Below are 57,671 nucleotides of genomic sequence, written 5' to 3'. Positions count from 1 at the left end.
CATGGATCTTCCATGGCATGACGGGACAGGAACGGAATATCAGAAATTGAAACGCCATGCAGCTTGAGCGTTTCGTTAAAGCCCACCGCGTTCTTGAAGCCCACCAGATGTTCAACCAAACGCTGGCGAATCTGGTTGTGATTGAGCCCTCGGCCATCAATCCCCAAGGTGTCGGCAACAATACGGAATCGCTCCGGTGCCGCGCTGTAGTTAAAAGCCACCACATGCTCAACCAATGCGGCGTTGCACATGCCATGGGGCAAGTCGAGGAAGCCCCCCAGGCTATGAGACATCGCGTGTACGGCGCCAAGAATCGCGTTGGAAAACGCCAGCCCGGCCTGCATGCTGCCGAGCATGATTTTTTCACGCAGCGCAATATCGTGAGGATTGGCGATCATCTGCACCAGATTGCCGTTGATCAAGCGCATGGCTTCGAGCGCGTGGGAATCGGTCAGCGGCCCGCTGCCGGTAGAGACAAACGCCTCAATGGCATGCACCAGCGCATCAATGCCGGTACAGGCCGACAGGAACGGGTCCATGCTCAGGGTGGTTTCCGGGTCGATCAACGACACATCGGGCACCACGGCCTTGCTGACGATGGAGAACTTCATGCGTTCTTGCTGGTTGGAGATGATCACGAACTGCGACACATCGGCTGAAGTACCGGCAGTGGTCGGGATCAGAATCAGCGGCGGGCTGGGCACGCGGATGGTGTCCACTCCCTCAAACTCTAGGATGCTGCGCCCGTGGGCCACCACAATGCCAATGCCCTTGGCACAATCCATCGGGCTGCCCCCGCCGATGGCAACGATGCCATTGCAGTTGTTGGCGCGGTAAATTTCCGCGCCATGCATGACTTCCTCTACCCTGGGGTTGGGTGAAACCGCGGTGTACAGGCAGTAATCAATGTTCTGCGCTTGCAAGCTGGCCTCAATATCCGCCACCCAGCCTGCAGCAACCACGCCGGGGTCAGACACCAGCAGCACCTTGCGCGCACCAAAATTGCTGACGTAGTTAGCAACGTTATGGCGGCAACCGGCACCGAAGACGATTTCAGGCGATACAAATTTGCGTAATGAGGTGAGGTGCTGGCTCATACTTCGGCCTTTTTTGTTGTTATTTGACTAATCACGCCAGCCTACCTAATTTGTAACTTTATGCAATTAAGCATAAGAGCACTCATCAAATAAGTGTTTTCTGAAAAGTTTGGATCGCACTTTACCAGAGCCAGCACAGTGCATGTGCTGCTATGTGCAAGTCATCTGTCGTTACAACAAGCGCCTGTAGAAGGCCAATTCGGCATCTAGGGCAAAAGCCAGGTTAGCGGCCTGGCGAAAGCCATGACGCTCTTCGGGGAACACATGGCATTCCACCTGAACCTGCTGCGTCTCCAGCGCTGCCACCATGGAGGCCGTTTGCTCAGGCAGCACCACGGCATCCAGGGCGCCTTGGAAGAAGATCACCGGCGTATGGATACGCTCGGCGTGTAACAGCGGTGTACGGGCCTTGTACCGCTCAGCATCACGTTCGGGGTCACCAATGAGCCAATCCAGATAATCCGCTTCGAACTTATGCGTCACCTGACGCAGGCTCAACGGATCACTGACGCCATACAGACTGGCCCCGCCGCAAAACGCCTCGGTAAAGGCCAACCCACACAATGCGGTATACCCCCCTGCACTGCCGCCACGGATAAATGCCCGTTTAGGATCAATCAACCCGGCTTGAGCCAAGTGCCGCACAGCCGCTTCAGCATCCTGCACATCCACCTCACCCCAGCTGCCACGCAGGCGCAAGCGGTATGCCCGACCATAGCCGGTGCTGCCCCGGTAGTTGATATCGGCCACTGCAAAGCCACGCTGAGTCCAGAACTGAATGCGCGGATCAAACACCGGGTAGCAAGCCGACGTGGGCCCGCCATGCAGAAAGATCACCAGCGGCGGTTTTTCATCCCCTTCCGCGCTGTAACCACAATTGTGGGGCGCGTAGAAAAAGCCATAACAGGTCTCATCCGCTCCACTCAAATAGAGCATGCGTTGGGGCTGGGAGATTTCAGCCGCCGGCAAGTTACACCCCACTGAGGCCAAGACCCGCACCTCATGGCTGATACGGTCAATGGCCAGCACTTCGCTGCCCGTCACCGGACTGGCCGCAATCGCATAAAAGTGCTGCTCATCTGCGGCTAACTGGCGAAAACGGCTGTAATCCATGGCCATTCGGTATTCGCGGCCGGATTGCGGCTCACGCTCAGCCAGCCAGGCAAAGCCTGCATCAAAGCCACTGAGCAATAGACCGTTGTGCAGAGGCTGATAGTTACGCGCCCCCAGCTGCCAAGGCGCTCCGGCATGGTCGGTGGCGCGACTGTTCAGGGGTTGCAACTCACCGGAACCCGCCCGTGTTTCCTGCCAAGGCTGCCAATAACCATTGCGGTCAGTCAGCGCTAGCAAGCGCTGCTGCGCATCAAATGCAGGCTGTTGGATCGACTGATCAAGCGCCTGCCCTGCCACCACCTGTTTAGCTGACCAGCTGCCATCTGCTTGCCGCTGCGCCACACACAGTCGCGTTGCCAGCCAAGGTTGATAAGGTCGGTCCCACTCGATCCAGGCCAATCGCTGGCCATCCTGACTCAGGGTCGGTGCGGCATAAAAATCAGCCCCCTCTACCAGCACCGTTCTCACGCCATCGTCGCAGCTGATGGCGACTAAGCGATGAACCCCTTTGTTGTCTTCCCGCGACTCTTCAACCGCCAGTACAGCTCCGTGATACGGGTCATAGGCAAGATCGCCATAGCGGCAATCAGAGCGCTGTGTCAGTTGCTTGATAGCGCCTTCGAGCGGTTGCCAATACAGCTGTTGGTCAGCTTCGCAAACCCAAGCCAAGGCATTATCAGCCAGACAGAACGCGCCGCCGCCGTATTCGTAAACACGGCTGCGGATGGAGTATTGATCAGGCGTCAGGCATTGCAGGTGCTGTGGCGTCCAATGCCATAGGCGGGTGCTGGCATCCGCCGGATCAAACAGCGACCACACCACCCCGCCGAGCCCGACACGCAGCTCGGCGAAGTCGCGGTTGGCACTGGCTGCATCAGCGCTGCTCCAGCCGCTTTGCCAGTGGCCGTATGGCGCACGCACGTTTTCGCCTGAAGTCATGCCTTGCAGATCAGCTTGGAGGCCTTTTCATTGCGGAACTGCAAGCTCTGCAACGAACCCGGAGACTCCTCAGCCTCCTGGCGTGCCTTGAGAATCAGATCATGATGGGCAGACTTGCTGCACACCGGGTCGGCATTGCTGGCATCCCCCGTCAGCATAAAGGCCTGACAGCGGCAGCCACCGAAATCCCGCTCCTTTTCATCACAGGACCGGCACGGCTCAGGCATCCAGTCATAACCGCGAAAGCGATTAAAGCCGAACGACTCCTGCCAGATATGAGCAATGCTGTGCTCACGCACGTTAGGGAACTGCACCGGCAGTTGGCGCGCGCTGTGGCAAGGCAACGCAGTGCCGTCCGGCGTGATATCGAGGAACAGATTGCCCCAGCCATTCATGCAGGCCTTTGGGCGCTCCTCGTAATAATCCGGGGTGACAAAAATCAGCTTGCACGGATGCTTTTGCGCTTCGAGCTTCTCCCGCCACTGCTGGGTGATGGCTTCGGCACGATCCAGCTGCGCTTTGGTCGGCAGCAGCCCGGCGCGGTTCAACTCAGCCCAGCCATAAAACTGGCAGGTGGCTAACTCGACGAAATCCGCCTCCAACTCCAGACACAGCTCAATGATTCGCTCGATATTGTCGATGTTGTGCCGGTGTGTCACAAAGTTCAGCACCATCGGGTAGCCGTGCTTCTTCACCGCACGGGCCATGGCCAGCTTCTGCGCGAAGGCTTTCTTGGAACCGGCCAGCAGGTTATTCACCTCCTCATCGGCGGCCTGAAAGCTGATCTGGATATGGTCCAGCCCCGCTTCGCTAAAGCTGGCGATGCGTTCCTCGGTCAAACCAATGCCAGAGGTGATCAGGTTGGTGTAATACCCCAGATCACGAGCCGCCTTGATCAGCTCGGCCAAGTCTTGCCGCACCAATGGCTCGCCCCCGGAAAAGCCCAGCTGCGCAGCACCTAGCTCACGCGCCTGACGGAACACCTCAATCCACTCAGCGGTGCTCAGCTCTTTACCCTGCTGGGCAAAGTCCAGCGGGTTGGAGCAATAAGGGCATTGCAGCGGGCAACGGTAGGTCAGCTCCGCCAGGAGCCACATAGGTGGCCCCGGTTGGTGGTTCGGCTTAGTGCAGCTCGATCCAGAACTGAGCACTGGCGACCTCCATAAACGCGAGGATATCTTCGTCGATGCCCGGCACGTCCGGGAATTGGCTCTGCAAACGACCGATGATTTCACCCACGCAGGTGCTGCCATCAATCTGCTTGAGGATTTCTCCAGCACTGTCGTTAAGCTTGATCATGCCTTCCGGGTACAGCAGCACATGGCATTGCTGCGCCGGTTCCCACTGGAAGCGGAAACCCCGGCGAAGTTTCGGCACCTGCTGTAAAACCTGCTCAGTCATAGCGCAATCCCCCGGTGCCACACTGGCTCATTGGTAACGGTGTGATACGGCGGGCGCTCCAGCTCGTACGCCATGGTCATGGCATCGAGCATGGTCCACAGAATGTCGAGTTTGAACTGCAAAATCTCCAGCATGCGCTGCTGAGATTCCCACGTGTTGTAGTGCTCCAGGGTGATGCGCAGGCCGTGCTCAACATCGCGGCGCGCCTGGGTCAGGCGCGAGCGGAAGTAGGCATAGCCCTCGGCTTCAATCCACGGGTAATGCTGCGGCCAGCTGTCCAGGCGCGACTGGTGAATTTGTGGCGCAAACAGCTCAGTCAGCGAGCTGCTGGCCGCCTCCTGCCAACTGGCACGGCGGGCAAAATTAACGTAGGCGTCTACGGCAAAACGCACACCAGGCAGCACCATTTCTTGCGACAGAATCTGCTCGCGCTTAAGGCCAACCGCTTCGCCCAAACGCAGCCAGGCTTCGATGCCGCCCTCATTGCCCTCTTTGCCATCATGGTCAAGGATGCGCTGCAGCCACTGGCGGCGGGTATCCCGATCCGGACAGTTGGCCATGATGGCCGCGTCTTTGAGCGGAATATTCAGCTGGTAATAAAAGCGGTTGGCGACCCAGCCCTGAATCTGCTCACGGGTGGATCTACCGCTGTACATCGCCTGATGGAAGGGATGATGGATATGGTAGTACGCGCCCTTGGCGCGCAGCGCCTGCTCAAATTCCGCAGGCGTCATGGGCGTTTTGCTCACGGCGGCTCCTTACAATTCGATGCTCATACCGTCCCAGGCGACTTCAATGCCACGCGCGTTCAGCTCAGCACGTTCAGCAGAATCGAGGTCCAGAATAGGGTTGGTGTTGTTGATATGGATGAGGATCTTCTGCTCGGCTGGCAGCCCTTCCAGCACTTCGATCATGCCGCCAGGGCCACTCTGCGCCAGGTGGCCCATGGTGCTACCGAGTTTGTCGCCCACTTCGGTGATAATCATTTCGTCATCGCGCCACAACGTGCCGTCCACCAACAGGCAGTCCGCGCGCCGCATCCAACTCAGCAGTTGTTCATCCACCTGCCCCAGACCCGGTGCATAGAACAGCGTGGCGCCGGTGCGGCGGTCTTCAACAAATAGGCCGATGTTATCGCCCGGATGCGGATTGCCCCGGTGCGGCGAATAAGGCGGTGCACTGCTCAGCAGCGGGATCGCGGTGATACTCAAGTTCGGGCAAGCCGGGATGCTGAAGGGCTCCCCGTCCAGCTCGATCAGGTTGTGCTTCAGGCCGCCATTCCAGTGGCTGAGCATATTGAACAGCGGGAAGCCGGTGGTCAGATCCTGATGCACCATCTCCGTACACCACACTTGATGCGGGCAGCCTTCACGCAAGGTCAGCAGGCCAGTGGTGTGGTCAATCTGGCTGTCCAACAGAATGATCCCGGCAATCGCTGTATCACGCAGGCTGCGGGCCGGATTCAGCGGCGGGAAGGATTCGATCTGAACACGAATGTCGGGTGAAGCGTTGCACAGAATCCAGTCAACACCGTTATCGCTAAGCGCAATCGAAGACTGGGTTCGTGGCTGTGCGCGGACACTGCCGTTGCGCACGCCTGCGCAATTAGGGCAGTTACAGTTCCACTGCGGAAAGCCTCCGCCCGCGGCGGAGCCGAGAATCTGGATAAACATGGCAGATGTCCAAATGAGAATGCCCCGGCAAGCCGGGGCAAAACAGATCAACGATTGGCGAAGTACATGGTCACTTCGAAGCCAATACGCAGGTCGGTAAACGCGGGTTTAGTCCACATGGCGCGGTCCTCTTGTTATCAATACCGGTGGATTCCGGCTACCCCATTAAGCGCCGAGACAGTCCTACGCCAAATGGTACTTTGGGAGTAGTTTTTGCTGGCATTGGTAGGAAGAAATTGAAAATTAAGGAGTTTTGCTGAGGGTTAATTTTGTAAAAAAGATCAACAAAACTGGCGCCGGAATAAGCGCCTAGGGAGATACGCCACCAAGCAGGCTTGGCGCGACCTGAAGAGAAACGCCTGAATCAGCCATTCAGTGTCAAACGGATTCGAAATCCGCTGTGTCGGGGGCAATGCCAGGTGAGGCTTTAGGCCAATCCGCCCTGTTCATGAATCGGCTTTAGATGAGTCGCGAACTCATCCTCTATATCCCTGAATCCGCACCGCAGATAAAACACTGAGGCCTGCTGATTGTCGGTAAACAACCTGACCACCTGAGACTGCAGCGAGGCACGTTGCAACAATTGCAGCCGTCAACGGTTGCATGCTTCAAGTCGCGGATGTTTGAAGGGGCTCAACGAGTTGAGAAAAATTCGGCTTAATCGTCAATACGGTCGTTAATCCCCGGGCTGAGAAAATAAATCAGTTCCCCTTAACCTACCACGCACATTGCGCTTAGCGAGACGCTTCGCCCGTTTGATCCTGCTCCAGACTCGCGGCACATCCTCAAGTGGTGCCATACCGAGGCGCACAGCCCAGTAAACGCGGCCTCGGGTTTTACGCATCAGGTCCCGCTCGCCGCGATCATGTAAATCGAGAACATCTGAAATGAAACGGTAGAACCCAGCCTGGCCTAGATACTGGTCGTCCAACCACTCTAGGAACAGCTCCCACAGGTATCTGCATGCAGAAATGATGATTGCTCCGGGCACAATAGCCATCACAACAATTGGAATAAGGTTGACCCACATAAGTGAGATCAAATCCCAAACGTCTTTGACTAACTGCTCGAATGAAACGAATAGCAGCTCGCGGTCGATAGACGCGATGACAATACCCGCGATCACAGCCATGAGGCCTGTCATATACGCTGCAAAATTTGATGCCGATGGCAGACTAAAAAAGCCCATTGCCTTTCGCCACATAGGCTCCTGACCGCGAGCTTTTAATTCTCGACGCCACTCCCACTCTTCAACCAAACTCTTTACCAGCTCTCGCAAGTCGCCTTCGTGGGCAAATGTTGCTCGGATGTACCTGAGTTTTTCCTGATCGAAATCCCGGTGAGAGTTCCTGAAACCAGCAACCATTGTATTCGGGTTGAACATGCGATAGCGCCTTTGTGCGCCCTCGAAGTACACCTGGAAACATGCCGGAAGCAGCATCATTTCACAGCACAAAAAAATCACCATCTGCCAAACAGAAAGGAAGTCAAAACCATGTGTACGGCGCAAAATTACGTTTATAAGTAATAAGCCAACAATCAACGTAATCAGCAGCACACTCAGCCAGACCACGCGTGTGCCCAACGCATAGACAAGCAAAGGCCTAAACGTTTTACGGTAATGCCTGATCTTGTCGCTGATCGCCTGCATGCGGATCTCCTGCTGCTCACTTCGGTCTCGCCATAAGTAAGCGGTGGAATACCACGCAAGGTGGCGCAATGCCATAGCACGTGAGCACATTATCAAGCGAGGACGTGGCCCGGATTAGCCACCCGAGGTAGCGTTATCCGGGGCACTCTGTCACGCATGGAGAAAATCAGGGCGGTGTTTGAGGGGCCGGTGTATAAGGCCAGCAAAGTTACCGAATGAAGAAATCATGGTGGGTAACCCGCTTTGCGGGCTTACACGACCCTACGGACTCGCGGCTCATTAAGCCTGAGCTACTTCTCCAAAGCGCTCACTGGTAACTTCATCAAATAGGCCGATGGGCCCTGCAGGGTGCCGAAAAATCCGGCATGCATAAGTCAACTGCGGTCACATATCGGAATATGAGTAATCATCACCATGTACCGCGCAAACAACCAATGCCAACGAGTCATTGCTGAACCTGTCTTAAAGTGCAATTTACCTGGCAACTCAGGTAGCTAAGCATTAAGCCCGGCGTTCGACACTGACTTCTATCTGGCCATTGGCACTGGAAAACTACAATGAGCACACCTTTGAATTTGCACCGCCTGCGTACCTTTATCGACGGTTTGGCCAGACTGCTGGATCAGCAGCCGGATGAGCCCGCCATCCTCGAACAGGGTGCCGATCTCCTGCGCCAACTGGTCAGCCATGATGACTGGCTACCTGCGGAGTTCGCTCAGCCTGACCCACAGCGCTATCAGCAATACCTGCTGCACTGCGACTCGCGCCAGCGCTTTTCGGTGGTCAGTTTTGTCTGGGGGCCAGGGCAGCAGACGCCGGTGCATGATCACCGCGTTTGGGGCTTGATCGGCATGCTGCGCGGAGCCGAGCTGTCGCAGAATTTCAGCCGCCAGACCGATGGCGGCCTGCAACCTGACGGCCCGGCCATTCGCCTTGAGCCTGGCCAGGTGGAGGCGGTGTCACCCAACGTTGGTGATATCCACCGGGTGAGCAACGCTTTCAGCGATCAGACCTCCATCAGCATTCATGTCTACGGTGGCAATATCGGCGCCGTACGGCGTGCGGTGTATGCCGAAGACGGCAGCGAAAAACCCTTTATCTCCGGTTACTCCAACCTCCTCCTTCCCAATCTGTGGGATCTGTCGAAAGAGAACATCACATGAGCCAACTCGCCACACGCTCCTACGCCAGCATTCGGCAGGCTTTGCTGAATAAAGAAGAATTGGCCCTGATTGATGTACGTGAAGAAGCGCCCTTCGCTGAAGAACATCCGCTGTTTGCAGCGAACATTTCGCTGTCGCGGCTGGAGCTTGAGATTTATGCCCGCGTGCCGCGTCGCGACACACCTGTAACGGTCTATGACGACGGCGAAGGGCTGGCGGCAGAAGCAGCAAAACGCCTGAGCAAACTTGGCTATACCGATGTGGCGCTGCTTGAGGGTGGCCTGACCGGCTGGCGTGAGGCCGGTGGCGAGCTGTTTCGCGATGTGAATGTGCCGAGCAAGGCCTTTGGCGAGCTGGTGGAAAGTGTGCGTCACACGCCGTCGCTGGCAGCAGAAGAAGTCAAAGCGCTGCTGGATGCCAAGGCCGATGTGGTGGTGCTGGACGCCCGCCGTTTTGATGAATACCAGACCATGAGCATCCCCACCGGTATCAGCGTGCCGGGGGCTGAGCTGGTGTTGCGTGCCCGCGAGCTGGCGCCCAACCCGAGCACCCGCATCATCGTCAATTGCGCAGGCCGCACGCGCAGCATTATCGGCACCCAGTCGCTGGTAAACGCTGAACTGCCCAACCCGATTTCCGCCCTGCGCAACGGCACCATTGGCTGGACGCTGGCCGGGCAACAGCTTGAACACGACCAGTCGCGCCGCTTCGCTGAAGTCAGTGAAGAGACCCGTGCAAGCGCTGCGGCCTCCGCCCGCGCTGTGGCCGACAAGGCCCGCGTAGGCCGTGCCACGCTGGATGACCTGAAACGCTGGCAGGCCGAGAGCAAGCGCACCACGTACCTGTTCGACGTGCGCACGCCGGAAGAATATGAAGCCGCTCACCTGCCCGGCTCCCGCTCGACACCGGGCGGCCAACTGGTGCAAGAGACTGACCATTTCGCCAGCGTACGCGGTGCTCGAATTGTGCTGGCGGATACCGACGGCGTGCGCGCCAACATGAGCGGCTCATGGCTCGCGCAAATGGGCTGGGAGGTGTACGTGCTGGATGGTCTCCGTGATGCCGATTTCACCGCACGCGGCCCATGGCCTGCGCCACTGCCTGAGCAACCTCAGCCGCAAGCCATCAGCCCGGCCACGCTGAGTACCTGGCTGAATGAAGGCAACACACAGCTGCTGGATTTCACCACCAGCGCCAACCACGTTGCCCGGCATATTCCCGGCGCTTGGTGGGCAATCCGATCACAGCTGCCGCAAGCACTGGAGAAGATTCCGGTAGCTGAACGCTATGTGCTGACCTGTGGCAGCAGCCTGCTGGCTCGATTTGTCGTGAGTGAGTTGAGCGATCTGACCGGCAAACCGGTGTTCGTGCTGGAAGGCGGTACGGCAGCCTGGGTTGCAGCGGGCCTGCCCGTGGAAGCAGGTGAGCAGCGCTTGGCCGTGCCGCGCACAGATCGCTATCGCCGTCCTTATGAAGGCACGGATAACCCGCGTGAAGCCATGCAGGGTTATCTGGACTGGGAGTTCGGTTTGGTCGAGCAGCTTGGCCGCGATGGCACACACGGGTTTTACGTGATTTGAGACAGGTCAAAAGCCTGTAGCGACGTTAAAAACCCTGGTGGATGGCTTCGACCATCCACCCTACGCAGCGCCGATCCTGCTGGGTGTGATAAGACCGCGCTGCGGTTTATCCACCAGGATTGATAACGTTATCGCACTGCTGCGCGTTGGCCTGGCTGATGTTGCTGCCTGCCGGAACGCTGCGGGTCAGCCAGACGTTGCCGCCAATGACCGACCCTTTGCCGATGGTGATACGGCCGAGAATGGTCGCACCGGCGTAGATCACCACATCATCCTCAACAATCGGATGGCGCGGCTCACCTTTGTGCAGGTTGCCGTTTTCATCGGAGGTGAAGCGTTTTGCGCCCAGCGTCACCGCCTGATAAATCCTTACATGGTCGCCAATGATCGCAGTCTCCCCGATCACCACGCCGGTGCCGTGGTCGATAAAGAAGCTCTTGCCGATCTGCGCGCCGGGGTGGATATCAATCCCGGTGGCCGAATGCGCCAGCTCGGAGATGATCCGCGCCAGCAAGGTCAGATCAGCCTTGTACAGGTAGTGGGCGATGCGGTGATGAATCACGGCAATGATGCCGGGATAGCACAACAGCACCTCATCCACCGTACGTGCAGCCGGGTCGCCGTTGTAGGCGGCGATCACATCCAGATCGAGGCTGCGGCGCAGCTCCGGCAGGCCGGCAGCAAACTCACGAACGATCCGCACGGCGCGCTGCTCCAGGTCCTGCCCGGTTTCGCCGCGCAGGCGGGCGATGTAACGCAGTTCCAGACGCACCTGAGCCAGCAAGTTGTTCAGTGCTGTATCCAGGGTATGGCCGACGTAAAAATCTTCGCTCTCTTCACGCAGTTCGTGCGGGCCAAGGCGCATGGGGAACAAGGCACCCGTCAGGTCTTTGATGACTTGCGCAATAGCACCGGGGGACGGTAATTCCCGACCGCCCAGTTCGCGAGCACGTCCGGTGCTGCTACGCCATTCAGCACGTACCGCTCGCAGCTCATCAACGACTTGGCCCAGCTGCCAGTTGACCGGATTAGACCCGGCAATCCCCCCACGAGGATCATTTAGCTTCTCAGACATGATATTTCCTGACTCGACAGCGTTGTGGCACAGCACGTTATGCACAACAGTGGAACGACATAACCGACGCTTGTAGGTTAATCCTGTAGCCAAGGCAGGCGCCAATGCCTCCAGCCGCCATATTGGCTTTGCTGATGCTCGGCATCCCGGCACCCTTCAAATCCTTCTATGACATTGAATACCCGGGTAAAGCCTGCTTCAGCGGCGGCTTCCGCTGCTGCGGAAGAACGCTTACCACTGCGACAGAATAAACCGACGGCGGTTTCCCGGCCGGCGAGAATATCCAGCTCCTCAATGAAGCGTGGATTGTGAACCATTTGCACACCCGTCTGCCAGGCGATATGCAGTGCCCCTGGCACACGCCCGATCATGCTCAGCTCCTCATGCGTGCGCACATCTACAAGTAACAACGCCCCTTCCTCACTGAGCAACCAAGCCTCAGGGGGATACAGCAACCCTGCGTAAGACACACGAAATAAGCGGGTGCGTTCGTATGCTCGCGTAAATAACTCCTGACGCTCCATCGTAAGCACTTCACGCAGACTGGCAGGCCGTTTCAACTCATCCATTGAGGGGTACTTGGCATCCATCTTTCGTTCCTTGCCAGAAGGCTCGGGCGAAGCGGCTAAAGCACTACTGCCGCCCACTTTAAGCACCGAGCTATATAACTAAAAAATACCTACAAATTTTACGTAAATAACCAACTACGTAATTTCGACTCAGTCACTGCCTGTTCGTTTCAGACAATCTGACCACTGGAGTAGTGGCAAATTTTCCGCCGAAGTCCCGCGCCATACATCACACAAACCGCCTAGAATGCACGCTCTTTACGAGCCGGACCCACCTCTGATGTCAGTCGCAAGAATCCTTTCTATCCCCCTGTTTGCACTCGCCATGGGCGGCTTTGTTGTTGGCAGCAGCGAGTTCATCATCATGGGGCTGCTGCCTGAGCTGGCAGCCGATCTGCATGTTTCCCTGGCTGATGCAGGGCTGCTGGTAACCGCCTATGCACTTGGGGTGGTGATCGGCGCACCGCTGCTGGGCCCCTTGCTGGACCGCATCGCCAGGCGCAAAGCGGTGATTTTGCTGATGCTGGCTTACACCATCGGTAACCTCGCGTGCGCGTTGGCACCCGATTACAAATGGCTGGTGGCGGCACGCCTATTAACGGCCATCAGCCATGCTGGCTTCTTTGGTTGTGCGACCCTGCTGGCCCGCGATCTGGCACCACCGCACCGACGTGCCTCGGCCATGGCTCTGGTGATCACTGGCCTGACCATCGCCAACGTACTTGGCGTGCCGCTGGGCGCCTGGCTGGGGCAAAGCACCAACTGGCGCGTGACCTTCTTTGTTGTGGCGGGAATTGGCCTGCTGGCGTTTATTGCCCAATACCTGTGGCTACCCGCAACACCTAAACCGACTCGCAGTGAGGGCGGCGGCTGGCAAGGCATCCTACAGCGGCCTGTGCTGCATGCTTTGTTGGTGTGCTGCCTGTCGTCGGTAGCGTTGTTTGCTGTGTTCACTTACATCAGCCCGCTGCTGCGGGAAGTTAGCGGTTTCAGTGCAGAGAAAACCAACTGGGCACTGTTGTTAGTGGGGATTGGCCTGACGTTGGGCAATCTGCTGGGTGGCCGCCTGGCCGATAAGGGAATCCGTCATCCAGTGCCACTAGCCCAGACCGGAAGTATTGTTGCCCTGTTGGGGTTATTCCTGTTCCCCGACAGCAGCCTGATGGTATTAGCCAGTCTGTTGTTGTGGGGGATGGCCAGCTTTGCCATTTCCGCACCGTTGCAGGTGATTCTGGTGGAACAAGCCGGTGAGTCGGCAAGCCTGGCTGCAACCCTGAGCCATGCCGCATTCAATATGGGTAACGCCGCCGGGGCCTGGTTTGGCGGGCTGTGGCTAAGCACCCAACTGGGCCTGCCGCATTTGCCGGTCTTCGGCGTTCTGCTACTGGTCTTGACCATCGCGGTAGCTTGGACGCTGCCACGTCTGCATGCGGCGCAAGGCAAATAAATCGGTTTTAAAAACAAGGCCGCTCTCCCCCTGCTAAAGAGAGCGGCCTTAAAACCACTTAACGGGCAGTAATGACCGCCAGCTTAGTGATGCCTGCCCGCTCGATGGATGCCATGGCCTTGGCTACAATGCCGTAGCCGACTTGGTCATCCGCCTGTAATTGCACCTTGATCTCGGCATCTTTGGCTTTGGCGTCAATCAGGCTGCTTTCCAGTTGTTCGGGCTGAATCGGGTCTTTATTAATGAAGAGCTGGCCTTCACTGTCGATGCTGACCACCAGCGGGTCTTTTTGATCAGCCGGGGCAACCGCCTCGGTTTTCGGCAGGTTGATCGGGATCGAGTTGGTCAACAGTGGTGCGGTGACGATAAACACCACCAGCAGCACCAGCATCACATCCACCAACGGGGTTACGTTGATCTCGCTCAGCACTTCATCGCTGTCTTGAGTTGAGAAGGCCATATCAGGATGCCTCCTGCACTTTCAGGTTGTTCTGCACCGCAGACCGTTTGCTGCCCGGATGCACGATCACCTTAAAGGCACTCTTCTGCGCCAGGCTGTAAAAGTCGTGGGCGAAGTCATCCAGATCAGCAGCAGTGAGCTTCAGACGACGCAGAAAGTAGTTGTAAACCAGCACCGCCGGAACGGCGACGGCGATCCCAACGCCGGTTGCTACCAGTGCAGCGCCAATTGGACCTGCGACTGTTTCCAGGCTTGCATTGCCCGCAGCACTAATGCCTTTGAGTGCTTCCATGATGCCCCACACCGTGCCGAACAGGCCGATAAATGGCGATGTGGAGCCGATCGACGCCAGCACCGCCAAGCCTGACTCCAGAGAGCGGCGCTCTCGCTGAATCTGCTGACGCAGGGCCCGCTCCAGTCGGTCCTGATGATTAATGGCCTGGCTCAAGTCCCCCGGTTGGCTGGCGTCCGGCACTTGGATTGCAGCAAAGCCTGCCTGGGCCACATGGGCCACCGAGCCGGACGGGTTGTGCCCCAGCTCAGCGGCGGAGTCCAGGCTGGTCGCGCCCCAGAATTGCTTCTGGAACTTGCGGTCCTGATGGCGCTGGCGGGTGAATTGAATGCCTTTGATCAGGGCTAAGCCCCAAGTCACGACAGAGAAACCAATCAGCAGCCAGATAACGGCGTGCTCGACCGATTGCAGAGGGGAATCGACTAGCAGGTTCATGGGGTCACTCCTTACACAGTATTGGCTGTTGCCGTTATCACGTTCTTGCCTGAGCGATTTCAGGCATTCCTATCCTTGGCGTTGTGTTCAATGCAGGCGGAAATCCAGCGGCACGGTTACCCAGCCATCAATTGCCTGGTCTCCGCGCTTAGCGGGGACAAAACTCCAGCGTTTAACCGCCCGCAGTGCCGACTCATCCAACGCATCACGACCACTGCTCTTTTGAATCTGAATCTCACCCGGCTTGCCGTTGGCCAGCACATGCACCCTCAACAACACCGTCCCTTCCCATCCCCGCCGCTGAGCCAGGCCCGGATACTCCGGTGCCGGGTTGTTCAGGTAGCCCGCGTGAGCGGACGGCGGTGTTTCCTTCACAGGCGCCGGAGCAGGTGGTGCAGGCGGTGCCGGTGGTGTTTCTGTCTTGGGCGCCGGTTGCGGCGGCTCAGGCTTGGGTTGCGGTTTGGGCGCAGGTTTTGGCTGCGGCTTGGGTTCTGGTTTGGGTTTCGGCTTAGGTGGATCGGGCTTCTTCACCGCCAGTTCATCCACCACAGGCGGAGGTGGCGGTGGTGGCGGCTCAACCACCGGCGCCACGGGTTCAGGTGGTGGCGGCGCGCTGGCGAGCTCAATGGTCATGGGAGGAATCTGCACCGGCACTTCCGGCAGCACGGGCTCTTCACGCTGGCTCAACCAAAACAGCACAGCACCGTGCAGTGTCAGCGCCAGCACCCCTAGCAAAATGGCCTCACGGCGGCTGAGCAACGACTTGCCCTGACGCACACCTATACGTTGCAAGCCCAGCGCCTGGCGCAACGGAACGCCAAGATCAAACACATCGGCGGGGCTTCTTGCCTGCTGCCAAAATGTATTGTTGACCTGCTCCGCTTTAACTAAAGGCCCCATCGGCTAACTCCTGAGTGTCTAAATCAGTCTTCCCTGCTACCCGCAAACCTGCGAGTTAGAGGTCTTCGTTGAGGTAGATGATTAGCCCACGGCCTTAGCCCATAAAGTAATTTTTAATAAGATATTAATTACTTTGAGAAATATAAAATTTTAACTTATTGATTTTTAAAGTCTTTTTAAAACCATGCACTCAGGGCATTAAAAAAATGCCTCTTCAGCATTGCAAACAGCCTTCGCACAAGCCTGGATGGCTGTATTTACACAGCCGGACGCCTTGCCTCACGGGAATAACAACAGGCACTCACGCAGCAAAAAAGGCGGAAGCACCGAAGCACTTCCGCCTTTTTGTTCAACGCGACGATGGATTTAAAACGGCCGGCTCCCTGCCAGGCTAATACGCTTCATCCGCCGTCGTTGAGTGGCAGGAAACGCATTGCGGCCATGCAGGGTGGCCTGGTTGTCCCAGTAGACGATATCCCCCGCCTCCCACTTATGGGTGTAGATGAAGCGCGGGTTTTGCAGGTGCTCGCGCAGACGGGCAATCAGTGCCCTGCCCTGCTCTGGGTCATAGCCGGGGATTTCCACTTCCGTGTGCACGCTTAGAAACAGCAGGCGCTTGCCGCTGTCGGGGTGGGTGCGTACCAGCGGATGTTCGGTACCCTGAATCGGTTCGATATCAGGTGTGCGATAGGTGACAAATCCACCGCTGTAGCCATTCTTTAAGCGCACGAAGGGGTTGTAGTTGATCAGGCGCAGGCCGTCGATGGTGCGCTTGGTTTCTTCATCCAGTGCACTGTAGGCCAGCGCCAGGTTGGTGAAGTGGGTTTCGCCGCCCTCTTCCGGTACTTCCAGCGCATACAGCAATGAGCCGGAGGACGGGGTCGGTGTCCACTGGTGATCACTATGGGCAGGCAAGGCCAAGTTGCCTAACTCGCCATCACCAGTGTTGGCCACTTTGACGATCTCAGGCGCGCGGCCTTCATCATTGGAGGACAGCACAGGAAAGTCCGGGTGCGGCTGAAAGACCGAGCCGAACCAGGAGCTGAATCGCAGGTACTGTGCGTCGTCCAGTTCCTGCTTCTTAAAAATCAAAATGTGCTGTTCGTGCAAGGCCTTTTTCAGACTGAGTACTTGTTCGGCTTTCAGATCACGGCGCCCATCGAGGCCATGCACTTCGGCACCAAGTGGTGCTGCCAAAGGCTGAATATGCAGGCCTGCTACTGCTTGTTGGGGGCGCAACGGCGTAACGGTTGAAGTCATGGCGAGTACCTCCTCGTATTCCGCACTCATGACCCGCCGCCCTTGAGCAGCGGGCCTGTCGGTTTATTGCTTTTTGGTGGTGCGGCTGTGTTTGCCGTCGATGCTGACAGGTACATCACCACTCAGAGTGACGCGACGCACGATGCGATCCTGGGTGCCGTAGTCATCCACGGCGTAATGTTGGGTGGCGCGGTTATCCCAGATCGCCACATCGCCTGCTCGCCAGCGCCAACGCACGGTGTTTTCCGGGCGGATCACATAGCTCTGCAGGATGTTGAACAGCCCTTGCGATTCGGCCTGAGTGAAACCCTTAATCCGTTTAACGAAATGTCCGAGCAATAGCGTGCGCTCACCACTGACCGGATGCACACGCACCACTGGGTGTTCCGTCTCGTATACGGTTGAAACAAACACCGCACGATACGCTGTCAGCACCGCTGGATCTGTATTGCGCTTGCCCTGGGCATAGTCGTACTCGTTACTGTGAACAGCCCAGAGCTTGTCAGCCAATTCGCGCAGCTCATCCGGTAAATCGTTGTAAGCCGTAGCGGTGTTAGCCCAGAGGGTGTCGCCACCGGCAGCTGGCGCAACGACCGAACGCAGAATGGATGCTTTCGGGTAGGCATCCACAAAGGTCACATCGGTATGCCAGGAGTTAGCACGCTGACCGTTGGCACCGTCGAGTTCCAGCAGGTAGTTCGTACCTTCACGCACCGGCACAGTTGGATGGGAAATCGGCTCTCCGAGCAAGCTGGCAAAGGCTTCTTGTGTCTGATCATCCAGATGCTGATCACGGAAGAAGATGACTTTGTGCTCCACCAAAGCCGCCTGGATGGCCTCCACCACATCGGCAGGTAAATCAGCAGATAGTTGCACGCCACGGATTTCAGCACCGATACGGCCAGCTACCGGGTGGACTTCAAGTTGAGCGTGGGTCAGTTTTTGCGCGAGATTGGTCATGATGGTGTCCTCGGATAATGTCGTTAAAAGTCGTAACGCAGGGAAACGCCAGCAGTTCTGAGCTGGCCGACTGAGGCGATGTAAGCGCCATTGGTTGAGGCGAAAGTCGCCAGGTAGTAATCCTTGTCGGTGACGTTACGGACCCAGACCGAGGCATCGAACTGCCCGTCGCCCAGATCGCCACGCACCCCAGTGGAAAGGTTGAGCAAGCCGTAACCGTCGATTTTCGAAAGATCGGAGTTATCCAGCGTGCCCTCGGCCTCCGAGCGATAGGAGTAGCCGGCGGTGACGTAGGGTTGCAGGCCGTTATCCAGGTTCCAGCTGTATTCACCATTGAGGTTGCCGATCCAGCGCGAAGCCCCCACCACCCGCTCACCCGTCAGGTCGCACGTGGCATTAGGATTTACCGATGACACCTCACTCGGGCACGGCGCGTTTTTGAACGATTGGTAAGTCACATCGTTAAAGGAGCCGTTGGCGTTCAGGGTCAGCCCACGGATTGGTCGTGCGGTGGCCTCAAACTCCACGCCGCGAGAGCGCACGCTGCCAGCGTTGGCCAATACCGAAACTGGCAACAACGAGCTGCCATTCTGGGTCAGGGTGGTGGCTTGGTAACCGGTGATACCGGTCCAGAACAGGTTCGCGCTGAACAGCAAACGCTGACTAAACCAGCTGCTCTTAAAGCCTAGCTCGGCATCGTTGGCACGCTCCGGGCCCACCAGCAGCGAATCAGCTCCAAGCACCGGCGCACTGGCTACAGCCAGGTTGACCCCACCGGATTTTTCACCGTGGGACAGTGACGCGTAACCCAGCAGGTCCGGGGTGAAACGGTAACTCAAGCTGAGCAATCCGGATGGCGCTGCGTTGTGCAGGCTAAGATCGCCAGAGTTATAAGCCCCGGACTGCGCATTGCGAATAGTCAGCCCCGGGCCGGTTATATCGGCGCCACCCACCGGGTCAAAGCGCTGGACCTTGGCTTGTTTCTCTTCATAGGTGCCACGCACACCTGCAGTGAAGTCCAGCCGATCCGTCAGATGCCAAGTGCCTTGAGCAAACAGGGCATAGCTTTCGGTCTTAACTTTGCCGTTGGTTTTGCTGCTGATGTTATTCAGCGCATTAAAGCCATTGACCGCCGCCGGTAGCAGGAAGCGGTCGGCCTCCGGGCCCATTTCAGAAAACGTTTTGTTGCCAAGGTTCTGGTAGAAGAAGTAACTGCCCAGTACATAGTCAAACTTGCCGCCAGTGGGCGACGCCAGGCGGAATTCTTGGGAGAACTGCCGGTCGTGCACCTCGACCCCGGTGTTGCGGATCGCCGACACATCCAGGGTGTCGTCGTTGGCCGGGGTGAAGTTCCAGAACCGATAACCACTGATGGAGGTGAAGTTATACCCCCCGTCCAGCTTCCAGTTGGCCTCAACCGAGGTACCGCCCTGATGCACGCTGACATGCTGACGGCTGTCGAGATTGACCTTCTTATCGTCCGGGTTTCGGTGTGGCGAAGCGCCCACCAGCGCGGCCCGATCCCAGTAGCTCTGCGGCGCGCCGTACACAACCATGGTGCCGTTGCTGGAGTCTTCAGTGTTGTAATCGGCAATCCAGCGCAGGCTGAAGTCATCATTCGGCTCAAACAGCAGTTGGCCGCGCACACCTTCGCGCTCACCGCCATTGAGCTTATGGCCGTTGTAGGTGTTTTTGATGTAGCCGTCAGAGCGGCTGCGGTAAGCCGACAAACGCCCGGCGAGGGTATCGGTCAGGCCGCCAGAAATAGTGCCTTTGGTTTGAAAGTAGCCATCTTCGCCGCCTGATATTTCAAAGCTACGCTCGGGCGTGAAGGTCGGCTTACGGGTGCTGATATTCAGCACACCGGCCGTGGTGTTCTTGCCGAACAGCGTGCCCTGCGGGCCGCGCAGCAACTCAAGCTGCTCAATATCCAGCAGATCGAACACGGCCATGCCAGGACGCCCCAGATAGATATTGTCCAGATAGATACCGGCACTGCCCTCCAGGCCATCACTGGCTGGGTTATTACCAATGCCACGCACTGCTACGCTGGACTGGCGGGCATGGATAAAGCCTACGTTAACGCTGGGCAGAACCTGCTGAAGATCCTGCACCCGGTAGACTTTCTGTGACTCAAGGGTGGCACCACTGAGGGTTGTAATAGGCGTCGGTACGTCCTGTACATCCTCGACTCGCCGCCGTGCCGTTACGGTGACCTTACCCAGGGCGACATCATCAGCCGCGGCCTTACGTGCCTTTACCGAGTTGGGGTTGACCGCTGCGTTCACAGCCTCTGTTGAGTCGTCTGCTGACGTGGGCTCCTGCCCCAAAGCAAAACTTGGAGAGGCCAACAACAGCAGCATGCACAGGGCTGAGTCTGATTTAGGCAATCGCCATCGGCTGATTGAGCGAGACAACGGAGTATCGATAAATGATCGGTTCAGACGCATTGGCAATGTTCCTTTTTATTCAGCCTGCGGCTGATCGCAGGCAACAGGTGTCCGCATCACCTCAAGGTGATGGAGCGCAAATTGAGAATTCGGTAGAGGTAGGTGTTCAGCCGGGGGCTGTTTAAATCCGCTGCATACAGCACATCGGTGCTGTGTCATTGCTCGTCATTTCAATCGCGTTGAGAGTCTTTGCTTGTGTCATGGCTAGCCCCTGTTAACAGCGCTCTATGCTTATTCTATTAAGATCTACTTATCTTTAAGAACATACATTGACGGAATAAGAGCATGCATTTAAAACCAGCACCTAAACCACAGCAAATGCCTTCGCCCTATATTTTCAATGCAAGGAATGCATCATGGACTTACGCCAACTGCGCTACTTTTTAGCCCTGACTGAACACCGCAGTTTTGTCCGTGCAGCGGATGCCATGGGCATCACCCAGCCAGCCTTCAGCCGGTCTATCCAAGGCCTTGAACACGAGCTGGGCTGCCAGTTGGTGGACCGCGGCAGCAAAGATCTACGCCCGACGCCTGAGGGCCGCGTGGTGCTGCAACATGCCTTGGCGCTGGTACGCGGCGCCAGCAACCTGGCCAACGAGATCAACCAGATGACCAAGCTGGATGCGGGCGAACTGCACTTCGGCTGCGGCCCCGCCCTGGCGGCCAAGCTTGTGCCCACGGCATTGCTGGAGTTCATGCAGCGCTACCCACATATCCATACCCGCATCGAAGTCGATAATTGGGAAAGCCTGAGCCGCAGCCTCAACCGCGACGAGATCGAATTCTTTATTGCTGACGTGCGCCACTTCGAATCAGACCCCAGCCTGCAAACCCGCCTACTGCGTCCACGTGGCGGCCTGTTCTTCTGCCGTCCGGGGCACCCCCTGCTGGAGAAGGAGAGCCAGTCCACCAATGATCTGTTCGATTACCCGCTGGCTGCCTCACGCCTGCCTGCTGGCGTGCATAAAGCGTTGGCCAACCTCAGCGGCAAGACACGGCTTGAGCAGCATGTTGAATGTGAGTACTTCCCTCTTCTGCTGGAGTTGGCACGCAACAGCAACACCATCGGCCTGAGCACTCAGGAGGCCATGCTTGAGTACCTTGCCCGGGGCGAGTTCGTACAGCTGCACCTGCGCAATTTGCCCAGCGATCTGGAGAGCCTTAAAGCGCATTGCGGCATTGTCAGCCGCGCCGGTTACCGGCTATCTCCGGCGGCCAACGCGATGATTGAATTGCTGGTGAAGCTGGATCAGGGTGTGGATCAATTCAGAGCCGCTTAAGCTGAATAACACTGAGATGTCATCTGCCTTGATGACGTCCTTTTTTGCGCTGCCACACGGCTGAAACTTGTGTCTGTCAAGCGGATCAAAACCCGCGCAAACCGCTCTGGAACAGGCCCTGCACGTCAGTCACAACGCTGAGCAGTAACCTGCAAACCTACTCCTGCCGTTAATGCGGTGCGTCCCTAATCTGTTGAGACATACCTACAACATCGACGTGCCTCGCCTTCAGGGGAAGGATTACTCCTGAAATCCGGACGGCTATGGAGTTACAGATGATCGGATCAAAATGTTCTCCACCCATGCTTGTTGCGCTGTTTTTTGCTTGGCTACTTACTACCTCCGCCTCAGCCGATAATTCGGGGGTTACGCCAGCACTGCACTCCCTCGCGGATGCCATGGTCTGGACATCCCTTGAGCAATGCTCCAGTACTTACGATCAAGTTCTCAGGCGCACCCAACTCGCCGTCGACGCGGTGAAGTCAGACAGTTCGCACAATTCACACAGCAAAGCCTATATCCGTTTTCTCAAGCGCGACCTCAGCGACAAACTGGAGTCCTTAACAGAAGAAATCACTTACCTACGCGAGCGCTGTACAGCCCCTGACTACGACAACAGCAGCGTGAGTCTGGAGCGTGTTAACCGGCTGAACCAGATGCTGCAGGAGTGGCGTGCAACCATTCTCTGGGCCAGCAAGACTATTGAGACGGGCGACTATCCGGATATGTATAAAGTGCTCCGGGCTGAAACACTGGTTCCTGTCAGTCACCCACAGCCTGGCCAGACCATCAGGGACTGCGCCGAGAGTTTCTGTCAGGCGCTGGTGGTTATCCCGCCCGGCAACTTCATCATGGGTGGCAGTGAGGCCGAGGCTGTCAATGAACGCGTCAACCCGGTGGTGATCCCTTGGGAGCGTCCGCAACACCTGGCCTTTGTCATCAAACCCTTCGCGCTATCCAGCACAGAGGTCACGCTCGGCGCCTTTCGCCAGTTTGTAAAAGAAACCGGCCACAGCCTACCGGACGGTTGCACTACGCTGTCCCCACCGTCTGTAACGGGAGGCACTACGGCAACGCTGACGTTCACGCCGGGCGTCACCTACGAGCACCCGGGGTTTGCCCAGACTGACGACCACCCAGTTGTCTGTGTTCGAGTTGAAGACGCCAGGGCCTATGCCAAGTGGCTGTCAAAAAAAACCGGGCAACACTACCGCCTTCCAACCGAAACGGAATGGGAATACGCCACCCGCGCAGGCACCCAGACCACCTTTTTCTGGGGCAATAACCGTGACGATGCCTGCAGCTATGCCAACGTCTACGACCAAACCAGTGACGCGCAATACCGTTATGGTTTCTCCCGTTTCGAGTGCACAGACTCGGCTGTCAGTACTGCCCCGGTAGCCAGCTACCAGCCTAATCGCTTTGGCCTGCACGATATGCTGGCCAACGCCCGCGAATGGGTCGATGACTGCTGGCACTACGGCTATGAGTCGGCACCTATAGATGGCAGTCGCTGGGGTGAGGAAAACGGTGGTCTGTGCCGTTTTGGTGTACTGCGCGGCGGGGCCTGGTCTTACAACACAGCGAATGTCAGGGTGGCTTACCGCAACGCTTACCTATCCTCCCAGGCTCGCTCGTTTATGTGGGGTTTCCGTCTGGCCAGGGATCTGTAACCGGAAAGCAGATGCAAATAAAAACGGAGAGCCATATGGGCTCTCCGTCTTATATCGCTCACTCACACTCAGCGGCTGGCCTGAGTCGGTACAGACTCAACCGCAGCAGGGGCTGCCTGTGCTTTCAGCGCTGCATCCAGAAACTCGCTCTGCACCCAGTCTTTAACCTGGAAGCCTTTGCGAATCAGACGCTGTTCGGCCGCGATATTGACGCCCTTTTGCAGACGGTCGAGGAATGCCTGATCAAGGTGTGGGTCGAAGAGGTCAGCGAACTTGCCATCACCGTAGCTTTTCTCCAGCAGGCCTGCCGGGTAACCGGCGCGTTCAGTGACGTCCTGCAGATAACCCGCGCGGTTCTGTTCATCACGTAACCAGTTCACCGCCTTTTGCTGGACCTTAAGCAGGCGCGCGGTAACCTCTGGGTACTGATCCACAAACTTACCGGTGCCCAGCAAGACCGTCAGCGCACTGCCCTCGCCATTGAGGTTATCGGTATTGAGTGGCAGCTCGGCCAAGCCTTTTGCGTTAAGGGCAATCAGGTCGAAGATGCCCCAGGTCGCGTCAATCTGTTTAGCCGCCAAGGCCGCTCCGGCCGCATTGGTATCCAGATTGATCACTTGCAGATCACGCTCTTTCAGCCCCTCAGTGGCCAGCGCTGTGTCAAAGCTGGTTAGCTGTCCCTTTAAAAATCGCTACGCGCTTGCCTTTGAGGTCGCTCAACGTCTTGATGCCAGAGCCCGGCACAACGCCCAAGTAGTATTTGATGTTGCGTGCACTAGCACTTAGCAAGCGAGTGTCGAGGCCGTTGGCCTTGCCGATGATGGCCGCCAGATCGCCCAGGTAGGCGAAATCAATCTGACCGTTGGCCAGCGCCTCATTGATCACCGGGCCTGCACCTTTGAAGAAATTCCACTGTACCTTGATGCCGTCTGCGGCGAACTCCTCTTCAAAGATCTTCTGTGTAGTCAGCACATCCACGCCCCCTCCACCTGTGGGCTTATTACCCACACTGAGGTCTGGTACTGCGATACGAATCTCTTTAGGCAGCTCGGCAGCGCTTGCCAGTTGACCATACGCGGTGAGCACCTCCACCAGTACAGGGGCAGCGAGCGCCCCAAAAACACGCACAAAACGACTTTTCATTGATGTATTTCCCTGTGCTCGCAAGACGCCGGATGGCTTTGACGGGCAGACAATAAGCACAAGGTTTAAGAGCAATAAAATAATAAAAGATTATTTTTTAATACCATAAAAACATAAAAGAGCACCGGCGCTGCTTAGCGGCACAATGCGCATCCGGCATAAAAAATATTCATAAAAGGCATTGGAGTGATTACAGGAAAGGTCCTTTAAATGGGCTCTCTTATCGCTTAAATGCATTTATATGAAGTTTTATATGCCAATAATCATCTTTTCATCTAAGCCCGGAAAATGCCCTTCCAGCGCCCGCAGGAGGGCCTTCTGATGAGCACGGCGAGTCAACTCGGACGACTTGCGCTGACAGCACATTTGCGTGCGGCCAAGCCAGTTTCCCCACAACGCTTTTTACCTTGGCTAGTCCCGCTAGCCCTGTTTGCCTTATGGCTGGCTGCCAGCCACTGGCATTGGATGAGCGAACAAGTTTTACCCAGCCCGGCACTGGTGTGGGCCAGCCTGCTGGAACTTGGCCAAGGCGAGCTGTGGATGCACCTGAGCATCAGCCTGCAACGCCTCGCCTTAGGACTGGCTGGCGGCGTAGTAAGCGGCCTGCTGCTGGGCGCGCTGCTGGGCAGCAGTAAGCTGGCCGAACGCCTGATTTACCCGACATTCGCAGCACTGGCACAAATCCCCACGCTGGCGTGGATTCCTCTCTTTATGCTGCTGTTTGGTATTGGCGAGGCGCTAAAACTGGTGGTGCTAATTAAGGCGATCATCGTGCCGATCACCATCCATACCTTAGTCGGCGTACGTGATGCTCAGCCGCGTTTACGTGAAGCGGCTGCGGTGCTGCGCCTTTCCCCTGTCCAGCAGGTGTTTCGCCTCACCATTCCAGCAGCATTGCCATCATTTATGGCTGGCCTGCGCTTGGCCCTGGCCACTGGCTGGGCCTCTTTGCTGGCGGCCGAGTTGCTGGCCTCCAGTGAAGGTTTGGGTTACCTGATGGTCTGGGGCCGTCAGCTGTTTATGCTGGATATCGTGTTTGTCTGCATTCTGGTCATCGGTGTGTTCGGCGCGCTATTCAGCACAGGCATCAACTGGCTGGACAAGCGCCTGGTGTACTGGCCACACCCGGCCACTGCGGCATTCCAGCGTCAGCCCATTGGACAAGGCTGGCAACGTGTTCAGCCTTGGCTATTGCCAGTCGCACTGGTGGTTCTCTGGCAGGCCGTTGTGCAACTCAAGTTGATCGACAGCAACATCCTCGCAGCGCCGTTACAGGTGCTACAGGCTGGCTGGGAAGGCCTGCGCGACGGTTCTCTTGTTGACGCTATGCTGCGCAGCCTGTCCCGCGCACTGGGCGGCCTGCTGATTGGTGGTGCATTGGGACTAGTGTCTGGTCTTGTACTCGGGCTGTGGCGGCCAGCTGAACGCCTGTTTGGCGGCACCCTGTCGGCTTTACAGCAGATTGCGATCTTCGCCTGGGTTCCGCTGCTGACGGCTTGGTTTGGTCTGGGCGAGCTCGGCAAGCTGTCCTTTATCAGTCTGGCCACTTTCTTCCCGCTGCTGATTGCCAGCCAGCGCGGTATTGCCAACCTATCGCCACAACTCAACGAAGCCAGTCGCGTACTGCGGCTGGACCGGCACCAGCATTTACTGCGCGTTGTTCTGCCCGGTGCCGCACCTGCCATTTTTGCAGGCCTGCGCCTGGCGCTGATCTACGCCTGGCTGGGCACCATCGGCGCCGAATACTTCATGCCGTCCAACGGCGGTATCGCCAGCCTGATGATCGGTGCGCAACAGCTTTTCCGCATGGATCAGGTGATGGCCAGCATGCTGCTGATCGGCCTCACTGGTGCCCTGCTCAACGCCCTCGGACAACGCCTTGAAGCGCGCGCCTCGCGCTGGAGAAATGCATGAACAGCCTGACCTTCCCCACGCCGGGTGAATACTCCCCGGCAACAAAAACCATCGTCAGCTTTGATCGGGTCAGCAAGCACTTTGCCGTGGAAGATGGATCGCTGGAGGCCATCCGCGAATTCAGCCTGGACATTACCGAAGGCGAATCCATCGCCATTCTGGGTTCCAGCGGCTGCGGCAAGTCCACCCTGTTGCGTCTGCTGATTGGCCTGGACCGCGAGTACGGCGGGCACATCCGCGTTGATGGGCAGCAGATCAACGGCATCGGCAGCGAGCGCGGTATTGTCTTTCAGGAACACCGTCTGTTCCCTTGGTTGACGGTGGAACAGAACATCAAGCTTGGCCTGATCAATGACCCGCTGACCCAGGCTGAACGCTTCCGCAAAGTCGATGAATTTATTCATCTGGTCGGCCTCGACGGCTTCCAGCGCGCTTACCCGCACCAGCTCTCTGGTGGCATGGCGCAGCGTGTAGCAATTGCCCGTGGTCTGGTCGCCAGCCCACGCATTTTGCTGCTAGATGAACCCTTCGGTGCCCTCGACGCCTTAACCCGACAACAGATGCAGGAAGAGCTGCTGGCCATCCGCGCCCGAGCAGGAATCACCACTTTGCTGGTCACCCATGATGTGGAAGAAGCCATCTTTCTCGCTGACCGCGTGGTGGTACTGGCACCGCGTCCGGGACGGATCAAACGCATCGTCGAGGTGGATCTGGAGCACCCACGAAATCGCGGTAGCTACGAGTTTTTGCAACTGCGTGAAGAACTGCTGCACGAACTGACCGGTGATGGTGACTACCGCCCACCGATGCCACGCGTGCAAGACCTGCCGCTGTCATCCATCGCCTATTGATCAACCCCGGGCAACGCCCACCTGTATGAGGTTTACATGAGTACTCGTCCCAATTTTCTGGTGATACTGGCTGATGACCTGGGCTTCTCGGACGTCGGCGCCTTTGGTAGTGAAATCTCCACACCTAACCTGGATGCCCTGGCCACCAACGGCCTGCGCCTGACCGACTTTCACGCTGCGTCAACCTGCTCACCGACGCGCTCCATGCTGCTCACCGGCACCGATCACCATCTTGCCGGAATCGGCAGCATGGCCGAAGCCATCAGCCCTGAGCAGCAAGGCAAACCGGGCTACGAGGGCTACCTGAACGATCGCGTTGTCGCCCTGCCCGAGTTACTGCGTGAGGCCGGTTACCAGACATTGATGGCGGGTAAATGGCACCTAGGCCTGAAACCCGAACTGGCACCGCACGCACGTGGATTCGAGCGCTCGTTTTCGCTACTGCCTGGTGCGGCCAACCACTATGGTTTCGAGCCGCCCTATGACGACAGCACGCCGCGTATTCTCAAGTCCACACCGGCGCTGTACATCGAAGATGACAAACTCATCGACAAGCTGCCCGATGACTTCTACTCATCCGACGCCTTCGGTGACAAGCTCCTGCAATACCTCAAGGAGCGTGACCAGAGCAGGCCGTTCTTCGCCTACTTACCCTTCTCGGCACCACACTGGCCGTTGCAGGCCCCCAAGGAGATCGTCGACAAATACCGGGGCCGGTATGACAACGGCCCCGCCGTATTACGCGAAGAGCGCTTGAACAAACTCAAGGAACTGGGCCTGATCAGCCGCGATGTCGAACCGCATCCAGTGGTTGCACTCAATGCAGAATGGGAACAGTTAAGCCCTGAAGAACGCGCTATCTCAGCCCGCAGTATGGAGGTCTATGCCGCCATGGTGGAGCGGCTGGACTGGAACGTCGGGCGCGTGGTGAATTACCTGCGTGAACAAGGTCAGCTGGACAACACCTTCATCCTCTTCCTCTCCGATAACGGTGCAGAAGGTGCGTTACTGGAGGCCTTCCCCAAATTCGGCCCCAACCTGAAAAGCTTCCTCGATCAGCATTACGACAACAGCCTGGACAACATCGGCCGCGCCAACTCCTACGTATGGTACGGCCCCCGCTGGGCCCAAGCGGCAACCGCACCGTCACGCCTGTTCAAAGCCTTTACCACGCAGGGTGGTATTCGTGTCCCAGCGCTGATCCATTACCCGAAACTGGCCCGGCAAAAGCAGATCAGCCATGCCTTCGGCACCGTGATGGATGTCACTCCGACTATTCTCGATCTGGCCGGTATCCGTCATCCGGGCAAGCGCTGGAATGGGCGGGATGTGGCGACAGTACGGGGTAAGTCATGGCTGGGTTACCTGTCTGCGGAAACCAAGGCCGTGCACGACGCCAACAGCGTGACGGGGTGGGAGTTGTTTGGCATGCGTGCTCTGCGTAAAGGTGACTGGAAGATCGTCTACATCCCTTCACCCATAGGCCCGGCGCGCTGGCAGCTGTATGACCTGAGCAAAGACCCCGGAGAGGTTAACGACTTGGCCAAGAGCCACCCGCATGTGCTGGAAGAACTGGCGGCACACTGGGAAACCTATTCCGAAGAAACCGGCGTGATAATCGGCCAAACGCCCTTCCAGCTGGACAAGTAAGCACTGTAACGGAGCGGCGCACAGCCGCTCCATCTGCGCATCAGAAGAGGTGCTTCTGCACCTCGCCGATAAGGCTTACATCCTCAACGCTCTCACCTTCCAGAATCCGCGCACTGGCTGTCATCCCAGCACTCAGGTGAACACCTTCAGGCACTTTCTCCAGCGCAATCCGCACTGGAATACGCTGGGCCAGACGTACCCAGTTGAAGGTCGGTTCAACATCCGCCAGCAGCTGACCATCGGGGGCAGAGTTGCGATCGGTGATACCACGGCTGATGCTTTCAACCCGTCCGGCAATCTGCTGATCACCGCCCATCAGCCAGATTTCCACTGGCAAGCCTTCACGAATCTGGGGCAGCTTGGTTTCTTCAAAGTAGCCTTGAATGTAGAACGAGCTGTCATCCACCAGCGCCATCACGGGTTGCCCCACATTCACATAGTTGCCCTGGGCCAGGCGCAAATTGGTGATGTGCCCGGAGCGCGGCGCCCGCACCTCACTGCGCTCAAGATTAAGCTCAGCCAGCCTCACAGCGGCTTGGGCCTGGCGGTATTCACCACGGGCAACTTCGGTATCAATCTTCGCGTTATCCACCAATTCAGCACTAATCGCTGCACTGCCTAAGCGCTGACGACGGCTCGACTGATGCTCGCGCTGACGCAACTCCTCCTTACGGGTCTGCTCCAACGCCCGCGCCTGCTCCAACTCGGCAGCGTAACGGTCGCGGTCGATGGTCATCAGCACATCACCCTTTTTAACCGCTTGGTTATCCACCACCTTCAAATCAACAACCCACCCCGCTACATCAGGTGCGATGGTCACCACATCAGCGCGGATGCGCGCGTCACGGGTCCAAGGCGAATACATATAGTGCTGCCAGACCCAATGCCCGGCTAAAACTGCAACCAGCACCACCAACAAGGTAACGGCGACTCGAATAATGCTCTGCAAGGAAAATCCCTCTTACACAACCCGTTAAATCCGTATCAAGGCAGACTCACCGCCCCAGTACAGCAACCACAACCGCAAGCACACACACATAGAGTGCGCAATCAAACAGCGCCTCATGCCAGATCCAACGTGTCAGCCCTGCCGACTGGATGCCCCAACGCAAAAAGAACGTCACCAGCAAAGCCAATACGGCGAACACCAGCATCGGGCTGAACAGAATCCCTCCCATCTCCCACTCACGCAGCCCCATAGACATCTCCATGCATTGCACACCAATGACGCCAGCCGCTGCGTAGCTGCACCAGCGCGGACTGGGCAAGACGCCGGTCAGAGCTGGACGGCAGGGCCATCAATACTTCGGACAAATTATTAATAGCTGGGTCCAGTGCTTCTTGCCGATCAAGCTTAGGGCCATAATTGATGACTGCTTCATAGCGGACCACAAACTGGTTCCAATCACTGGCCAGCCCCGGAATTTCCTGGATACAACTGCGTAACTGGAGCAGTTCATCACCCAAATCCAACGCGGCGACGCCCTCCTCCCATACCCCTTGCGATTGCCCGCTACCCACTGGGTAATAACGCGCCAGCTGCACCAGGCGGTCAGCCATACGCCCGCCAAACCAGTTCTCAGCGCCTACCAGACTCAAGCGAGCCAACCGTCCCATATCCCGAGCGGTAGCCTGCAACAGCCGCCGCCCTAACCAGTTGCGGTTACGCAAGCTGATCAGCTTGAAGGCTAAAACTGCGCAACTCACACCGATGACCAATCCCAGGGCATCATTGATAAAAAAAGGAACATCATTGGTCACGCCAGCAGGTGCCAGCGAAAGCACCACTAAATGCATACAAAACGCAGTGGCGACAGCTCCTGTGGCTGGCGACCCCATCGCCAGCGCCCCAACAAACATCGGTACGCCCAGCACCAGGGAAAGCAACTCGAAGTCGTAAACAATCGGGATCAATAACTGTGCGACCACAAACGCCACCGGAATAGCCCAAATGGTTCCGCGCAAAAACATCACCCCAAGCTGGATGGCGTTATCACGGCTCGCGAATAAACTGCACACCACCGCACACAGCACCATCGCCCCCGTAGCTGAAGGCCATGCCGTGGCCATCCAGAAACACGCCACCAACAAAAACGCCAAGGCACTGCGGGCACCAAAAAATGCAGCGGTCTGCCAGTCGTGATGCCATGACAAAGCTGGCGGCAGCTCACGGATTGGCTGAGCATGGCAAACCGCATCCAGCGAGCGTTTGGCTGCAATCAAAGTACGGATGAACAACGCTAGGCGATCCAAACAGTGCTGCTGAGAAGCCGACCACTGCTGTGCAGATAACGCCTCTACCAGTTGGTCGTGCAAGTCAGACCAATCAGTAGCCTCAGGGCTGTCCAACCCATCACGTACACGGGTCAGCCAACTACTCACTTCAACTGCCTCATTAGCCGTCAGCTGACGCCACTGCCTAGCTACGCCTCTGGCTAGACGCAACATGGCCAGCAGATCCCGGCTCATCAAGCGAACTGCCTGTGCACGCAAACGTCCTTGATACCCCTCAAACCAAGCGTGCTCACGCTGGGCATCCACCGCCACAATGCGCCCGAGCATTCCCAACAACCCTTGCCGCGGCAGACTTTCACCGCTTAACGACTGCTGAGCAGCCTGCAACCCTGCTCGCCAGGTTTCCTGCGCCTGCCCCACTAACTGATGATTGACCCGAACCGGCCACAAGATGATCTGCACCACTGATGCGCAAATGATGCCCAGAGAGATTTCCGTGGCCCGCGCAACAGCTTCCTCAAACACATTAAGCGGGTTACCCAGCGAAGGCAGGCAGATGATCCCCACGGTATAACCGGCCAACACAAACGCATAAGCCCAAGCACTGCGCATCATGGTCGATGCTGCTGTACACAGCCCCAGCCACAACGCCACGGCCGCCAAGAACATCCAAGGTGCCTGACTGAACAACGCCATCACCACAATCGACATCGTCGCCCCAACCAGGGTGCCGAGCAGCCTCGCAATCGCCTTCTGCACCACCATCCCAGACAGCGGCTGCGCCACAATAACCGCGGTCATCATCGCCCACTGAGGCTGATCAAGCCCAAAGCGCAAGGCACACCACAACGCCAGAAACGCCCCGAGTACAGTCTTAATTGCAAACTGCACTGCCCTGAGACTAGGCGATAGAAACGGCTTCAGAAAATTCGGCATCCTGAATCCCTTAGGAAAGCGAATAAAAGTTCGGTAGACGTAAGAAGAAGATTTACACGACAAACAATATTATTAGCAAGCTAACTATTTGTACAAAAAAATGCGAATCGCTCAGATAAACGGTTTGTGCTTCGTATGGGGAATAGCGAAAAGACACGACTCGCGCACGCAAGTTCAACGCGACATTCAAGTCCCATGAAAACAAAAAAACGCCGCCATAGCGATATGGCGGCGCTGAATCCCAGACCTATGCCTGAGTGTCGTGGTGGGTGCGTGTATCAGAAGGCGGGTACGACGGCTCCCGAATAGCGCTGCAGAATGAAGGCTTTCACTTCAGGGCTGGTCAGCGCTTGTGCAAGCTTTTGCACCGCTGGGCTGTTCTGGTTGTCCGGCCGGGCGACCAGGAAGTTGACGTACGGCGAGTCGCTCCCCTCAATCAGCAGCGCGTCTTCAGCCGGATTGAGTTTGGCTTCCAGAGCGTAGTTGGTGTTGATCAGGGCCAGGTCGACCTGATCCAGCACGCGAGGCAGGATCGCCGCATCCAGCTCTTTGAATTTGAACTTATGCGGGTTGCTGCTGATGTCTTTGGGCGATGCCACTACGCTTTTCGGGTCTTTCAAGGTGATAAGCCCGGCCTTTTGCAATAACAGCAGTGCACGCCCGCCATTACTGCCCTCATTAGGGATGGCGACTGTGGCGCCATCCGGCAATTCAGTAATCAGTTTGAACTTGTTGGAATAGGCACCCAGTGGTTCGACGTGGACACCTTTAACAACGACCAGATCGGTGCCACGGCTTTGGTTGAAAGCATCCAGATAAGGCTTAGTCTGGAAATAGTTGGCATCCAACTGCTTTTGCTGCACTTGCAGGTTGGGCTGCACGTAGTCGGTAAAAACCTTGATATCCAGATCAACGCCTTCCTTAGCCAGCTGAGGTTTGATCAGTTCAAGAATCTCTGCATGAGGTACCGGCGTGGCAGCCACCACCAGTTTTTCGCCCGCCTGAACCAGACCGGAGACGATGGATGCAGCGAGTACGGTGAACAACAGTGCTTTTTTCATGTCGGAGTTCCATTCGTTGTAGGCCGTACTCGGATACGGCCAAAAATCACAGCTTTCTTTCAGCCTGACGGCCTTGTTGTCGGCGACACTATCGACATTTTTTATTACCAGAAAATACTGTTTTATTATTTTTATATAACCAAATCTCAAAAAACACGTTTTGTCAGCCCCTCCGCAAAACCCACAAATAGGGCCGACCACATTCAGGGACACGCTGCGCACTATGGACAAGACATTGCTCGCCACTCATCTCGAACGCGTTGAACGCTTAACGCTGCTGACCCAACCAACGCCATTGGAAAAACTCGAGCGCCTCTCGCAGACCCTCGGCCGTGAGATTTACATCAAGCGCGACGACACCACGCCGTTTGCCCTCGGCGGTAATAAGGTTCGCAAGCTGGAATACCTCGGCGCCGCTGCATTGGCTGAAGGGGCAGACACCCTGATCACCGCCGGTGCCATCCAGTCCAACCACGTTCGTCAAACCGCCGCCCTCGCCGCCCGCCTCGGTCTTGATTGTCTGGCGTTGCTGGAAAACCCCATCGGCACTAATGCCGCCAACTACCTCGAAAACGGCAACCGCCTGCTGCTGGACCTGTTTGGCGCCACCGTGGAAAACGTAGACAGCCTCGAAAACGCCGACCAGTTACTGGCCCAGGTCGCTTCGCGCCTTAGCGTGCTGGGCAGACGCCCTTATGTAGTACCGATTGGTGGCTCCAATGCCTTGGGTGCGCTGGGTTATGTGCGAGCGGGCCTGGAGCTGGCCGAGCAGATCAAACAAAGCGGCCAGCACTTTGCCGCCGTGGTGGTGGCTTCGGGCAGCGCCGGAACCCACAGTGGCCTAGCGCTGGGGCTGGAGTATGCGCTGCCGGGTACCCGCCTGATCGGTGTCACCGTATCCCGCCCGGATGCAACCCAACGGCCGAAAGTTGAAGGTCTTTTGCAGCAAACCGCAGAGCTGCTGGACGTCCCCGTGCCGGTCGATTTGAAGATTGAGCTGTGGGACAACTATTTCGCCCCCCGCTATGGCGAACCTAACCCGGCCACCCTGGCCAGCATTCAGTTACTGGCCAGTCACGAAGGCATCCTGCTGGACCCGGTGTACACCGGCAAAGCCTTTGCCGGGCTGGTGGATGGGATTGAACGTGATCTGCTTGGCAAAGGCCCGGTGCTATTTGTGCACACCGGTGGTGCTCCTGCGCTTTTCGCCTACCATTGATCCAAGCAGTGACCTGCACCTCATTACCAAAACCAGATATATAAAAAGAATCTTTAAGTATTTTAACTTCTAAAAGGAGCGCTCTAGAGTGAGCGCACTTTTATTGCAATGCGAGGACCGCACCATGCAACCATCCCTGTTACGACGCCCTCTGACAGCCCTTGGCCTTGGATTGGCCTTTGTCGTTTCCCTCTCCCTTCAGGCCGTACAGGCAGCCGATCTGCTGGACCAGATCAAGCAGAAAGGCGAAATCAAAATCGGCTTGGAAGGCACCTACCCACCGTTCAACTATCAGGATGAGAACGGCAAGCTGACGGGCTTTGAAGTGGAGTTTGCAGAGGCGGTAGCCAAAGAGCTGGGCGTCAAACCAGTGTTTCAACCCAGTAAGTGGGACGGCATCCTCGCCGCGCTTGAAACAGGCCGTCTGGATGTGGTGGTCAATCAGGTGACCATCTCTGAAGAGCGCAAAAAGAAATACGACTTCAGTACGCCTTATACCGTCTCCGGTGTTCAGGTGCTGGCCCGTACTGGCGAAGAAGGCCAATACAAGAAACCTGAAGATCTGGCTGGGAAAAAAGTCGGCGTGGTACTGGGCACCAACTACGAACAGTGGCTGAAAGATAACGTGCCGCAAGCCGACATTCGCACTTACGACGATGACGCCAGCCGTAACCAAGATGTCCGCGTTGGCCGCCTCGATGTGATTCTCGGCGACCGTCTTGCAGCCTTCGAACTGGTCGATAAATCCCGCGGCAAACTGGCTGTGGCAGGTGCACCCTTCGCTCCGCAAGCTGCCGGGATCGCCCTGCGCAAAGGCAATCCAGAACTGCAAGCTGCACTGGATAAAGCCATCGCCGATCTGCGTGCCAACGGCACCCTCAAGGCGATTTCCGAAAAATGGTTCAAGGCTGATGTAACCCAATGATCGAAGCAAGCCTGCAGCTTGCGCTGGATTCCGCGCCCTTCTTGCTCAAGGGCGCGCTGTACACGGTAGTTCTGAGTCTCGGCGGCATGTTTTTCGGCCTGCTGCTGGGCTTTCTTCTGGCAATCACCCAGCTCTACGCCTTCGCCCCGCTGCGCATTCTTGTGCGCATTTATGTGTCGTTCTTCCGGGGCACGCCGTTGCTGGTGCAATTGTTCATGATCTACTACGGTTTGCCTGAAATCGGCATCCAGCTTGAGCCTCTCCCTGCCGCCATGATTGGCCTGTCTCTGAACATGGCCGCTTACGTTTCCGAAATCCTCCGCGCTGCCATTGCCTCGATTGATCGTGGCCAATGGGAAGCCTCCGCCAGCATCGGCATGAGCCGCGTGCAGACACTGTATCGCACCATCCTGCCGCAGGCTGCGCGCACGGCACTGCCGCCGTTGGGCAACAGTTTTATCGGGCTGGTTAAGGACACCGCACTGGCCGCCACCATTCAGGTGCCGGAGCTGTTCCGTCAGGCACAGCTGATCACCGCCCGCACCTTTGAAATTTTCACCATGTACCTGGCCGCAGCCCTGATCTACTGGCTGCTCTCCAGCCTGCTGGCGCATCTGCAAAACCGCTTGGAAGCACGCGTCAACCGACATGAAAGGGACAACTGATGATCCGCGTGCGTAACCTGAAAAAGGCCTTTAAAGGCCAGCCAGTGCTTAAAGGCATTGATTTGGATATTGAGGCAGGCGAAGTGCTGGCCATTATCGGCCCCAGCGGCTCGGGCAAGACCACCCTGCTACGCTGCCTGAACCTGCTGGAAAACCCGGACAGCGGCAGCATACGCGTGGGGGATATTGAGATTGATGCGGCCAAGCCGATCAAGCAACAGCGTTCACTGGTTCGCAAATTGCGCCAACAAGTGGGCTTTGTGTTTCAGAACTTCAATCTGTTTCCACACCGCAGCGCGCTGGATAACGTCATTGAAGGGCCGGTGATAGTTAAGAAAGAGCCCAAAGAGCAGGCCGAAGCCAAGGGTCGCGCCCTGCTGGCCAAAGTGGGGCTGGCTGGTAAAGAAGATGCCTACCCCAAGCGCCTTTCCGGCGGGCAACAACAACGGGTAGCCATCGCCCGAGCGCTGGCCATGGAGCCGGAGGTGATTCTGTTTGATGAACCCACCTCAGCCCTTGACCCGGAGCTGGTGGGCGAAGTACTCAGTACCATTCGTGGTCTCGCCGAGGAAAAGCGCACGTTGGTGATTGTGACCCATGAGATGAGTTTCGCCCGGGATGTAGCCAGCCGGGCAATCTTTATTGACCAGGGCGTGATCGTCGAGCAAGGCCCCGCGCAGCAGTTGTTCAGCAACCCGCGCGAGGCGCGCACGCGTCAGTTCCTCAGCAAGTTCCTACCCGTTGTAGAGGAGAATGGCAGCGGGATTTAGCCACACTGAAACGTGCCGGATCACTCCGGCACGTAAATCATCCGGCCGTCGTTGAGGCGGTAGGTGATACCGGCCTTACTGCCCTGCCCTTCGCCAATCTCACCATTGGCCTGATATTCAGTCAGCTCCTCACCATCCTTGATAAGCACACGCATATCCGCCTCGCCGGGGTTCTCGATCACCACCACTTTGCTCTGGTTGAACGGATTCAGCGGGCTCTGCACGATGACGATCAGCAGGATGCCGATCAGCACCAAAAACACGTCGATCAGGTTGACCACAGACAGCATCGGGTCATCTTCATCTTCATCCAGAAAACGCATCAGCGAACCTCCTGCTGACGCTCAATAGCCCGTAGCTCCTGCAACAGCCAACGGCGGCGAATAGTGAGGATAAAGAAGCTGATACTGGCCGCCAGCAGCGCCACAATCACCGCCGAGAATGCCACCACCAGATTCTCACCAATGCCCTGACTATTATTCTGGGTCAGCGCCAGCAAAGCCGGACCCATGGGGATCATGGTCGCCACCAGCCCCAGCATTGGCGTGCTGCGTGAGACCACGCGTAGCCACTCCAGGCGCTGCATGATCAGCAACTCCAGATCATCGCTATTGCCACCGTGCGTGGTTTTCCAACGCGCCAGTACTGAACGATAACGACCGCTGCGGCGCTGCCACGCCTCAGCCGCAAAGCTGCCCAACGCGACGAATGCATAAGCCAGCGCCAGCAGAATAAGGATCAGCACTGGGGTCAGAAACCAGCGGGTGAGTTCATACAGACTAAATTCAAAGGTATTCATAAATACGGCTCAGATAGGGTGGCCACAATCGGCCACCAAAATGCTTTAGTTAAGGTTTCAGGCCCGCTGATTGCGCATTTGGCGCCAGCCGCCAAACAGCAAACACAGCAGCAACAAGGCAAAGCCCAGCCAGATCTGCCATTGCGGCGTAGGCGAAGCGCTGTCTTGAGTGACCTGTTCCAGTACCTGCCCGCTGACGGTTTCACCCGCACCGCCGCTTTCACCACCCGCCTCTGCCGGGGCGGAACCTGCCAGGCCAAAACCTGCAGCTAATTGCTCAATAAACTCGCGGGTCACCGGTTTGGTATCGCCGGTCGCCCCCTGGTCTTCCAGCGCCTGCCAACGCTCGGTGAGTTCCTTGCGGGTTTGCTCGTCGGCATCCCAATAGCCTTTGCGAATGGCCTCCAACATGCGCTCAACCAACTGCGCCTGAGCACTTGGGTTATTCGCCTCGAACCACTCGTTGAGGCCAAGGTTGCGCTGATCCATCACGTAGGTTTGGTGCAGCGCTTGCCACTGATCCGCACGCACCATGCTGCGGTCCATGGCTTGCCAGCCCCAAACGTTGTTGACGATGTTCAGCAGCTCCAGGGTTCCGGCGTAGCCTTCCTTCTGCATAGCGCTGATCCACTGCGGATTGAGGTAGCGGCTGCGCAGTTCGCTGCTGAGGAATTGCGCGGTGCCCTCCATGCGCGGCGTGTTGGTGCGCAAGTCGGCGATATACAGGGACGGGCTGCTGCCATCCAGATGACGGATCGCCAGGGACAGCCCACCTAAAAACTCAAACGGATGATCAGTGGAAAGCAAACCGTTCACCGTGGAGGAGCGCGCCAGCACCGCCGCCTCAACGCCCTTGAGCTGCTCTGCAAACAGTTTGGCGCCTGCTGCCTCAGCCACCAGACCACGGCTGCCGTAACCGCTGCCCAGACGCGACAGGTACTGCTCAGCCAGAGCCGACTCATCCTCCCACTGGGTTGAATCTAGGGTCAGCGCCGTCACACCGGTGCCATAGTCGCCGGGCTCGTTGCTGAAAATCCGCACGCTGGCCAACGCTTTAGCCTGTTCATCCTGCATGCCTTGTTCCTGCAAACGAGCCTGCACAGTTTTGCTGTTGGCTGCGATCGAGTTATCCGCCTCATCCAGCTGCTCCAACCGCTCGACTGCTTCAGCCAACAGGCGCATAAAGCCGTCAAACTGATCGCGGTAAACGCTGGTGGCTTGTATCACCGCATCAATACGCGGCCGGCCCAACTCAGCACGGGGAATAATCTCCAGCGCCCGCACCCGCCCGCCTTCATCCCACACGGGACGCAGGCCCATGGCGTGCAGCACCTGACTCTCCAGAATGCCTAAGTGACGCATGGCTTCCGATGACCACAAACTGAACGCCAGCTTGCGTGGGGCCTGGCCCTCATGCTCGGCCTTGTAGTTGTCGATCAACTGCTGCAAAGCCTGCTCACCCGCCTCGTAAGCGGCACGAGTGGGTAGCTTGTCAGCCTCAAATGCATAGAGATTACGACCGCTGGGCACCTGCGGGTTACGCACGGGATCGCCACCAGGGCCAGGCGCCACAAAGCCACCAGCAAGCCCTGCCAGGAGCGCCTCGATCTCGCCTGTGCGGGCCAAATTCAGCTCATAGCCACGGGCCTTTTCCAGCTGTTCACGCAAGTCCGCTCCCGGCAATTCATCCAGCGAATGGGCCTGCGAGACGTAGCGTTCCAATAAGCCATAAGCCTCGGTCTTTTTCAGCTCGGCGAAATCCATGGCAACCGGCTCAGCCTCGTAAGCCTTACCGCTGGACTCAGACACCGCCTTCAAATAAGGCTGCCCCAGTTGCTGTAAAACGGTGCTGAGCCGGTGCTCAGGCAGCGCAGGCTCACCAAAGGTATGCAGCCCCAGCGGCAGATTGTCCGCCGCCAATGCATGCAGGTGATCATGCAATCGGGCAAAGAAATCAGAGAAGTCGGCCTTGGCTGACTGGGCGTCTAGTTGCAGGTCTTCGAGCAGGCCTGCCTGCTGTGCCTCATCAACAATTTTGCTCGCCGTTTGCTGTTGAACAGCCCCGTCTTCCAGTTGCTGGTATTGATGGATCAGGTCGTGCAAATCGCGCAGCTCGTCATACAGCCCAGCCGGTGCGAACGGCGGTGTTTGGTGGCTGATGGTGACAGCACGGCCTCGGCGTTTAGCCTGAATGGCCTCGCCAATGTTGTCCTGAATATAGGGATAGAACACTGGCAAATCAGCCACAGCGAGAAAGCCATAATCGTTCACCGACAACCCACGGTCCTTGCCCGGCAGCCACTCCTGTGTGCCGTGGGTGCCGAAGTGAATCAGCCCGTCAGCCAGGTCGTGCAGCAACAGGTAAGCTGCTAAGTAGATGTGATCCGGCGGCACTTTCCCATCGTGATAAGCCTCACCAGGTCGACCGGCCCGAGGTGGCTGCGGCATCAGCGTCAAAGTACCCAACTTAGCGCGGGGAATGATGAATTGCGGCCTGTCATTGAGCATACGGATAGCCCAATGCTTGGCTGGGTCGCCCCAACGCGCTGTCAGCTCTGTGCGCACGGACTCTGGCAACGTCAGTAACCAGCGCTGATAGGCGTCCAGCGGCACACCGACGGCCAGATCATCCTTGAGCAGCTCATCCAACGTTTCCGGGTGGTAATAGCCAGACAATAGGCGCTGCGCCGTTTCTGTTAATTGAGCCTCAGTGCGCACAGTCACGTTGTAACCAGCCTCAGACAGACGCTGACTCAGAACAGCCAAACTGCGCGGCACATTGAGGTGTGAAGCGGAGATATTTTTCTCGCCGTCGGGGTGATTCCAGAACATCAGCGCTAAACGTTTCTGTGCAGCAGGCAAGGTTTGCAAATGCGCCAGACGATTGACCTTGCGCATCAAAGCCACAGCCTGCTCGGGGATCAGCACCGGCTCGCCCTTTTCAACCGCGCTGATCACCAGCGGATCACTCATGCCCCAGCTCTCCGGCACACCTAACAACGGAGCCAGAGCATGCATGGCAATACCCGAGGTGGACGCTCGCCAGCCTTCTACATCTGTGCTGCGCTCACCAAAGGTTTGCAAAACCGGGATATTCTGGTCGATAAACTCAGCCTGCCGCGCGGCCGCATTCTGCATATGGGTCAGGTTGATCAACACCTGCACCTGAGCGGGTTTGACGACCTGGGTCAGGCCTTGTGGATTTTGTGCATCAAACCAGAACAGCACGGGAGCCTGTCCGTGGGCTTCGCTGAGTTTGATCAAGGCATCCAACATGCCCAATTCCGCATCAGCAATTGCACCACTATGGATGACGAAACCAACCCGTGGAGCGTCTTCCGCCCAGCGCTTACTGCCCCAGGCCAGATAGGCCTGCACATCAGTGAACAGCTCCGGGGCGTCCGGATGATACAGACCGGTTGCAGGCAAGGGCTTGGGCGGCGGCATCGTGGACACATCTTGGCCTGCCTTCAGGGCTTTCCAATAAGCCAACAGTTGGCGCAGGTTTGCCTCACCACCATTACCGTAGTAACCGATCATGGCATAGGCCATGGGTGGCGGTAGGTTGCCAAAAGCAGGTGCGCCACCGCCTACGCGAATCCACGGTGTACGCGACTGTTTTAGTTGCTCGCCCAGAAACGCCTGCATTTGCGCCAGATCATTCGGGCGCGGTGTGTCCAGAATCAGTAAGCCTGCTTCCAGCACGTTGGCTTTAGCGTCGCGCTCGCGGCTGATGTTGCGGCTGTCCAGTTGCATACCGGCTTCGCTCGCCCAGCTTTGCAGACGCTGTAATTTGCCCGGAAGGACAAAATCATTCGCCAGAACACGCACATCGGGCTGGGTATCAGCCAGCACCGTAGTGCTGGTAAACAGCCAGATCAGGATTAGAAATAGTCTTCGCATTTTAGAAACTCAGGCTCAGGCCAACATGGAAGGTGCGCCCCGGCTCCGGGTAGTTAAACAGCGCGTCTTCATCCGCTAGGCGCACGTCTCCGATGTTTTGCACACCGCCACGTACGCTCAACTCTTCGGTGAGTTGCTGGGTCAGCTCTAAGTGCCACAAGCTATAGGCTGGCAGGCTGTACTCCTTGTTAGAGCTGTAACCAATCTGGCTGCCAACGTATTCGTTACGCACCTGAGCAGTGAAACGCTCGGTAGGTTTCCAACTCACATGGGTGTTGGCCAAATGCCGGGAACGCCCGGCCAGGCGGCGGTCAGCACTTCGATCAATGGCATCCAGATAGGTGTAATTCGCGCCCCAGTGCAGGTCGGCTGGCAAGTCGATTTCCGCCCCCAGTTCCAGCCCCCTGATGCGCGCTTTATCGACGTTTTCATACTCACGCATTTCCCGCCCACGCTGCCCGCAGGCTTCAACGCAGACAGTCTGGATCAGTCCTTTGACGTTGTTCTGGAACACCCCCGCCGACAGCGACCAACCATCCCCCGCGTAGTCGCCGCCAAATTCGTAAGTGGTGTTGATTTCCGGGTCCAGATCCGGGTTGCCGGTGATGGTGAACATACCGCCACCGCCCACGGCGGAATAACCGGGTGACAGCTCTTTAAGGGTCGGCGCATTAAAGCCGCGGCCGACGCCACCGCGTAGGGTCAACGCATCGTTGACCTGATGCACCAGATAAGCCCGTGGGCTCTTTTGCCAGCCATAGTTGTCGTGGTGGTCGAAGCGGCTACCCAGCACCAGCGACCAATCCTCGTTAAATTGGATTTCATCCTGGAAGAATGCAGCCCGGTGGATCGCTTCAGCGTCGCCCCCGGCAATGCTGTTGTCCTCAAGATGCTCCTTGCGCCACTCGCCGCCGAAGGTGAACAGGTGCATGTCACCAACCGGCAGGCTGATGCTGCCGTCAGCCACATCATCGGTCATGCGCTGCCAAGGATTGCTCGGTTTTTGACCCTTGGTGTAGGTGTTGTCACGCTCAAGTCGGTTGCGATAAAAGCGCAACGAACTGCTGCCCCAAGACCAATTCCCCGTGTGAGCCAATGAGAAGTTTTCCCGCTCAATACGATCGCGAGCTTCATACTCAACTGGCTGGCGTCCGGCACTCCGGGTGTTACGCCAACGTTTTTCCAAACCTCTGCCCATGGTCAGGTCGAGGCGCTGGGCGTCGTCAGGGGTCCAGCTTAACGTCGCGGAGCCGCTGTCCACCGAGCGGCCCTCCAGCTCGGAGAGTGCAGAATCACCATGGTCGGCAGTCTCCTGACGACGGCGGCTTTCACCATTTAAAGACAGCCCCAACACACCCGGAATCAGCGGGCCGCCGAGATAACCCGCCAACTGGTGCGTATCGCCCCCTTGGCTGTTATCGACCACCCCACCGTTAAGCAACGCGCTGCCCTTCCACTCATCGGTGGCCTTACGGGTGATGACGTTGACCACACCACCGAGCGCCTCAGAACCATACAGAGAGGACATTGGCCCCCTGACCACTTCGATACGCTCAATGGCTTCAACCGGGACCCAGCTTAAGTCGAAGTCCGCATGCGCAATGGCGCTGGCTGAATTACTGATGCGCTGGCCATTCACCAGAAACAGCGTGTGTTTGGAATCCATCCCGCGGACGCTAATGCCGCGACGTCCCAAGCCAATACCGGAGAATTGCAAACCCGGTGTTCCACGCAGTGCATCAACCAGATCCTGCACCGGGCGGCTGGCCAGTTCTTCGCGGGTGATCACGGTGACGCTGGCGGGCGTATTTTGCAGCGTACGCTCCGTGCTCGTCGCCGTGATCACCGTTGACTCAAGATCAAGCACACGGGCATCGCTGATGCCTGGAAGCAGCAGGATGCATGCCGTCAGTGGCAGTCGAGCGCTTGAAAAAATTGAACTCATGGATCCATCCCCTTGTGAAAAGGACGGAATCTTATTTTGTTATAACATAACATTCAATTGATAAACTGAATAACCGTACTTCTTTACACTCAGGAGCCCGCCCCTCCTGATGAATGATTGCGGGCTTCTCAAACACTTAATTGAAATGGAGCTTCTGGCCTGGTGCGAAGCGGCAGGCAATAACGGCTAGCAGAACAACACCGCCCAACATGACACCCCACGCCAAGGTCAAATCAGCGAAGTGCTGGCGAATCAGTCCGGCAAGGAACGGTACCGTGCTCGCAATCGTGTATCCCCCGCCCTGCACCATCCCCAGCAGCGCACCAGCCTGGGCAGGCGTTTCAGCGTGGTCCATGCTGACGATCAGCGATAACGGGAAGATAGCCCCGATACCCAGCCCCAGTACCACTGCGCCGACGATGGCCAATTCATTCGGGGCAAATATCAAGCACAGCAGACCGAGCGCCTGAAATACCAAAGTCCCCAGCAGTAGCACACGTCGATCATGAAAGTGGCCGACAAAAGCCGATACCAGTAGACCCGCAACAACTTCCGCAATCGTCACCAGGCCCAGCAGCAAACCGCTTTCTGTAGAAGTCCAGCCGAGCTGCGTGTAGAACGGTGGCAGCCAGGCCAGCACAAGCGCATAAGCCCCACCCGAGATGCCAAAGAAGATCATCAGCAGCCATGCGCGAGGCAACCGCAGAGGCAACTTCACCAAAGTGCCTTTGCCCGCCCGTGATGCGTTTGAACCGGCGACCACCCACAGTATTGCGGCAATGACAGCGGGGATGGCCCAAATTGCTAATGAGCCTTGCCAAGCGATATGCGCTGCAACAGGTGAGACACTTGCCGCAGCGACAGCCGCTCCGCCCATGATTCCGGTGGTGTAAAGGCCCATGACCAGCCCGGCTCTGGAGGCAAACTGAGTTTTCACGTAGGCAGGCAGAAGTGCCTGTACAACGGCGATACCGAAGCCACCAACCGCAGCCGTAACGATCAAGCCACCCGTGTCATGCCAAAACCAGCGTGTTGCGCAAGCGACTGCGATCACCACAATCCCCAGCAACACACCGGCATATTGGCCCAGCAGACGCTGCAGCAGGCCGCCAGCCAAAGCGCAAAGCCCCATTGCCAGTACCGGCAATGTGGTCAGGAGTCCAGCATTCCCACTGCTAATGCCAATGCTGTGCTGAATCTCATCCAGCAAAGGCCCAACACTGGCCAAGATCGGCCTCAGGTTTAATCCCAGTAACACCAGGCATAAAACAACCAACGCAAAAGGCTTGGTTTGATCGTGAAAATCGTGATGCGTACGCATGGCTAAATCCCTTTACCTTATTAACTCACTTGTTGATAATTATCTCTACGCAAAGAATCTTAACATCAAGACATACCAAATGAGAAATCGCGCAAAGTTTGCAATGGACCAATGGTCACGGGAAAAACCGAACCTACCTACTCTGCCGATGGAGCTGATTGGACAGCTAGCAGAAGCAGCCCAACTGATCACACACAAGCATTTGAACCCACTCTATGCCGAACACGGCCTGCAGATAGGGGAATTTGATGTGCTGTCTACACTGCGGCGCAACGGGGCCCCTTACGCCCTTACGCCAACCGCACTGTATGACGCTGCAATGATTTCATCCGGCGGTATGACCAACCGCATTGATCGCTTGGAAAAGGCTGGTTTCGTCGAGCGGCGCAGCAACCCTGAAGATCGCCGTGGCACCTTGGTAACCCTGACCCCCAAAGGCCTGGAACTAATCGACACATTGATGGAGCTGCATGTCGAAAATGAGCAAGGCATCCTCAAGCATCTGACTGAGAGCGAACAGATGAAGCTGAGTGAATTGCTCGCGAAATTAATTGACGGTCTGCCGCCGAGCCGCCTCTAACCTTGTCAGCCCCCGATGATTTTCATCACCGTGACACCACCGGCAAAGGATATGTCCTGCTTATCTGCCAACGCTTTAACAAGTAAACGTTGCAACGCAGGCAATGCCACATGCCGTGGCTGATCGAGAAGATCACCAATGTAATGGCGCTGCGTGGACGACAAACAGCCGTGCAACCAGCCGGTAGACGATAAACGCAAGCGCGAACAGGTCCGGCAAAACGGCACGCTTTCATTGGCGATTACACCAAAAAAACCCTGCCCCGGGATTTCGTAACGGATGGCCGTGGCATCCACAGCTGCACTGGCCTGAACGAACTGATGACGCTCAGCGATCAACGCAAGCAATTCATCAAGGCCAACGAACTGTCGCTTAAACCCCTCGTAATCACGGGACAGATGCCCCATGCGCATCAGCTCGATAAACCGTAGCTCGAAGCCGTTCTCTAGGCAGTAATCCAACATCGGCAAAACCTGATCCAGGTTCTGACCACGTAGCGGCACCATATTGATCTTGATCTTCAGCCCCGCTTCACGAGCAGCACGCAAACCCTCTAATACAGTGGCCAAGTCGCCACCGCGGGCAATCTTCTGAAAACTGCCAGGGTCCAGAGAATCAAGAGAAATATTCAGGCGGCGAATACCGCATTCAAGCAGTAGCGGCAGTTTGCGAGTTAGGAGTTGGCCATTGCTGGTCAGACTGATGTCCTCCAACCCTAACTGACTGATACCTCTGAGCAGCGCCTCAAGCTTTGGGCTAATAAGCGGCTCACCGCCGGTGATCCGCAGCCGCTCTATTCCTGCCGACTCAACCAGATAAGCCACAGCACGGATCAAAGCATCAGCAGAAAGCTCATCCTGAGCCGCGACCAGACGCTTACCGTCCGGCACACAGTAGGTACATACGTAATTACACGCAGCTGTCAGGCTAAGGCGCAGGTTACGAAAACGCCTGCCTTGGCGGTCTACGATCATGCAGCGCTCCTGAACGGATCAACGCGGATAATTAAAAGCCGCCGACGCAGCTGATCAATTAGAACTGATGACTCAATAGTGGTTCAGCTCGAAGCCGCATCGCCTTCGCGTTTACGGCGATTGCCCATCCGCACGCCGATATCCATCAAGAATTGGAAGAAACCTTCCTGATCCTCCAGAACACTGCTCCAGAATGGCGAGTGATACAGGGCAACAGCACCGTGCACCAGCGCCCATGCCGCACAGAAATGGAAGTACGGAGGCACATTTTCCAACTTGCCTTCAGATATCCGGCCCTTGATCAACTGAGTCAGCCGCTCAAAGTTAGATGCACGGATCTGATGCAACTGCTCAACCATATCGGGCACTTGGTTGCCCTTAACCACCTTTTCTTCAAGACGATCAAACAGGCGGTAGCGCTGAGGATCACGCATGCGGAATTCAAAATAGGCCCGGGACAATGCCTCCTTGTCACGGTCTACATCTGAAGAATGCAGCAACTCGTTCAGATCACGCTCGTAATCCAGCATAAGGCGCAGATAAATCTCTGCCTTGGACTTGAAGTGCTTATAGATAGTGCCCTTACCGATGCCCACTGCATCAGCAATCATCTCTACAGTCACACTGTCTTCACCCTGCTCCAGGAAAAGCTTGAGTGCTGTATCGAGAATTTCTTGTTCTCGGCGACGAAACTCGCGGACCTTGCGGGGCTCTTTATGCATATAGGGACTAAGGCGTCTGGAAACGAAGTCTCTTATTATGCCTAACTGATAACAAATTGCACGGGCCATACCCAAATGCTTAACACTGAATACGAATTTCCCCAGCAACCGGGACTTCACTACCTCAATCACGCCGCTGTTGCCCCCTGGCCACAGCGAGCAGTGGATGCAGTCACACGCTTCGCCGCGGAAAATGCTCGTATTGGTGCCAAAGACTATGCTAATTGGCTGCAACTGGAGCGCAGCCTGCGTGAACGCCTGCAACGCCTGCTAAATGCCCCATCCCGCAGCGATATCGCACTGGTCAAAAACACTTCCGAAGCCCTCTCTTTTGTTGCCTTTGGCCTGGACTGGCGCGCTGGTGATCAGGTCATCATCAGTAACGAGGAATTCCCCTCCAATCGCATCGTTTGGGAAGCCTTGGCTCCACGCGGCGTTGAGGTTATTCAGGTCAGTCTTCAGGACGGCGATGCCGAAGCCGCCCTCCTCGCCGCCTGCGGGCCACGAACACGCTTAATGGCAATCAGCGCCGTGCAGTACGCAAGCGGATTGCGCCTTGACCTGCCCCGTCTAGGCGCCGGCTGCGATGCCAAAGGCGTGTTGTTGTGTGTTGATGCAATTCAGCAATTGGGCGCCTTCAACCTCGATGTCCAAGCCTGCAACTGTGCGTTTGCCATGGCTGACGGGCACAAGTGGCTATTAGGCCCGGAAGGCCTAGGCGTGTTTTATTGCCGGGAAGACCTCCGTAGCCAATTGAAGCTGCATGAGTACGGCTGGCATATGCTGGAAAACGCCGGTGACTACACCCGTTCTGACTGGCAGCCTGCAAAAAGCGCCCGCCGCTTCGAGTGTGGTAGCCCCAACATGCTCGGTGCCACGGCTCTGGAGGCCAGCCTTTCACTGCTCGAAGAAGTGGGCATGCCAGAGATTGAACGCGCTATTCATGAGCGCGTTCAATGGCTTATTGATGGCTTGGCCAAGCTGCCTAATGCGACCTTCCATAGCGAACTGAGCCAAGAGCGACGCGCCGGGATTCTCACCTTCAGCCTAGACAATTGGCAGCACGCTGAGCTTTTCGACAAGCTGAAACAGCAGCAAATAATCTGCGTTCAACGAGGCGAAGGCATACGCCTCTCGCCTCACTTTTATACCCGAGAGCAGTCGATTGAGGAGACGCTAGAAATAATTCATAGCCTGGCAAACCAATAGGTACAGACCGCGTTGTCAGGTATTCCAAATAGATTTAAGAATTCCGGCGAACGGTCTGGACGATCTCCAATCTTCGCCAATACTGAGATTACTGGTGATCAGCGTCATCCCCCAGACGCTTCATCAGCCAAGGTGTCGTTGACCGCGCACCTTGATTTACTCCTAATGGTCTTGACCCGGACTCATCCCCCAGAGCCCGGGTTTTTTTTGGTTCTTCACGGCTTGCCAAGAAAGCCTATCTGACTCCTGCCAGCGGGAAAAGACGCTTGAAGTTCTCTGTGGTTTGCTCAGCCAGCGCTTCAAAACTCACGCCGCGCAAGACTGCCAGGTATTCAGCCACATCACGGACGTACTCCGGCAAGTTGGGTTTTCCACGGTGAGGCACAGGTGCTAGGTACGGGGAATCCGTTTCCACCAGCAGGCGATCTGCCGGCACTTGGCGAGCTACCTCACGCAAGGCCTCAGCATTGCGGAACGTGACAATGCCGGACAGCGAGATATAAAAACCGATATCCAACGCCGCCTTGGCCATGTCCCAGTCTTCGGTAAAGCAATGCAGCACGCCTGCCTGAGGCAAGGCCGCCTCCCGTAACAACGTCAGCGTATCGGCGCGGGCCTCGCGGGTATGCACAATCACCGGCTTACCCGTAACCTGAGCTGCCTGGAGATGCAGACGAAACGCCTCCTGCTGTAACTCAGCCGCTTCTGGCTCGTAGTGATAATCCAGCCCAGTCTCACCGATAGCGACCACATTGGGGTGGTTCAGCTCAGCCAGCAGCCAATCCAATGCCGGTGCAACACCGGGTTCCAGATCTAGGGGGTGAACCCCTACCGAGCAATCGACATCGGCATAACGCTCAGCCAGCCCTTTAACGGCAGCTGCGTTATCGGCACTGACGCCAATACAGAGAAAATGTCCGACGCCACGCGCACGCGCAGCCTCCAACGCCGTATCGAGAGAGCCGCCGTGGGCAGCCAGATCAAGACGGTCGAGATGACAGTGGGAATCAACCAGCATGGGGAACAATCACTTATGAAAAGGCGCCGCTACGCGACGCCTCGATACCAATCGGAGAACCCTACATGGTGTGCGTAGGTCTATCCGACTTCAGCGCACCGGCCAGGTAAGTTTCAATTTTGTTGCGGGCCGTATTGTCGCCGTCGTTGAACTGCACACCAACACCGGCTGCCCGGTTTCCTTGCGCCCCTTTAGGGGTGATCCAAACAACTTTACCTGCCACAGGAATCTTTTCCGGCTCTTCCATCAGGTTGAGCAGCATGAACACTTCATCACCGAGCTTGTAGCTCTTATTGGTGGGAATAAACAGACCGCCGTTCTTGATGAAAGGCATATAAGCGGCATAGAGCACGGACTTGTCTTTGATTGTCAGCGACAAGATCCCATTTCGCGGGCCCAGGTTAGGAGGCAAACTCATGCGGCATTCCTGTTAATTATTCTCGTGCGTTGGATTCTATCGTGGTCCAGGCAAACTTGCCCACTGCACAAGCAACGCTTCAAGCAGTAAAACCCGGTTAAGGTTGGCTTTATTAATGACCTTTTGACGCTGCGCAAGCAACCAGTCTTGAATCGCCAGAACTTTCGGTTGTGCAGACTTTTCCGCAAGATACTGCACCACTTTACGCATATCAGCTTGGCCTAACCCTTCTTCATCGCGGGTCAACTGGTAACGCAACATCAATTGCGACCACTGGCAAAACCAATCAAATAACAATTGCAGAGACACTGCGTTCCAGCTTTCAGCCAATTGGCTCGGTCCGATCTGGTTTTTCAGCAGTTTCTTGACCCCTTCCACCACCTCAGCGCGTTGAGCAATTACACCCTGCTCGTGCATCTGCACAGCAGCCAGTGGCGAACCGGAGGCGAGAAAAAGCAATTCAGAAATTACATCCACATCACAATCCGGCAACTTCTGTTGTAACCAGCTCTGGCTCTGCTGCAGAGTCGGTAACGGACAAGCCTGCTGCACACAACGACTTTTCACAGTGGGCAGCAAACGGCTGGGCTGGTGGCTAATTAACAACAGGACCGTATTGCCTGAAGGCTCCTCCAGACTTTTGAGCAAAGCATTAGAGGCGTTGATATTCATCGACTCTACCGGCTCGATCAACACAACCTTACGCCCGCCCAGCTGTGCGGTTTGCACCACAAAACTGACCAAATCCCGCACCTGATCAACGCGAATGGCTTTGTCAGCCTCCTCAGGCTCAAGGATGAAGTTATCCGGGTGAGTACCCGCTGCCAGCAAATGGCACGCTTTGCATTGCCCACAGGCATCAAGCCCCGCAGGCTGCTGGCACAACAAGCGGGCCATAAAACGCTCGGCGAGCGCGCGTTTACCAATACCCGCAGGGCCATGCAGCAGATAGGCATGCGCATGCTGGGGGCGCCCAGCCAGTTGTTGCCAGAGCGCCTCCTGCCACGGGAAGGCCTCAGCCACGACGTAGCTCCAACAGCTCAGGCAACAGTGAATCCAAACGCTGCTGCACCTCGTTCAGCGGCTGCGATGCATCCACAATGCGGTATCGCTGCGGGTGCTGCGCAGCCCGTTGCAAATAGGTCTGGCGGACTGCATCAAAAAAAGCCACGCCCTCTTGCTCGAAGCGGTCCAAGCACCCACGCTCAGCAGCGCGGGCCAAGCCGATATCCACTGGCAGGTCAAAAACCAGCGTCATATCCGGGCGCAGTGATCCCTGAACAAAATCCTCAAGCACAGCAATACGCTCGTGGGGCAAACCACGACCACCGCCCTGATAGGCGTAGGTGGCATCGGTGAAGCGGTCACAGAGTACGACACTGCCCCGCGCCAGGGCCGGACGTATCACCTGATCGAGGTGCTGAGCCCGTGCGGCGAACATCAGCAGCAATTCGGTATCGCTGGCCATGACCTCATCGCTGGGAGCCAGCAGAATTTCTCGCACCCTCTCCGCCAAAGGCGTGCCGCCCGGCTCTCGAGTCAGCACTACATCAATCCCCTGCTCGCGCAGACGCGCTGCCAGGTACTCACGATTAGTACTTTTGCCAGCGCCTTCAGGCCCTTCAAGGGTAATAAACAAACCGCTCACACGATGTCCTTACTGTTGTGGGGCCGTTACCGGAGCCGGACTGGAACGGTAATCTGCCCGACGCTTGAGCTGGTACTCGCGAACAGCGCGGTTATGTTGCTCAAGCGTTTCTGAAAATACATGGCTACCGTCGCCACGGGCAACGAAATAAAGGCTCTTGCCAGCCACAGGCTTCAACGCGGCACGAATGGCCTCACGCCCAGCCAAGGCAATTGGCGTCGGCGGCATGCCGTCGATGGTGTAAGTGTTGTAGGGAGTAGGCTCACGCAGATCAGCCCGGGTGATTCTGCCGTTGTAACGCTCGCCCATGCCATAGATAACAGTGGGGTCTGTCTGTAAACGCATGCCCATGCGCAGGCGACGGACAAACACACCTGCAATCTCACCCCGCTCTTGCGCAACGCCCGTTTCCCTTTCGATCATGGAGGCCATGATCAAGGCATCGTAAGGTTCCTTGTACGGTAAATCGTCGTCTCGCTTTTCCCACTCCTCGGCGAGTACTTTCTCCAGACGCGCATTGGCCTTTTTCAGCAAATCAAGGTCGGAGGTACCACGAACAAAGCTGTAGGTATCCGGGAAAAAACGTCCTTCTGGGTGCTGACCTGCCAGCCCCAATTTATTCATAAGCTCATTATCGCTGACACCTGACAGCGTCTGTTCTAGGCGCTGTTCACGAGCCAAGGCTGAGCGAACCTGACGAAAGTTCCAGCCTTCAACCAACGTAATGCTGTATTGAAGAACATCCCCGCGCTGCCACATATTCAGCATGTCACTGACGGTCTGGCCCGGTTTCAATTGATATTCACCGCTGTGCAGCGGCTGGCCAGACAGGTTGAAACGCCAGTACTGGCGTAACCAAAATGCCTTATCGATAATTCCATCTGCTTGGAGACGATTCAGCACACCGCCGGGTGTAGCACCAGCAGGCACTTCAATCACATGTTCAGCGCTCAGGTTGAGCGGTTGATGCAATGCTTCATGTTGCTGCCAGGCTGCAACACCGAGCAGCAAACCTGCCAGCACTACGCTGCCTTCAAGCAGCAGCAAAAGTTTGCGAATCAATTCAGCAATCCAATATGTCTTGAGCAATGGCCTGAAGTTTACGGGTGAGCGGCCCAACCGGCCAGTCATGCGTCAATAGGCCACGCACGGGCCAGACTCCATACAGGCTGTTGCACAACATCACTTCATCCGCTGCCAGCAACTCGTCGTAGCTGACATCCCGGACTTCACAGGTAATACCTTGATCGTGTGCCTGGGCCAACAGCTCAGCGCGCATAACCCCCGCCACACCGCAACGGGACAGATCAGCGGTGACCAGAACGCCGCCGCTCACCAGCAACAGATTGCTGTACACCCCTTCAATCACGCGCCCGGAAACGTCACGCATGAGCCCTTCAGCATGCTCCGCATCCTGCCACTCATCACGAGCCAGTACCTGTTCAAGGCGGTTAAGGTGCTTAAGACCTGCCAGTAGTGGCTGCTCAGCCAGACGGGTAGCACAGGGGAATAACCGCACCCCTTGCTCGGCATGGACTGCCGGGTAGGCTGGACTGGGTGCAGCTTGAAGAATTAAACGAGGCTGGCTCGGATTAGGTGAGGCGTAACCACGCAATCCATCTCCACGGGTCAGGATAAGCTTGGTCACACCATCGCCGACTAGGTGGCTGAACTCCAGCAACTGCCGACGCACGTCCGGCTCATCCAAAGGAATCGCCAGACGCTTACAGCCCTCAACCAAGCGCTGCATATGCCGCTCAAACAGAATGGGCCGACCGGACTTTACGGCGATGGTCTCAAATAACCCATCGCCGTAGGCCAAGCCGCGATCCTTAACGGACAACAGCCCGACTGGTTGGCCATCGACCCAGATCAGCATCAGCCTGCAAACCGGCGGAACACCAGCGAACCGTTGGTACCACCAAAGCCGAAGGAGTTGGACAGCACCACATCAATCGGCATCTGCCGGGCATGATGAGGTACAAAGTCCAGATCACAACCCTCACCTGGGTTATCCATGTTAATGGTTGGCGGCGCCACCTGATCGCGGATTGCGAGAATACTGAAGATAGCCTCAACAGCCCCGGCAGCCCCCAGCAAATGGCCAGTCATCGACTTGGTCGAGCTAACGGCGAGCTTATAGGCGTGATCGCCAAAGACCGACTTAACCGCCGATGCCTCAGCCTTGTCGCCGGCCATGGTCGACGTTCCGTGGGCATTGATGTACTGAACCTGATCAGGGTTCACACCCGCATCGCGCAGAGCCGTCGCCATGCAGCGGGCGGCACCGGCACCATCTTCGGGTGGCGACGTCATATGGTACGCATCACTGCTCATACCAAAGCCGATAAGCTCAGCGTAAATGGTCGCGCCACGGGCCTTGGCATGTTCAAGCTCCTCAAGCACCAGCGCGCCAGAGCCATCTGACAGCACAAAGCCATCGCGATCCTGATCCCACGGACGGCTGGCCCGGGTTGGATCATCATTGCGGGTCGAAAGCGCACGGGCCGCACCAAAACCGCCCATACCCAGACCGCAGGCCGCCATTTCAGCGCCGCCCGCAACCATCACGTCAGCTTCGCCGTAAGCGATATTACGAGCAGCCATGCCGATGCAGTGGGTGCCAGTGGTGCACGCCGTGGCAATAGCATAGTTAGGTCCCTGCAGCCCCAAATGGATCGACAGGAAACCGGAAATCATATTGATGATTGAGCCAGGCACAAAGAACGGCGAGATACGCCGTGGCCCCTGATCAATCAGCGAGCGGCAGTTGTTCTCGATATTGGTCAGACCACCAATACCCGAGCCCATGGCCACACCGATGCGCTCACGGTTGGCATCAGTGATCTCCAGACCAGAATTGCGCACAGCCTGAAAACTGGCCGCTAGGCCGTACTGAATAAACAGGTCGAGCTTTCTGGCCTCTTTCGCCGACAAGTACTCTTCAACATTGAAGCCCTTGATCGAACCACCAAAGCGGGTGGAATAAGCCGAAAGGTCCATGTGTTCGAGGGCCGCGATACCGCTTTGCCCTGCCAAAATGCCCTGCCAGCTGCTCGGTACATCGTTACCCAGTGGCGACAACATGCCCATACCGGTAACTACGACGCGTCTACGCGACACAGCCTTCTCCTTCTCTAGGTTTCACCACTTGATAAGCCGCCTAAAGAAAAGCCGCACTCCCATAACAGGTGTGCGGCTTTTCCTAGCCGAGAGACGACTGATTACGTCTTACGCGTGAGCGGTAACGTAGTCGATCGCTTCTTGAACAGTGGTGATCTTCTCAGCTTGCTCGTCCGGGATCTCGGTCTCGAATTCTTCTTCGAGAGCCATCACCAGCTCAACGGTGTCAAGAGAGTCGGCACCCAGGTCTTCGACGAAGGAAGCGCTGTTGGTTACTTCCTCTTCTTTGACGCCAAGTTGTTCAGCAACGATTTTCTTGACGCGTTCTTCGATGGTGCTCATACCTTGTTTTCACTCCTAGTGGACAAATCCGGGCAGCAGTTATACCGCCAAGTGTATAGAAAGGGTTTTTAGCATTTCAAGCTGAATGCCGGGATACCCCCAAAACACATCAACGATCTGTCTATAAACCTGTTTCACTTTTATAACGGATTTTAGACAGCATCTATGACAGTTTTCTTAAGGCATCCGTCACATTTAGCTCATATACATCCCGCCATTCACAGGGATAGTAGCCCCTGTGACATAAGCTGCACCATCAGAAGCAAGGAAAGCGACCACTTGCGCGATCTCTTCTGCCTGCCCCAAACGGCCCAGCGGAATCTGCGCCTGCAACGCTTCACGCTGCGCTTCAGGCAGTTCACGGGTCATATCTGTATCGATAAAGCCCGGAGCAACTGAGTTAACAGTGATCGAGCGCGACCCGACTTCACGAGCCAGAGCACGGCTGAAACCTTCCAGCCCTGCTTTAGCTGCTGCATAGTTTACTTGGCCTGCGTTGCCCATGGCACCCACTACAGAGCCAATATTGATAATCCGACCCCAGCGTGCCTTAGTCATCCCGCGCAGAACACCTTTGGACAAACGGTAGAGGCTGTTGAGGTTGGTGTCGATCACATCGAACCACTCGTCGTCCTTCATACGCATCATCAGGTTATCGCGGGTAATACCTGCGTTATTGACCAGAATAGCAGGTGCACCGAACTGTTCGGTAATGGCAGCCAATACCGCTGCTACAGATTCGTCACTGGTGACGTTGAGTTCGAGCCCCAGCCCCTGAATGCCGTTGGCCTTGAGGTTTTCTGCAATACGCTCCGCGCCGGACGCAGAAGTTGCTGTACCGACCACGATAGCCCCCTGACGACCCAACTCCAGAGCAATAGCCTGGCCAATGCCACGGCTAGCGCCCGTTACTAGGGCTACTTTACCTTGCAGGCTCATAAAACATTCTCCTCAAATCAGTTCAGGGCGGCACCGGCGGCAGCAAATGCGTCCGGGGTGTCCAAATTGTAAGTATTAATGCCTTTAACGCAGCGTTTGTTCAGGCCACTCAGCACTTTGCCCGGACCACACTCAACGAGATCAGTCACACCTTTTTCGGACAGGCAAACGATGGATTCAACCCAACGAACCGGGCTGTACAGCTGTGCCAGCAGATCGCGTTTGAGACCATCAAGATCCGTTACGGCAGCTGCACTGACGTTCTGCACCAGCGCAATTTCCGGTTTTTTCCAGTCAATAGCCGCTACAGCCTCAGCAAAACGCTCAGCAGCCGGGCGCATCAGTTCACAGTGTGACGGCACACTTACTGGCAGAGGCATAGCACGCTTGGCACCGCGCGCCTTACACGCTTCGATCGCACGCTCAACCGCAGCAGCCGCACCGGCGATAACCACCTGCCCCGGCGCATTGAAATTCACGGCGCTAACCACATCACCCTGAGCCGCTTCGGCACAGGCAGCCAGTACATCAGCATCTTCCAGGCCGAGAATCGCGGCCATACCGCCCTGCCCGGCCGGAACGGCTTGTTGCATGAGTTTGCCACGGTGCTCAACCAGTTTGGCTGCATCAGCCAGAGAAAGGCTGCCAGCCGCCACTAGGGCCGAGTATTCACCCAGACTGTGACCGGCGACAAAAGCCGGACGAACCGCGCTCTCTGCCTGCCATGCACGCCACAATGCCACGGAGGCAGTAAGGATTGCAGGCTGAGTCTTATCAGTCTGATTCAGTTGCTCCTCAGGACCCTGCTGAGTCAGAGCCCACAGGTCATAGCCCAGAGCTTCGGAAGCTTCTGCAAAGGCTTCAAGGATCAGAGGGCGCTGAGCGCCGTGCTCGGAGAGCATACCCAGAGACTGCGAGCCCTGACCTGGAAAGACGAATGCAAGAGATGCGGACATGGAAGCGTGTTCCTAATATTCGTGTTCTTCAGTGATACGCACAGGCAAGCGCCGCACGCAATAAACTGTCAGTTTGATGACTGGCCATGTGAAGCAGTCACATTCTAAAGCAGTTGATCCCCTAAGTGACCGTACAGTCGCTTAGGCAAATCCTCCTCAATCTCCCGCAAAGCTCGGCGAATGGCGCTCTTAAAACCCTCCGGCCCTGCAGATCCATGGCTTTTAACGACAATCCCCTGCAAACCAAGAAAACTGGCTCCATTGTGCTCCGCCGGCGCCAGTTCAACTTGTAGCCGCTTTAGGAGCGGCATAGCCAGAATACCAATGGCCTTCGCAAGCAGGCTGGATGTAAACACCTGCTCAACACGCTCCGAGATCATCGAGGCGAGACCTTCACTGGACTTCAGCAGGATGTTGCCGACAAATCCGTCACATACGACAACATCAGCCTCACCCCGGTATAAACCATCGCCTTCAATAAAGCCGATGTAGTTCAACCCTTTAGTCTGCTGCAGAAGATTTGCGGCCAGTTTGACCTGCTGATTGCCTTTTATATCCTCAGTACCCACGTTTAGCAGCGCCACTCGCGCCTGAGGCTTACCTAACACTTCAGCGGCTACAGCCCCCATCACCGCGAACTGCTGCAAATGCTCAGCACCACAATCGACATTTGCCCCCAGATCAAGCAAATGGCAAAAACCTGTTCGCGTTGGAATAGCCGTGACCATGGCAGGTCTATCAATACCCGGCAGGGTTTTGAGTACATGCCGCGACAACGCCATCAAAGCCCCGGTATTCCCAGAGCTAACACACGCCTGCACAGCCCCATCACGCAAAAGCTCAAGCCCAACGCGCATGGAGGAATCTGCCTTGTTACGCAATGCCTGGGCCGGACGCTCATCCATAGCAATCACTTCAGCCGCATGCACAACACGCAGACGAGAACGATCGACACTGGGATAGCCAGCAACCAGGGATTCAATCAAA

52 protein-coding genes and 1 pseudogene (2 of these 53 only partly in view) are annotated in these 57,671 nt (G+C 56.8%); 14 read left to right on the top strand and 39 right to left on the bottom strand.

The features are described from left to right. The 8 genes from ercA to WG219_08310 form a co-directional block, all read right to left on the bottom strand. Positions 1–1,097, bottom strand: the 5' portion of a protein-coding gene (gene ercA / locus WG219_08345; protein ID WXL27449.1) for an alcohol dehydrogenase-like regulatory protein ErcA. It extends 67 nt beyond the left edge of the window; the window shows 1,097 of its 1,164 coding nt (coding positions 1–1,097); the start codon lies at positions 1,095–1,097; its stop codon lies off the left edge, out of view. A 171-nt stretch (positions 1,098–1,268) separates the two neighbouring features. Further along, the gene (locus WG219_08340; protein ID WXL27448.1) at positions 1,269–3,131 is read right to left on the bottom strand and encodes a S9 family peptidase; all 1,863 of its coding nucleotides are present in this window, start codon (positions 3,129–3,131) and stop codon (positions 1,269–1,271) included. A 14-nt stretch (positions 3,132–3,145) separates the two neighbouring features. Further along, positions 3,146–4,300 (bottom strand): pyrroloquinoline quinone biosynthesis protein PqqE, encoded by a 1,155-nt coding sequence (pqqE, locus tag WG219_08335; protein ID WXL27447.1) that lies wholly within the window; start codon positions 4,298–4,300, stop codon positions 3,146–3,148. Further along, entirely contained in the window at positions 4,272–4,550 is a 279-nt protein-coding gene (gene pqqD / locus WG219_08330) for a pyrroloquinoline quinone biosynthesis peptide chaperone PqqD (GenBank protein WXL27446.1), read from the bottom strand. The genes pqqE and pqqD overlap by 29 nt, the downstream gene beginning before the upstream one ends. Continuing rightward, on the bottom strand, positions 4,547–5,299 hold the full coding sequence (gene pqqC / locus WG219_08325) for a pyrroloquinoline-quinone synthase PqqC (GenBank protein WXL27445.1): 753 nt from the start codon (positions 5,297–5,299) through the stop codon (positions 4,547–4,549). Before pqqC ends, pqqD begins: the two co-directional genes overlap by 4 nt. Positions 5,300–5,308: 9 nt before the next feature. After that, the gene (pqqB, locus tag WG219_08320) at positions 5,309–6,223 is read right to left on the bottom strand and encodes a pyrroloquinoline quinone biosynthesis protein PqqB (protein ID WXL27444.1); all 915 of its coding nucleotides are present in this window, start codon (positions 6,221–6,223) and stop codon (positions 5,309–5,311) included. Positions 6,224–6,270: 47 nt separating this feature from the next. Next, complete coding sequence (gene pqqA / locus WG219_08315) at positions 6,271–6,342, bottom strand: pyrroloquinoline quinone precursor peptide PqqA (GenBank protein WXL27971.1); 72 nt, start codon at positions 6,340–6,342, stop codon at positions 6,271–6,273. 557 nt (positions 6,343–6,899) lie between these two features. After that, positions 6,900–7,874, bottom strand: a complete 975-nt coding sequence (locus WG219_08310; protein WXL27443.1) for a hypothetical protein — start codon at positions 7,872–7,874, stop codon at positions 6,900–6,902. Positions 7,875–8,431: 557 nt separating this feature from the next. On the opposite strand from WG219_08310, the gene WG219_08305 reads away from it, so the two are divergent. Both WG219_08305 and WG219_08300 read left to right on the top strand, forming a co-directional pair. Beyond that, positions 8,432–9,037 carry a cysteine dioxygenase gene (locus WG219_08305; protein WXL27442.1) on the top strand — a complete coding sequence of 202 codons (606 nt, stop codon included), beginning with the start codon at positions 8,432–8,434 and terminating at the stop codon, positions 9,035–9,037. Next, positions 9,034–10,617 carry a rhodanese-related sulfurtransferase gene (locus WG219_08300; protein ID WXL27441.1) on the top strand — a complete coding sequence of 528 codons (1,584 nt, stop codon included), beginning with the start codon at positions 9,034–9,036 and terminating at the stop codon, positions 10,615–10,617. The genes WG219_08305 and WG219_08300 overlap by 4 nt, the downstream gene beginning before the upstream one ends. A 106-nt stretch (positions 10,618–10,723) precedes the next feature. Here WG219_08300 and epsC read toward each other — a convergent pair whose 3' ends face one another. Both epsC and WG219_08290 read right to left on the bottom strand, forming a co-directional pair. After that, positions 10,724–11,692 (bottom strand): serine O-acetyltransferase EpsC, encoded by a 969-nt coding sequence (gene epsC / locus WG219_08295; protein WXL27440.1) that lies wholly within the window; start codon positions 11,690–11,692, stop codon positions 10,724–10,726. A gap of 77 nt (positions 11,693–11,769) precedes the next feature. Continuing rightward, on the bottom strand, positions 11,770–12,282 hold the full coding sequence (locus WG219_08290) for a rhodanese-like domain-containing protein (GenBank protein ID WXL27439.1): 513 nt from the start codon (positions 12,280–12,282) through the stop codon (positions 11,770–11,772). Positions 12,283–12,541: 259 nt separating this feature from the next. On the opposite strand from WG219_08290, the gene WG219_08285 reads away from it, so the two are divergent. Then, positions 12,542–13,708, top strand: a complete 1,167-nt coding sequence (locus WG219_08285; GenBank protein ID WXL27438.1) for an MFS transporter — start codon at positions 12,542–12,544, stop codon at positions 13,706–13,708. 58 nt (positions 13,709–13,766) lie between these two features. Here the strand turns inward: WG219_08285 and WG219_08280 are convergent, their stop codons facing one another. The 6 genes from WG219_08280 to WG219_08255 all read right to left on the bottom strand — a co-directional run bounded on the left by WG219_08280 (position 13,767) and on the right by WG219_08255 (position 20,378). Continuing rightward, positions 13,767–14,168, bottom strand: a complete 402-nt coding sequence (locus WG219_08280; protein ID WXL27437.1) for a biopolymer transporter ExbD — start codon at positions 14,166–14,168, stop codon at positions 13,767–13,769. A gap of 1 nt (position 14,169) precedes the next feature. Further along, positions 14,170–14,895, bottom strand: coding sequence for a MotA/TolQ/ExbB proton channel family protein (locus WG219_08275; protein ID WXL27436.1), 726 nt, complete (start codon positions 14,893–14,895; stop codon positions 14,170–14,172). 87 nt (positions 14,896–14,982) lie between these two features. Further along, complete coding sequence (locus WG219_08270; GenBank protein ID WXL27435.1) at positions 14,983–15,795, bottom strand: energy transducer TonB; 813 nt, start codon at positions 15,793–15,795, stop codon at positions 14,983–14,985. Positions 15,796–16,161: 366 nt separating this feature from the next. Further along, a complete protein-coding gene (locus WG219_08265; GenBank protein WXL27970.1) occupies positions 16,162–17,055 on the bottom strand; it encodes a TauD/TfdA family dioxygenase in 894 nt (297 codons plus the stop codon). A 63-nt stretch (positions 17,056–17,118) separates the two neighbouring features. Next, positions 17,119–18,015: a TauD/TfdA family dioxygenase gene (locus tag WG219_08260; protein ID WXL27434.1), complete on the bottom strand. Its 897-nt coding sequence runs from the start codon at positions 18,013–18,015 to the stop codon at positions 17,119–17,121. 23 nt (positions 18,016–18,038) lie between these two features. Further along, complete coding sequence (locus WG219_08255; protein WXL27969.1) at positions 18,039–20,378, bottom strand: TonB-dependent receptor; 2,340 nt, start codon at positions 20,376–20,378, stop codon at positions 18,039–18,041. 443 nt (positions 20,379–20,821) lie between these two features. Here WG219_08255 and WG219_08250 point away from each other — a divergent pair, with 443 nt between their 5' ends. Both WG219_08250 and WG219_08245 read left to right on the top strand, forming a co-directional pair. Then, a complete protein-coding gene (locus tag WG219_08250) occupies positions 20,822–21,745 on the top strand; it encodes a LysR family transcriptional regulator (protein WXL27433.1) in 924 nt (307 codons plus the stop codon). 275 nt (positions 21,746–22,020) lie between these two features. Then, positions 22,021–23,418 (top strand): formylglycine-generating enzyme family protein, encoded by a 1,398-nt coding sequence (locus WG219_08245; GenBank protein WXL27432.1) that lies wholly within the window; start codon positions 22,021–22,023, stop codon positions 23,416–23,418. Positions 23,419–23,486: 68 nt separating this feature from the next. Here WG219_08245 and WG219_08240 read toward each other — a convergent pair. Next, positions 23,487–24,561, bottom strand: a pseudogene (locus WG219_08240) (ABC transporter substrate-binding protein). 321 nt (positions 24,562–24,882) lie between these two features. Between WG219_08240 and WG219_08235 the strand changes: the two are divergent. The 3 genes from WG219_08235 to WG219_08225 are packed head-to-tail and all read left to right on the top strand — an operon-like array spanning position 24,883 to position 28,976. Next, positions 24,883–26,475, top strand: a complete 1,593-nt coding sequence (locus WG219_08235) for an ABC transporter permease (protein WXL27431.1) — start codon at positions 24,883–24,885, stop codon at positions 26,473–26,475. Continuing rightward, entirely contained in the window at positions 26,472–27,326 is an 855-nt protein-coding gene (locus WG219_08230) for an ABC transporter ATP-binding protein (protein ID WXL27430.1), read from the top strand. The genes WG219_08235 and WG219_08230 overlap by 4 nt, the downstream gene beginning before the upstream one ends. A 36-nt stretch (positions 27,327–27,362) precedes the next feature. Beyond that, a complete protein-coding gene (locus WG219_08225; GenBank protein ID WXL27429.1) occupies positions 27,363–28,976 on the top strand; it encodes an arylsulfatase in 1,614 nt (537 codons plus the stop codon). A gap of 40 nt (positions 28,977–29,016) precedes the next feature. Here the strand turns inward: WG219_08225 and WG219_08220 are convergent, their stop codons facing one another. From WG219_08220 to WG219_08205, 4 genes are all read right to left on the bottom strand, one after another. Continuing rightward, on the bottom strand, positions 29,017–29,925 hold the full coding sequence (locus tag WG219_08220) for an HlyD family secretion protein (GenBank protein ID WXL27428.1): 909 nt from the start codon (positions 29,923–29,925) through the stop codon (positions 29,017–29,019). A gap of 46 nt (positions 29,926–29,971) precedes the next feature. Then, positions 29,972–30,175: a DUF1656 domain-containing protein gene (locus WG219_08215; protein WXL27427.1), complete on the bottom strand. Its 204-nt coding sequence runs from the start codon at positions 30,173–30,175 to the stop codon at positions 29,972–29,974. Continuing rightward, positions 30,162–32,147, bottom strand: a complete 1,986-nt coding sequence (locus tag WG219_08210) for an FUSC family protein (GenBank protein WXL27426.1) — start codon at positions 32,145–32,147, stop codon at positions 30,162–30,164. Before WG219_08210 ends, WG219_08215 begins: the two co-directional genes overlap by 14 nt. 278 nt (positions 32,148–32,425) lie before the next feature. After that, positions 32,426–33,208, bottom strand: a complete 783-nt coding sequence (locus WG219_08205) for a MetQ/NlpA family ABC transporter substrate-binding protein (protein WXL27425.1) — start codon at positions 33,206–33,208, stop codon at positions 32,426–32,428. Positions 33,209–33,431: 223 nt separating this feature from the next. Between WG219_08205 and WG219_08200 the strand changes: the two genes are divergently transcribed. The 4 genes from WG219_08200 to tcyN all read left to right on the top strand — a co-directional run bounded on the left by WG219_08200 (position 33,432) and on the right by tcyN (position 36,787). Continuing rightward, positions 33,432–34,427 (top strand): D-cysteine desulfhydrase, encoded by a 996-nt coding sequence (locus tag WG219_08200; protein WXL27424.1) that lies wholly within the window; start codon positions 33,432–33,434, stop codon positions 34,425–34,427. 124 nt (positions 34,428–34,551) lie between these two features. Next, the gene (gene tcyJ / locus WG219_08195) at positions 34,552–35,352 is read left to right on the top strand and encodes a cystine ABC transporter substrate-binding protein (GenBank protein WXL27423.1); all 801 of its coding nucleotides are present in this window, start codon (positions 34,552–34,554) and stop codon (positions 35,350–35,352) included. Then, a complete protein-coding gene (gene tcyL / locus WG219_08190) occupies positions 35,349–36,017 on the top strand; it encodes a cystine ABC transporter permease (protein WXL27422.1) in 669 nt (222 codons plus the stop codon). The genes tcyJ and tcyL overlap by 4 nt, the downstream gene beginning before the upstream one ends. Then, a complete protein-coding gene (gene tcyN / locus WG219_08185) occupies positions 36,017–36,787 on the top strand; it encodes an L-cystine ABC transporter ATP-binding protein TcyN (protein WXL27421.1) in 771 nt (256 codons plus the stop codon). The genes tcyL and tcyN overlap by 1 nt, the downstream gene beginning before the upstream one ends. Positions 36,788–36,807: 20 nt before the next feature. Here the strand turns inward: tcyN and WG219_08180 are convergent, their stop codons facing one another. From WG219_08180 to WG219_08160, 5 genes are all read right to left on the bottom strand, one after another. Continuing rightward, positions 36,808–37,110 (bottom strand): DUF2149 domain-containing protein, encoded by a 303-nt coding sequence (locus WG219_08180; GenBank protein WXL27420.1) that lies wholly within the window; start codon positions 37,108–37,110, stop codon positions 36,808–36,810. Next, positions 37,110–37,586, bottom strand: coding sequence for a MotA/TolQ/ExbB proton channel family protein (locus WG219_08175; GenBank protein WXL27419.1), 477 nt, complete (start codon positions 37,584–37,586; stop codon positions 37,110–37,112). Before WG219_08175 ends, WG219_08180 begins: the two co-directional genes overlap by 1 nt. 57 nt (positions 37,587–37,643) lie before the next feature. Continuing rightward, positions 37,644–41,489, bottom strand: a complete 3,846-nt coding sequence (gene cobN / locus WG219_08170) for a cobaltochelatase subunit CobN (GenBank protein WXL27418.1) — start codon at positions 41,487–41,489, stop codon at positions 37,644–37,646. 1 nt (position 41,490) lies between these two features. Next, positions 41,491–43,434: a TonB-dependent receptor gene (locus WG219_08165; GenBank protein WXL27417.1), complete on the bottom strand. Its 1,944-nt coding sequence runs from the start codon at positions 43,432–43,434 to the stop codon at positions 41,491–41,493. Positions 43,435–43,570: 136 nt separating this feature from the next. After that, entirely contained in the window at positions 43,571–44,755 is a 1,185-nt protein-coding gene (locus tag WG219_08160; protein WXL27416.1) for an MFS transporter, read from the bottom strand. 79 nt (positions 44,756–44,834) lie between these two features. Here WG219_08160 and WG219_08155 point away from each other — a divergent pair, with 79 nt between their 5' ends. Further along, positions 44,835–45,335 (top strand): MarR family transcriptional regulator, encoded by a 501-nt coding sequence (locus WG219_08155; protein WXL27415.1) that lies wholly within the window; start codon positions 44,835–44,837, stop codon positions 45,333–45,335. 5 nt (positions 45,336–45,340) lie between these two features. Here the strand turns inward: WG219_08155 and WG219_08150 are convergent, their stop codons facing one another. Further along, complete coding sequence (locus WG219_08150; GenBank protein WXL27414.1) at positions 45,341–46,309, bottom strand: radical SAM protein; 969 nt, start codon at positions 46,307–46,309, stop codon at positions 45,341–45,343. A gap of 83 nt (positions 46,310–46,392) precedes the next feature. Further along, positions 46,393–47,031 carry a TetR/AcrR family transcriptional regulator gene (locus WG219_08145; protein WXL27413.1) on the bottom strand — a complete coding sequence of 213 codons (639 nt, stop codon included), beginning with the start codon at positions 47,029–47,031 and terminating at the stop codon, positions 46,393–46,395. A gap of 75 nt (positions 47,032–47,106) precedes the next feature. Here WG219_08145 and WG219_08140 point away from each other — a divergent pair, with 75 nt between their 5' ends. Next, positions 47,107–48,240, top strand: coding sequence for an aminotransferase class V-fold PLP-dependent enzyme (locus WG219_08140; GenBank protein ID WXL27412.1), 1,134 nt, complete (start codon positions 47,107–47,109; stop codon positions 48,238–48,240). 235 nt (positions 48,241–48,475) lie between these two features. Here WG219_08140 and WG219_08135 read toward each other — a convergent pair whose 3' ends face one another. The 11 genes from WG219_08135 to plsX form a co-directional block, all read right to left on the bottom strand. Then, positions 48,476–49,258: a TatD family hydrolase gene (locus WG219_08135; protein WXL27411.1), complete on the bottom strand. Its 783-nt coding sequence runs from the start codon at positions 49,256–49,258 to the stop codon at positions 48,476–48,478. A 61-nt stretch (positions 49,259–49,319) separates the two neighbouring features. Next, positions 49,320–49,676 carry a PilZ domain-containing protein gene (locus tag WG219_08130; protein ID WXL27410.1) on the bottom strand — a complete coding sequence of 119 codons (357 nt, stop codon included), beginning with the start codon at positions 49,674–49,676 and terminating at the stop codon, positions 49,320–49,322. Between the two features lie 36 nt (positions 49,677–49,712). Further along, positions 49,713–50,699: a DNA polymerase III subunit delta' gene (locus WG219_08125; protein WXL27409.1), complete on the bottom strand. Its 987-nt coding sequence runs from the start codon at positions 50,697–50,699 to the stop codon at positions 49,713–49,715. Then, a complete protein-coding gene (gene tmk, locus WG219_08120; GenBank protein ID WXL27408.1) occupies positions 50,692–51,324 on the bottom strand; it encodes a dTMP kinase in 633 nt (210 codons plus the stop codon). The genes WG219_08125 and tmk overlap by 8 nt, the downstream gene beginning before the upstream one ends. 9 nt (positions 51,325–51,333) lie before the next feature. Beyond that, positions 51,334–52,386 (bottom strand): endolytic transglycosylase MltG, encoded by a 1,053-nt coding sequence (gene mltG / locus WG219_08115; protein WXL27407.1) that lies wholly within the window; start codon positions 52,384–52,386, stop codon positions 51,334–51,336. A gap of 1 nt (position 52,387) precedes the next feature. Next, a complete protein-coding gene (gene pabC / locus WG219_08110; protein WXL27406.1) occupies positions 52,388–53,203 on the bottom strand; it encodes an aminodeoxychorismate lyase in 816 nt (271 codons plus the stop codon). Next, a complete protein-coding gene (gene fabF / locus WG219_08105) occupies positions 53,203–54,447 on the bottom strand; it encodes a beta-ketoacyl-ACP synthase II (protein ID WXL27405.1) in 1,245 nt (414 codons plus the stop codon). The genes pabC and fabF overlap by 1 nt, the downstream gene beginning before the upstream one ends. A 108-nt stretch (positions 54,448–54,555) precedes the next feature. Continuing rightward, on the bottom strand, positions 54,556–54,789 hold the full coding sequence (gene acpP, locus WG219_08100; protein WXL27404.1) for an acyl carrier protein: 234 nt from the start codon (positions 54,787–54,789) through the stop codon (positions 54,556–54,558). A gap of 195 nt (positions 54,790–54,984) precedes the next feature. Beyond that, entirely contained in the window at positions 54,985–55,728 is a 744-nt protein-coding gene (gene fabG / locus WG219_08095) for a 3-oxoacyl-ACP reductase FabG (GenBank protein ID WXL27403.1), read from the bottom strand. 17 nt (positions 55,729–55,745) lie between these two features. Continuing rightward, the gene (gene fabD, locus WG219_08090) at positions 55,746–56,684 is read right to left on the bottom strand and encodes an ACP S-malonyltransferase (GenBank protein WXL27402.1); all 939 of its coding nucleotides are present in this window, start codon (positions 56,682–56,684) and stop codon (positions 55,746–55,748) included. 104 nt (positions 56,685–56,788) lie between these two features. Further along, on the bottom strand, positions 56,789–57,671 hold the 3' portion of the coding sequence (gene plsX, locus WG219_08085; GenBank protein WXL27401.1) for a phosphate acyltransferase PlsX. It continues 128 nt past the right edge of the window; 883 of the gene's 1,011 nt are visible here — the last part of the coding sequence; its start codon lies beyond the right edge, outside the window — the gene reads right to left on this strand; the stop codon is at positions 56,789–56,791.

The sequence above is a fragment of the Pseudomonas mendocina genome (assembly GCA_037482215.1).
In the GTDB taxonomy this organism is placed as follows: domain Bacteria; phylum Pseudomonadota; class Gammaproteobacteria; order Pseudomonadales; family Pseudomonadaceae; genus Aquipseudomonas; species Aquipseudomonas mendocina_E.
The sequence above is the reverse complement of the archived record's forward strand: the minus strand, read 5'-3'. Positions and strand labels throughout refer to the sequence as shown.

What these genes read in the sequence shown, in the direction of transcription:
- pqqD (WXL27446.1), bottom strand. Translation starts at nt 4,550, where the DNA reads ATGACTGAGCAGGTTTTACAGCAGGTGCCGAAACTTCGCCGGGGTTTC.
- pqqB (WXL27444.1), bottom strand. Translation starts at nt 6,223, where the DNA reads ATGTTTATCCAGATTCTCGGCTCCGCCGCGGGCGGAGGCTTTCCGCAG.
- WG219_08310 (WXL27443.1), bottom strand. Translation starts at nt 7,874, where the DNA reads ATGCAGGCGATCAGCGACAAGATCAGGCATTACCGTAAAACGTTTAGG.
- WG219_08305 (WXL27442.1), top strand. Translation starts at nt 8,432, where the DNA reads ATGAGCACACCTTTGAATTTGCACCGCCTGCGTACCTTTATCGACGGT.
- WG219_08300 (WXL27441.1), top strand. Translation starts at nt 9,034, where the DNA reads ATGAGCCAACTCGCCACACGCTCCTACGCCAGCATTCGGCAGGCTTTG.
- epsC (WXL27440.1), bottom strand. Translation starts at nt 11,692, where the DNA reads ATGTCTGAGAAGCTAAATGATCCTCGTGGGGGGATTGCCGGGTCTAAT.
- WG219_08290 (WXL27439.1), bottom strand. Translation starts at nt 12,282, where the DNA reads ATGGATGCCAAGTACCCCTCAATGGATGAGTTGAAACGGCCTGCCAGT.
- WG219_08285 (WXL27438.1), top strand. Translation starts at nt 12,542, where the DNA reads ATGTCAGTCGCAAGAATCCTTTCTATCCCCCTGTTTGCACTCGCCATG.
- WG219_08280 (WXL27437.1), bottom strand. Translation starts at nt 14,168, where the DNA reads ATGGCCTTCTCAACTCAAGACAGCGATGAAGTGCTGAGCGAGATCAAC.
- WG219_08275 (WXL27436.1), bottom strand. Translation starts at nt 14,895, where the DNA reads ATGAACCTGCTAGTCGATTCCCCTCTGCAATCGGTCGAGCACGCCGTT.
- WG219_08270 (WXL27435.1), bottom strand. Translation starts at nt 15,795, where the DNA reads ATGGGGCCTTTAGTTAAAGCGGAGCAGGTCAACAATACATTTTGGCAG.
- WG219_08265 (WXL27970.1), bottom strand. Translation starts at nt 17,055, where the DNA reads ATGACTTCAACCGTTACGCCGTTGCGCCCCCAACAAGCAGTAGCAGGC.
- WG219_08260 (WXL27434.1), bottom strand. Translation starts at nt 18,015, where the DNA reads ATGACCAATCTCGCGCAAAAACTGACCCACGCTCAACTTGAAGTCCAC.
- WG219_08255 (WXL27969.1), bottom strand. Translation starts at nt 20,378, where the DNA reads ATGCTGCTGTTGTTGGCCTCTCCAAGTTTTGCTTTGGGGCAGGAGCCC.
- WG219_08250 (WXL27433.1), top strand. Translation starts at nt 20,822, where the DNA reads ATGGACTTACGCCAACTGCGCTACTTTTTAGCCCTGACTGAACACCGC.
- WG219_08245 (WXL27432.1), top strand. Translation starts at nt 22,021, where the DNA reads ATGATCGGATCAAAATGTTCTCCACCCATGCTTGTTGCGCTGTTTTTT.
- WG219_08235 (WXL27431.1), top strand. Translation starts at nt 24,883, where the DNA reads ATGAGCACGGCGAGTCAACTCGGACGACTTGCGCTGACAGCACATTTG.
- WG219_08230 (WXL27430.1), top strand. Translation starts at nt 26,472, where the DNA reads ATGAACAGCCTGACCTTCCCCACGCCGGGTGAATACTCCCCGGCAACA.
- WG219_08225 (WXL27429.1), top strand. Translation starts at nt 27,363, where the DNA reads ATGAGTACTCGTCCCAATTTTCTGGTGATACTGGCTGATGACCTGGGC.
- WG219_08215 (WXL27427.1), bottom strand. Translation starts at nt 30,175, where the DNA reads ATGGGGCTGCGTGAGTGGGAGATGGGAGGGATTCTGTTCAGCCCGATG.
- WG219_08210 (WXL27426.1), bottom strand. Translation starts at nt 32,147, where the DNA reads ATGCCGAATTTTCTGAAGCCGTTTCTATCGCCTAGTCTCAGGGCAGTG.
- WG219_08205 (WXL27425.1), bottom strand. Translation starts at nt 33,208, where the DNA reads ATGAAAAAAGCACTGTTGTTCACCGTACTCGCTGCATCCATCGTCTCC.
- WG219_08200 (WXL27424.1), top strand. Translation starts at nt 33,432, where the DNA reads ATGGACAAGACATTGCTCGCCACTCATCTCGAACGCGTTGAACGCTTA.
- tcyJ (WXL27423.1), top strand. Translation starts at nt 34,552, where the DNA reads ATGCAACCATCCCTGTTACGACGCCCTCTGACAGCCCTTGGCCTTGGA.
- tcyL (WXL27422.1), top strand. Translation starts at nt 35,349, where the DNA reads ATGATCGAAGCAAGCCTGCAGCTTGCGCTGGATTCCGCGCCCTTCTTG.
- tcyN (WXL27421.1), top strand. Translation starts at nt 36,017, where the DNA reads ATGATCCGCGTGCGTAACCTGAAAAAGGCCTTTAAAGGCCAGCCAGTG.
- WG219_08180 (WXL27420.1), bottom strand. Translation starts at nt 37,110, where the DNA reads ATGCGTTTTCTGGATGAAGATGAAGATGACCCGATGCTGTCTGTGGTC.
- WG219_08175 (WXL27419.1), bottom strand. Translation starts at nt 37,586, where the DNA reads ATGAATACCTTTGAATTTAGTCTGTATGAACTCACCCGCTGGTTTCTG.
- cobN (WXL27418.1), bottom strand. Translation starts at nt 41,489, where the DNA reads ATGCGAAGACTATTTCTAATCCTGATCTGGCTGTTTACCAGCACTACG.
- WG219_08165 (WXL27417.1), bottom strand. Translation starts at nt 43,434, where the DNA reads ATGAGTTCAATTTTTTCAAGCGCTCGACTGCCACTGACGGCATGCATC.
- WG219_08160 (WXL27416.1), bottom strand. Translation starts at nt 44,755, where the DNA reads ATGCGTACGCATCACGATTTTCACGATCAAACCAAGCCTTTTGCGTTG.
- WG219_08155 (WXL27415.1), top strand. Translation starts at nt 44,835, where the DNA reads ATGAGAAATCGCGCAAAGTTTGCAATGGACCAATGGTCACGGGAAAAA.
- WG219_08150 (WXL27414.1), bottom strand. Translation starts at nt 46,309, where the DNA reads ATGATCGTAGACCGCCAAGGCAGGCGTTTTCGTAACCTGCGCCTTAGC.
- WG219_08145 (WXL27413.1), bottom strand. Translation starts at nt 47,031, where the DNA reads ATGCATAAAGAGCCCCGCAAGGTCCGCGAGTTTCGTCGCCGAGAACAA.
- WG219_08140 (WXL27412.1), top strand. Translation starts at nt 47,107, where the DNA reads ATGCTTAACACTGAATACGAATTTCCCCAGCAACCGGGACTTCACTAC.
- WG219_08135 (WXL27411.1), bottom strand. Translation starts at nt 49,258, where the DNA reads ATGCTGGTTGATTCCCACTGTCATCTCGACCGTCTTGATCTGGCTGCC.
- WG219_08130 (WXL27410.1), bottom strand. Translation starts at nt 49,676, where the DNA reads ATGAGTTTGCCTCCTAACCTGGGCCCGCGAAATGGGATCTTGTCGCTG.
- pabC (WXL27406.1), bottom strand. Translation starts at nt 53,203, where the DNA reads ATGCTGATCTGGGTCGATGGCCAACCAGTCGGGCTGTTGTCCGTTAAG.
- acpP (WXL27404.1), bottom strand. Translation starts at nt 54,789, where the DNA reads ATGAGCACCATCGAAGAACGCGTCAAGAAAATCGTTGCTGAACAACTT.
- fabG (WXL27403.1), bottom strand. Translation starts at nt 55,728, where the DNA reads ATGAGCCTGCAAGGTAAAGTAGCCCTAGTAACGGGCGCTAGCCGTGGC.
- fabD (WXL27402.1), bottom strand. Translation starts at nt 56,684, where the DNA reads ATGTCCGCATCTCTTGCATTCGTCTTTCCAGGTCAGGGCTCGCAGTCT.